Genomic DNA, 51,811 nt, shown 5'->3' with positions numbered 1-51,811 from the left:
CGGAGAAGAGGATCACCGGCCGTTCGAACTCGCCCGCGACCTCGCGGAAGATGTGCACCGCCTCGGACTCCAGCGCGTCCAGGTGCGAGAGGGCGTACGGGCTGTCCGTGCCCTCCTCGGCGGTCGCGACGGTCGTCGTCATGCCAGTCCCCTTTCGCTGAGCAGGGCGTGCACCGCCGCCGCGGACTCCTGCACGGTCTGGTCCTGCGACTCGATGCGCAGATCGGGAGCGACGGGCTCCTCGTACGGGTCGTCGACCCCGGTCAGCCCGGTCAGCTCACCCGCCGCCTGCTTGGCGTACAGCCCCTTCACGTCCCGCTCGCTGCACACCTCGACCGGGGTCGCGACGTGCACCTCCAGGTACGCGGTGCCGTTCTCCTGATGGCGCTTGCGCACCGCGTCGCGGCTGTCCGCGTACGGGGCGATGACCGGGACGAGGGCCAGGACGCCGTTGCGGGCGAGCAGCTCGGCGACGAAGCCGATGCGCTGCACGTTGGTGTGCCGGTCCTCGCGGCTGAAGCCGAGGCCCGCCGAGATGAACTCGCGGATCTCGTCGCCGTCGAGCACCTCGACGCCGTGGCCCTCGGCGCGCAGCCGGCCGGCCAGTTCGTGGGCGATGGTGGTCTTGCCGGCGCTCGGCAGACCCGTGAGCCAGACGGTGGCTCCGGTCGTCACTGGGGACTCCTCCATGATCGTGGTCATCCGTGCAGCCCGCACTCGGTCTTCGCGCGGCCCGCCCAGCGGCCGGCGCGCGCGTCCTCGCCCTCCAGCACCCGGCGGGTGCAGGGGGCGCAGCCGACGGAGGCGTAGCCGTCCATCAGCAGGGGGTTGGTGAGGACGCCGTGCTCGGCGACATAGGCGTCCACGTCGTCCTGGGTCCAGCGGGCGATGGGGGAGACCTTGACCTTCCGCCGCTTCTCGTCCCAGCCGACGACCGGGGTGCCGGCCCGGGTCGGGGACTCGTCGCGGCGCAGCCCCGTCGCCCAGGCCACGTAGTTCGTCAGGCCCTCTTCCAGCGGCTTGACCTTGCGCAGGGCGCAGCACAGGTCGGGGTCGCGGTCGTGCAGCTTCGGGCCGTACTCGGCGTCCTGCTCGGCGACGGTCTGCCGGGGCGTGAGGGTGATGACGTTGACGTCCATCACCGCCTCCACCGCGTCCCGGGTCCCGATCGTCTCGGGGAAGTGGTAGCCGGTGTCGAGGAACACCACGTCGACGCCGGGCATCGCGCGGGAGGCGAGGTGGGCGACCACCGCGTCCTCCATGGAGGAGGTCACACAGAACCGCTTGCCGAACGTGTCCACGGCCCACTGGAGGATCTCCAGCGCGGAGGCGTCCTCCAGCTCGCGGCCCGCCCGCTCGGCGAGCGCCTTGAGATCCTCGGCCGTACGCTCTTCCTGTATCGCCGTCATATCGCTTCCCCTCCCGAGGGGTCGGGCCGAAGCCCCCGGGCCAGCAGCCCGAGGAACTTCAGCTGGAAGGCGCGGTTGCACGCCGCGCATTCCCAGGCGCCGTGGCCTTCTTCGTGGGGCCGAAGGTCCTCGTCGCCGCAGTAAGGGCAGTAGAAGGGAGCGGCGCGCTCGCTCATTTCAGGGCCTCCTCGGAGGCACGCGCCGCCCAGGTGGCGAACCGCTCGCCGGCTTCCCGCTCGGCCTGGTAGCGCTTGAGCACGCGCTCGATGTAGTCGGGCAGCTCGTCCGAGGTGACCTTCAGGCCGCGCACCTTGCGGCCGAAGCCGGGCTCCAGACCGAGGGCGCCGCCCAGGTGGACCTGGTAGCCCTCGACCTGCTCGCCCGCGTCGTTGACGACGAGCTGCCCCTTGAGACCGATGTCCGCCACCTGGATACGGGCGCAGGCGTTGGGACAGCCGTTGAGGTTGATGGTGAGCGGCTCGTCGAACTCGGGCAGGCGGCGCTCCAGTTCGTCGATGAGCTGGGAGCCGCGCGCCTTGGTCTCGACGATGGCCAGCTTGCAGAACTCGATGCCGGTGCAGGCCATGGTGCCGCGCCGGAACGTGGACGGCCGGGCGGTCAGGTCCAGCGCCTCCAGCGACTCGACCAGCGACTCGACCTGCCCCTCCTCGACATCGAGGACGATCATCTTCTGCTCGACGGTGGTGCGCACCCGGCCCGAGCCGTGCGCCTCCGCCACGTCCGCGATCTTGGTCAGGGTGGTGCCGTCGACCCGGCCGACGCGCGGCGCGAAGCCGACGTAGTAGCGGCCGTCCTTCTGCCGGTGCACCCCGATGTGGTCGCGCCAGCGGGCCACCGGCTCGTCCGGCGCGGGACCGTCGGTCAGCTTCCGCTTCAGGTACTCGTCCTCCAGCACCTGCCGGAACTTCTCCGGGCCCCAGTCGGCGACCAGGAACTTCAGCCGGGCGCGGTTGCGCAGCCGCCGGTAGCCGTAGTCGCGGAAGATCGAGATGACGCCCTCGTAGACGTCGGGCACGTCCTTGATCGGCACCCAGGCGTTCAGCCGCACGCCCAGCTTGGGGTTGGTGGACAGACCGCCGCCGACCCACAGGTCGAAGCCCGGGCCGTGCTCGGGGTGGCGGACGCCGACGAACGCCACGTCGTTGATCTCGTGCACTACGTCCAGGACCGGCGAGCCGGAGATCGCGGTCTTGAACTTCCGGGGAAGGTTCGAGTACGCCGGGTTGCCCAGGACCCGGCGCTTCATCTCCTCCAGGGCCGGCGTCCCGTCGATGATCTCGTCCTCGGCGATGCCCGCGACGGGGGAGCCGATCATCACGCGGGGCGTGTCGCCGCACGCGGTGACCGTGGACAGGCCGACGCCCTCCAGCCGCTCCCATATCGCCGGCACGTCCTCGATCCGGATCCAGTGGTACTGGACGTTCTGCCGGTCGGTGATGTCGGCCGTGCCGCGGGCGAACTCCTGCGAGATCTCGCCGATCACGCGGAGCTGCTGAGTCGTGAGCGCACCGCCGTCGATGCGGACGCGCAGCATGAAGTACTCGTCGTCCAGCTCCTCCGGCTCCAGGACGGCCGTCTTGCCGCCGTCGATGCCGGGGCGGCGCTGGGTGTACAGCCCCCACCAGCGCATCCGGCCGCGCAGATCGTTGGGGTCGATCGAGTCGAAGCCCCGCTTGGAGTAGACCGTCTCAATCCGTGTCCGGACATTGAGACCGTCGTCGTCCTTCTTGAACTGTTCGTTGCCGTTGAGCGGGGTGAAGTGACCCGCGGCCCACTGACCCTCACCGCGGTGACGGCTCACCTTGCGGCGGGGAGTCGTGGCGGCAGGCTCGGGCGGGGTGGCGGCCATCGTGGACACGTCCTTCAGACAGGCGGAATACGGCACTGACCTGCGCGGCGGGCGCATGGGCATACGGGCGCGACGTCGCGCGGGGAATTCAGGCGAAGGGAGAGACCGGTGCTGCTGGGGTAGCTCTCAGCGCGCCGGACAGATGGCGCTGGACATGCGGCCGAGGTCGACGTGGCGTCGACTCACCAAGGCAATTCCAGTTCCAGGCATGACGGAAGCGTGGCACGGCGTTCTGGACACAGTCCAGCTTCATCCGAAATGTGGACACCATTGTCTCGTACAGTGAGACAATGGTGTTGTTGGTCACATGGGCCGGTTCCGGCCGTTTCGACGCAGGTCAGGAGGGGAAAGCGCCGGGCCACGGCCCCGGGGAGGACACCTCGGCCTCCTCCTCGACCTTGGTGTCGAACAGCCGGAAGCCCCGCCGCTGGTAGTTGTCCATCGCGTGCTCGCCGTCCTTGCTGCACGTGTGCAGCCACACCCGCTTGGTCGGCGGCAGCCCCGGCCGGCGCTCGGCGAGGTCCCAGGCGCGGGCGGTGGCGTACGACAGCAGGTACCCGCCGATACGGCGGCCCCGGAAGGCCGGGATCAGGCCGAAGTACTCGATCTCCACCGTGCCGTCGTCCCCGGCGGCCAGTTCCGCGTACCCGGCGGGCGTGCCGCTCTCGTAGGCGACCCAGGTCTCCACGCCCGGCCGGGCCAGGTGCTCCTGCCAGCGCGCGTACGTCCACTCCAGCCGGTCGGTCCAGCGGACGTCACCGCCCACCGCCGTGTAGAGGAAGCGGCTGAACTCGGGGGAGGGCACCTCGGCGCGGACGACACGGACGTCCCCCTCCGGGGCGTCGGACGGGAGCAGGTCGGACGGCGCCGTCTGCTCCAGGGACCAGGTGGTCACGGGGATGGTGGTCATGCCGGTCAGAAAATCATCCGGCGGGGGCCGCTGTCGACGGCGGCCGGCTACCCCAGTGCGCCGTCGACCGCGTCCAGGGGCAGCGCGAACAGGGTCCGGCCCGACTGCGACCACACCTCGCCGGTGCGGGGCGAGTACGCAAGCGAGCCCGGCTCACCGCTCCAGCACAGGTGCGAGCGGTCGGCGCCGCACTCGGTGGCCCGGGCTCCGTCCAGGTCCGTCCGCCACAGCGTGCCGCGCCCGTCCGGGCTGCCGGCGGTGCCGCCCAGGTACCACTCGGTGCGGTCGGTGCCGGCCGCGCGGTGGGACAGCACGCCGCGGATGCCGCGCGCCCCGGTCTCGTACACCTCGCGCGCCCCGGCCCGGCCGGTGGGGTCGGTGGCGGGCAGGCCGGTGCGGCCGGGTTCGGTGCTGAGGGAGTAGCGCCACAGCCGGGAGGGGCGGTCGTCGTCCACGGGCACGGACTCGCCCGCGACGAGACTGTCGGGTGTGGTGCCCCGGTCCAGGGACAGGACGTCGGGGCGGCCCGCGCCGGGGCTGTCGTCCGCCTCGTAGGAGGCGACGGCGGGCAGTACGTAGCGGTGGCCGCCGGCCGACCAGCCGCCGGTCACCCGGCCGACGGTGCCGGTGTCGGCGGTGGTCCGCTGGATGCGGTCCAGGTCGTAGGCGTAGAGCGCGTTGCGGTCCCCGGCGCCGGCGGTGACCAGCAGCTTGTCCCGGTACCAGACCATGCCGGAGACGGGCGAGGCCAGCGGCCGGTAGTCCCGGCCGCCGTCGACCGGGAGGACCAGCAGGACCGAGGTGTAGCGCGGCCGGCCGGTGCCGTCGGCGTCGACGAAGGAGACCCGGGTCATGCGGCGCCCGGTGGCCGTGTCGTCGCGGGACCAGGCCGACAGGATGACCTGGTCGGCGCCCCAGTGCCCGGCGTCGTCCGCGCCGGCCGAGGTGGTCACGGCGCCCGGGGACCAGCCGCTGGTGTCGGCGTCGTCCCAGCAGTAGGCGCGGGAGGCCGCGGGGGCTATCGGCAGGGACTCGCGCTCGGCCTCCGAACAGTCGTCCGTGGGGCGCAGGGTGCGGTCGGCGGAGGCCAGGACGGTACGGACGTCCACCGGGGAGCCCATCGACGCGGACAGCCGGCCCAGCCAGCGGCGGGGCACCTGGCGCTCGGTCAGCCCGAGCCGGGTGGCGTCGGCGGACGCCGTGAGCCGCTTCAGCCCGCCGGGGCCGTCGGCGACCTCGGCCTGTGAAGCGCTGATCATCGTGGCGGCGGCCGTCAGCGCCAGGGCGGCGCCGGTCAGGGTCGCGCGCAGTGCTCTGTTCCGCCTGCGCCGGCGGTGTCTGCCGCGATGCGTCATGAAACCTCCACAGGCAGCGGACCAACTACGCCCGATGAGTCGATCGTTGACTCTACGGCAGACGGGCTCTTCCGTGGACGCGGGTCCCGTAAAAGAGTGGAAGAAACCCCACTCGTACCCCTGGTGCCCACCATTCGGTCACACTCGCCCGCGGGCGGGCGCTGCTCGCGGTCCGCGGCCGGCGCCGCCGAACGGGACTGCGCGCGCACCCGGGTGGGTCGTACCGCCACCACCGGCACGGACGGGCCACGCCGCCGCCACGCCGTCGGCGCCGGGTCCACGGCCGGGCCGGCGCCGTCCCCGTCAGCGGACCGTCGCCGCGCGGCGGTGCTCCGCCACCGCCGGGGCCGTCGAGTGGGGCAGCAGGTCGCGGGGGTCGTCGGGGAGGAGGACCTCCACCTCGGCGTCGTCGCAGAAACGATACGGCCGATGGGCCAGCAGGCCCCCGAGGTAGCGCCGGACGCGGGACAGTTCGGCCCGGACGGTCACCGTGCGGGCCGGGTCGCCGAACATGTCCTCGGCCAGGCCCGCGGCGCTGCGGCCGCGGCGGTGGACGGCGAGCAGGTAGAGCAGTTCGGCGTGCCGGGGGCTCAGTTCGTGGATCCAGGAGCCCGTGTCGCTCCGTACCCGCATCGACCAGCGCCGCGGCTGTCCGAGGTCCAGCACGATCCGGGTGGCCTCCCGCGGCGCCGGTTCCTCGACGGTCCGCACCAGCCAGCCGTCGGCCAGCGGCTCCACCGCGCACGCCCCGAGCGACGGCAGGGACAGCACCCCCGCCGACACGGACTTCGGCAGGGCGACCCGCTCCGTGTACGGCACCCCGGTCACCGCGGCGGTCCACCCGTCCCGGTCCACCACCAGGGCCCGCCCGTCGATCCGGGCGAGCACCGGCGCCGCCACCGCGCGCAGCCGTTCCAGCGACCGTACGTGCAGCTCGCGCAGCCGGGCCTCGGCGAGCTTGGCCACCGCGCCGACCCAGGCGAGGGTCGCCGGATGCATCGTCGCCAGCGGCCCGCTGACGTCGACCACCCCGAGCAGCCGCCCGTCGCGCGGGTCGGTGATGGGCGCCCCGGCGCACGTCCAGGTGGCGTGCGAGCGGACGAAGTGCTCGGCGGCGAAGACCTGTACGGGCCGCCGGACGACCGCCGGGGTGCCGATGCCGTTGGTCCCGACCACGTCCTCCCGCCAGTCCGCGCCGAGTTCGAACCCGAGTCCGTCGGCCTTGCGCAGCACCTGCGGACTGCCCTCCCGCCACAGCACCCGGCCCTCGTCGTCCGCGACCACCATGATGTGGTGGGCGACGTCCACGGCGGACAGGAGCCCTTCGCGCAGCACCGGCAGCACGTGCCGCAGCGCCGACGCCTCCCGCCGCCGTTCCACCTCCTCGCGGGAGAGCAGCCCGGCCCGGACGTCGTGGTCCGGGTCGACCCCGCTGCGCAGCAGCCGCTCCCAGGACCGCTCGATCACCGGCCGCGGAGCCGCCGGGGCCCGCCCGCCGGCGAGCCGGGCGGAACGGACCGCGTCCAGCATCCGTGCCGCGTGCGTCACGTCCACGGCCGCCACCTGCGTCACGTCCATCGGCGAGAGCGTCACCGGCCTGAGTCCCCCCTCCGTGAGATGGGATCGCACATCGTCTGGCGTACGCGTCTCATTCTCACCGCTTGCCCCGGCACGGGAGACACAGTCCGCACACAGTGCACAGCGAAGTTGCAACCCCTTGCAACCCTGGTGGAGCGCCGCGCGGTGCCCCAGACTTGACCTCGCGTCGCCCCGAGCGACGCACGCCCGCCTGAAACGGGCCAGTGTGCGGGGGGTGGTGCCGTGTCGGCGCAGCACCACCCCCCGTATCACCCCCGGTACCACCCCCGTGCGCCCCGCGCCACCGTCCGGATCAAGCCACCGGGCGCGCCCGCTCCACGACGGACGCCAGATCGAGGGTGGCGGGCAGGGTGCCGAAGGCCGCGCCCCCGTCGCCGCCCAGCCGCGCGGCGCAGAACGCGTCGGCCACCTCCGGGGGCGCGTGGCGGACCAGCAGCGCCCCCTGGAGCACCAGCGCCAGCCGTTCCGTCAGCCGTCGCGCCCGGGCCTCGGCGTGCGCCAGGTCCGCCAGTTCGGTCAGCAGGTCCCGGATCGCCGCGTCCAGCCGGTGATCGGCGCCGCGCGCCCGGCCGACCTCGGTCAGATACGCGTCCAGCGCCGCCGGCTCCCGCTGGAGCGCCCGCAGCACGTCCAGCGCCTGGACGTTGCCCGCGCCCTCCCAGATCGAGTTCAGCGGCGACTCCCGCACCAGCCGGGGCATCCCGGACTCCTCGACGTACCCGTTGCCGCCCAGGCACTCGGCCGCCTCCACCGCCACCGGCGCGCACCGCTTGGTCACCCAGTACTTGGCGGCCGGCACCGCGATCCGCAGGAAGGCCCGCTCCGCGTCACCGCCGTCGTCGTACGCCGCCGCCAGCCGCAGCCCCAGCGTCGTCGCCGCCTCCGACTCGATCGCGAGGTCCGCCAGGACGTTGCGCATCAGCGGCTGGTCGGCCAGCTTCGCGCCGAACGCCTCCCGGTACCCGGCGTGGTGCACGGCCTGCGCCACCGCCTGCCGCATCAGCCCCGCCGAGCCCAGTACGCAGTCCAGCCGGGTCGCCGCCACCATCCCGATGATGACGCGCACCCCGTGGCCCTCCTCGCCGACCCGGCGCGCCCAGGTCCCGGCGAACTCGACCTCGGCGGAGGCGTTGGACCGGTTGCCCAGCTTGTCCTTCAGCCGCTGGATCAGGAACACGTTGCGGGTGCCGTCCGCCAGCACCCGCGGCACCAGGAAGCAGGTCAGCCCCGCCGGGGCCTGGGCCAGCACCAGGAAGGCGTCCGACATCGGCGCCGAGCAGAACCACTTGTGTCCCGTCAGCTCGTACGTGCCCTCCTCGGCCAGCGGCCGCGCGGCGGTCGTGTTCGCCCGCACGTCGCTGCCGCCCTGCTTCTCCGTCATCCCCATCCCGAACAGCACGCCGGCCTTCAGGTGGGCCGGCCGCAGCTCACGGTCGTAGATCGTGGAGGTCAGCCGCGGCTCCCACTCGGCGGCGAGGGCGGGGTCGGCGCGCAGCGCGGGCACCGCCGCGTGCGTCATCGACAGCGGACAACCGTTGCCCGCCTCGACCTGCGTCCACATCAGGAACGCGGCGGCCCGCCGTACGTGCCCGCCCGGCCGGGACCAGGCGGCGGTCAGCCCCGCCGCGACGCCCTTGCCGAGGAGCCGGTGCCAGGCCGGATGGAAGTCGACCTCGTCGAGCCGGTTCCCGTACCGGTCGTGGGTGCGCAGGACGGGCGGGTTCGCGTTGGCCTGCGCACCCCACTCCTGCGCCTGCGCCGACCCGCAGCTGCGGCCCAGGCCGGACAGTTCCGCCCGCGCCTCCTCCGCCAGGTCCGGCGCCAGATGCCGCTCGACCGCCGCCGCGAGGGCCCGGTCGGCGGTGAAGACGTCGTACCCGACCAGGGGCGGGGCCTGGTTCGTCACGGTGTGGGTGCTGCCTGTCATGGGGGCAACCTACCCGGGACCCGGCGCCGGTACCGCGCTCCCGTGGCCGGGCTCCCCGTCGAGGGGACCCGGTGCCGGGGCCGATGCTTTCCGGTCAACGCGGACATGCCAGGCCGGTCCGGGCCGGTGTCCGCCGTGCCACGGGCCACCGCGGGTGAGAGGCGCCGGTCACGGCGGATACCTTTAGGTCGTGCAGCCAGCAAGTGAACCCCCCGAGCGGCCGTCCGGACGGCTCCATCGCGCCCGCGCCCTCTACCGCAACGTCTCCAAGCGCAGGACCGCCTGGCTGCTCCTCAAGGACACCGTCAACTCCTGCATGGAGTACCGCATCCTGGGACTGGCCGCCGAGGCCGCGTTCTTCACCCTGCTGTCGGTGCCGCCCCTGCTGCTCAGCCTCCTCGGCCTGCTCGGCTACGTGGACCTGTGGATCGGCGCGGACACCACCGACAGCCTGCGCACCAACATCCTGGACGCCTCCCGCGCGGTCCTGTCCGAGCGGGGCGTCAAGGAGATCACCGAGCCGATCCTGGAGGACGTGATGAAGGGCGGCCGGCCCGACGTCATCTCCCTCGGCTTCCTGCTGGCGCTCTGGTCGGGCTCCCGCGCGGTGAACGTCTTCATCGACACCATCACCGTGATGTACGGCCTCGACGGCGTCCGGGGCATCGTCAAGACCCGGCTGCTCGCCTTCGGCCTGTTCATCGTGGCGCTGCTGATCGGCTCGGTCGCGCTGCCGCTGATGGTGGCGGGCCCGGACGCGGTGGTGCGGATCGTGCCGTGGTCGACGACGGTCGTGCAGGTGCTGTACTGGCCGGTCGTCCTCGTCCTGTCGGTCGCCTTCCTGACCACGCTGTACCACGTGTCGGTGCCGGTGCGCTCGCCCTGGATCGAGGACGTCCCCGGCGCGCTGGTCGCCCTCGCCATGTGGGTGTTCGGCAGCTTCCTGCTGCGGATCTACCTCACCAGCACCGTCGAGGGCCCCACCATCTACGGCTCGCTCGCCGCGCCGGTCGCCGTGCTGCTGTGGATCGGCGTGTCCGCGTTCGCGGTGCTGGTCGGGGCGGCGGTCAACGCGGCCATCGACCGGGTCTGGCCGGCCGCCGCCACCGCCGCCGCCCGCGAGGCCAACGAGCGGGTCCGCCAGGCGCAGGTCGCCGAGTACGTCGCCCGCACCGCCGCGCAGGGTGAGGCCGACCCCGACATGCCCTCCGAGTTCCCCGAACGCTGGTCCCGCTTCCTGCCCCCGGAGGACGTCACCTCCCGCCTGCGCACCCACGCGAAGTCGACGCCGCGGGGGGAGGAGGGGCCGGGACCGCGGGGCAGGGAGGACTGACCCCTCGCGCGCCCGGGGCTCCCCCTTGCCGGACGCCCGCCGCTGCCGCCTCCCGCGCGTACCGCGCGAAGTCCCGCGGCTCCCGCCCCGGCACCCGCGGTACGGCGGGCACCCCGTCGCCGCGGCGTCGCGCTGTCCACCGCCTTCGAACGGGTCTACGGCGTCAGCCCCGGGACCACCGGACGAGACCGACACGGCGACGTAGCCTGGCCCCCGTGTACACCGAACGGCCGTCCCGACTGCCCGGCGCGGTGGTGTGGACCAGCACCCCGGACGGCACCGGACGCGTGCTGCCCGACGGCTGCATGGACCTGCTCTGGCACGACGGACGCCTGCTGGTGGCCGGCCCCGACACCCGCGCCCACGTCCCCGGGGCGACCGGCGACCGGTGGGCGGGCATCCGCTTCCATCCGGGCACGGCGCCGGCCCTCCTGGGCGTACCGGCCCACGCGCTGCGCGACCGGCGCGTGCCGCTCGCGGACCTCTGGCCGGCCGCCGCGTCCCGCCGCCTCACCGCCCGGGTGAACGCGGCGGCGGACCCGGCGCGCGGCCTGGAGGAGGCGGCACTGTCCCGGGCGGCGGACACCGGCCCGCCCGACCCGCTCCTGCTGCGGATCGTGGCCGCCCTGGACGCGGGCCGCCCGGTGGCCCGTACCGCCGACGACCTCGGCATCGGCACCCGCCAGTTGCACCGCCGCTCGCTGGCCGCCTTCGGCTACGGCCCGAAGACCCTGGCCCGCGTCCTGCGCCTGCGCCGCGCCCTCGCCCTGGCCCGGACCGGCGTCCCCCTCGCGGAGACGGCCGCCCGGACCGGCTACGCCGACCAGGCCCACCTCGCCCGGGACGTACGGGAACTGACGGGCCTGCCCCCGACGGAGCTACTGGGCGGCGGCGCCGGGTAGCGCGGCGAACAGGTCCACGCCGTTGCCGTCCGGATCGTGCACGACGGCGTACCGCTGCCCCCAGACCGCGTCCCACGGCTTCAGCTCCCCGTGACACCCGTCGCGGACCAGCTCCTCGTACAGCGCGTCCACCTCCTCCGGCGTCTCGCACCGCAGGGCCAGCGAGGCCCGGCCCCCGCCGGCCGGCGGCCGGAACCCCGGGTGGAAGGAGCGCACGGTCTCCTCGGTGTCGAGCAGCAACCGGATGCCGCCCGGCACCCCGGCCTCGGCGTGCGGCTGCTCCTCGGCACCCTGCGGGAAGGGGAAACCGAGGCGGCGGTAGAAGATCACGGAAGCGGCCATGTCGGAGACGACCAGGCCGACGGCGTCGAATCGTGCGGTCATGCGGTCACCGTAGGCGGCGGCGGGACGGCCGGTCTTGAAGGAATCGGACGGGCGGAGTCACGGGACAGTTCCCGTGCGACAGCCATGTACGCGTGCGCGCGCGTGCGACGGGCCGGATGACGCCGGTCGTCCTACGAGGCAGAAGGGCTCACCCGGAAACGTGAGCGGCACCGGTCCAAGGAGCGGCATGCGACATCGTCCTCCACCTGACGAACACCTCGGACACCGCCTGCGCCCTCAAGGGCTTCCCCGGTGTCGACCTGAAGAACGACGACCGCTCACCTTCGCGGCTGTCGCCATCGCACCGGCATCACTCCCGACACCTCCAGCAACTCGCCCCCTCCCGGAGGGGCGAGGACACCGAATCCACGCCTTCTGCCGTCTGCTTCCAGCCGCACCTCACCGGCGTACCAGGCGCCGGCCTCCAGCGCTTCAGGCCAGTGACGGCGACGCGTCGGTTTCCGGGCGGACAGAAGACCGGTCAGCTCCGCGCCTTCGAGGTAGCGCAACCGGACGGCAACTCCGTTGAGGTCCTTGGTGCCTGAGGCGCGGTGAGCCGCGGGGATGAACTCCCAGGGATGTTGTTCGAGTACCCGCCGGATGCGCTTCAGGGAAGCCATGGCGTCCCGACGCCGATAGACGATCGATAGAAAGTAGACAAAAGAAAGAACAACGAACACTCCGACGACCCGTGACTTGTTCAAGTCGCTCGAGACGTTTCCATGGACCGCGCCGAGAGCAACGAAACACAGGACATACAGGGAGTGCCAAACCCACGTGCGTCTCTTTGCCGCACGTTGCTCCTTCTCCCACGCTGCGCGGGTTTCCGGGTGGTCGAAGGCGCACTTGTACAGCGGGGCCGGTGCAGGCGAGGTGGTCTGATGCGCTTGCGCCATGGTCTCGTCGGAGGGAAGACCCGCACCGCTCTCTGTCACAACTTCTCCTCGCGCGTGATGGGGCCTGTGAGGGCATGTCTCCCAGCGTGATCGGCCTGCCACTCTACTGCTATAAGCTGCCACCCGGATGGACGGAGCTGCCACGGGGGTGCGGGGTGGGTGACCACTTCAAGGTCGATATCGATCAGTTGGACCGATTTGTCAGAACGCTGCAACAGGCGACGAAGGACCTTGATGAAGCCCGTAAGGCGCTTTCTCATGTCCGCAGCGCCGAAATCGGCACCGCGCGACTGGACGAGGCCTGTGACGCGTTCCAGGAGAGATGGAAGTACGGGTCCGAACAGCTGGCCGAGATGATCGGTGCCATCAGTGAGGGCGTGAAGGCCAACAAACTGAGTTATGAAGAGTTCGAGGAGAACTTGGAAAAGACTCTGAAGCAGATGGCGGAGTCGGCCACTTCGGGCGGCGGGGGGAAGAGCTGATGGCGACGAACCCGTATCCGAACCTCGGCTGGAACCCGGTCCCCGGTATTCCCGCGGAGGTCGCCTCGCTGCAGCAGAAGGTGAAGGCCGCGGCGAACGCGCTGGACAGCTCTCACCGCCAGATCGAGAAGCTGCTCGGGGAGAGTGCGCACTGGGAGGGCGACGCGGCCGACGCCTTCCGCGATGCCCTGGACGGTGAACTGCCGACGTACATGCGGAACGCGGCGCGTTCGCTGGACAAGGCCGCCGCGTCGCTCGACACCTGGAACGGCGACCTCTCCGCCCACCGCGACCTGGCGAAGAAGTACGACGAGGAAGCCGGCGAGAAGAAGTCCGCCGCCGAGAAGGCCAAGCAGCACCATGACGACGCCGCCCGGCACCCCGACCTCCAGTTGGCCGGGAAGGAGTTCCCCAGCCGGCAGGAGGCCGACGCCGCGACCGCCCGCCTGCGTGCGGCCGAGCGCTCGCTGAACGAGGCGACCACCCAGCTCGACAACGCCAACCGGGCGTACGAGGACGTGCTCGCCAAGGCCCGCACCCTGGAGGGCGAGAACAAGGACAAGGCCGAAAGCGTCGCCAAGCAGCTCGACGAGGCCGACGACAAGCTGGCGCCCAAGGAGCCGGGGTGGCTGAGCAAGGCCGTCGAGGGCATCGGCGACCTCCTGAAGGACGTGGGCAAGTTCCTTCTGGACCACGCCGGAACGATCGGCGCCATCGCCGGCCTCCTGGCGCTCTTCCCGACCCCTCTCGCTCCCGCCTTCGCCGCCATCGCCATCGTGGCCAGCGCCGCCGCGCTGAGCAAGAACCTCGCCAGCGAGGACTTCCGGGACTCGCTCATGGGTGAGCACGGGTGGAAGGCCGGCCTGACCGCGTGGGGTTCCGTCGTCGGCGACACCCTGGGCGTCGTACCCGGAGTCGGCATGCTGGCCAGGGCGGGAAGCGAGGTGGGCCTGGCGGCGGCGGTGGCCAGAGAGGGCGGCGAAGCCATGTCGCTCGGTTCGAAGGCCACGACGTTCGCCACCGAACTGAAGGCGGTCAACTGGGACCGGGCGGTGGACGTCGCCACCTCTCCCAGCAAGGTGCGCGACTGGGCGTTGAACGGTATCAACGCGACCGCGAACACCGTCTCCTCGGCGGAGACACTCGGAGTGCTCCCGGACGACGGCATCGGCCACGATTCCACCGAAGCCACCAAGGCCGGCGTTGCCCTCTCCGGCGCGGCGGGCACGCTCGGGACCTTCGGCACCGACATCGCTGAACTCGCGGGGAGCATCCGGCTGTGAGCACGGACACGAAGACCAGGCCGATGCCGCAGTTCTGGTACGGCCTCCCTCACGGGTACGCGGAAGTGGACCTCGACCCGACGGAGGAGGGAGTCGCCGAACTGGCCCGACAGCTCAGGCGACTCCCGCCGGAAGCCCGTGCCCGGGCCGACCAGACGTTCCGCCTGTACGCCATGACCGTGCTGCTTCTGCGAAAGCAGCCGGTGGCCGTCTACGCGCTGGGCGTGCACCCCGACGCCGAGGGGGAGCCCGCGTCGTCGGTCCTCACGATCTCCGCCGTTCCCTCCGAGGGGGCGCATCCCCTGCGCGTCCTCGCCGCCATGGTGACCGACAGCGCGGGCGGCGATGAGATCGACGGTATGCGCCCTGTCGAACTGCCCGCAGGCGTCGGCTTCCTGACCGAGCGGGTACGCAAGACGCCGGCGCCCGGTGCCCCGCCCGCGGGCCGGGAAGAACCCTTGGAGGGCACTGTCTGGCAGGGAACGGTGGCGGTACCGGAGCCCCGTACGTCGTCGATCGTCGTCGTGCAACTGGTGACCTCGTCGGTCGGACTCGCCGACGACTACCGTGCGGTGCTCCTCGGTACGGCCCGCACGCTGTCGTTCACGGATCCGGCGGCAGGCGAGGGGCGAGGCTCCGAGAGGGCTTCCGGCTCCGCCGCGCGGGCCATGGAGTCGGACTTCGGCTGACCGGGCCGCCGCGGCTCACCGGCCGGCCGCACGCCGGCGCCCCACGTCCGCCAGGACCGCCGCCCCGTACCCCGTGTCCTCGGGGTTGAGGTCGGTGCCGGGGGGCACGATGCGGTCGACGGCGTCCAGTACGGCGGGGTCCAGGACGGTGTCCGCGGCGGCGAGCTGGCCGCGCAGGTGCTCGCCGGTGCGGGGGCCGATGATCGCCGCCGTCACCGCGGGGTGTGTGGTGACGAAGGCCAGGGCCAGCTGGATCAGGGTGAGGCCCGCTTCGGCGGCCACCGCTGCGAGCCGTGTGGCGGCGTCCAGCTTGGCCCGGTTGCCCGGCACGGCCAGGTCGTAGTGGGAGAGGGTGGTCGGGAAGGGCATCGTGCCCGTGCGGTGGCTGCCGGCCGGGTCGGTCGCGTCGCGGTGCCAGCGGCCCGACAGCCAGCCGCCGGCCAGCGGACTCCAGGCCAGTACTCCCATGTCGTACCGCTCGCAGGTCGGCAGTACGTCGGCTTCCACGCCCCGGGCCAGCAGGGAGTACGGCGGCTGCTCGCAGACGAAGCGTTCGCGGGCGCGTCGCTCCGCCGTCCACTGGGCCTGGACGATGGCCGAGGGGGCGAACGTGGAGGAGCCGGCGTAGAGGATCTTCCCGGCGCGCACGAGGTCGGAGAGCGCGCCCAGGGTCTCGTCGAGGTCGGTGGCGGGGTCGGGGCGGTGCACCTGGTAGAGGTCGATGCGGTCGGTGTCCAGACGGCGCAGGCTCTCCTCGCAGGCGCGGACGATCCAGCGCCGCGAGGCGCCGCGTTCGTTGCGGCCGGGGCCCATCGGGCTGGACACCTTGGTGGCCAGGACGACGTCGTCGCGCCGTCCGGCGATCGCCTTGCCGACGATGCGCTCGGACTCGCCGTCCGAGTACACGTCGGCCGTGTCGATGAGGTTGACGCCCGCGTCGAGCGCCGTGCGGATGATGCCGGCCGAGTCGTCGTGGTCGGCGTTTCCCCACTTCCCGAACATCATCGCCCCGAGGCAGAGCGAGCTGACCTGGACTCCGGTACTGCCCAACGTGCGGTACTGCATGGGGTGCCGCCTCTCGTGACCTGTTACCGTTCCGAGCATGCGGAGTCGGCTCCGCTTGGTCGGCAACCGTAAGCGGAGCCGACTCCGTATGGCAAACGGCACGTCGAGGGGATGATCTGGGTATGCCGGCTCCGGCCGACCGGCCGGTCCGTGCCGACGCGCGGGCCAACGAGGACAAGCTGCTCGCCGCCGCCGCCCTGGCCTTCGCCCGGGACGGCGCCGCCGCCACCCTGAAGCAGATCGCCAAGGACGCCGGCGTCGGCATCGGCACCCTGTACCGGCGGTTCCCGACCCGCGAGCGACTCGTCGACGCCACCTACCGCTACGAGACGGCCCGGCTGGCCGCGCGGGCCGCGGACCTGCTGGCCGGACTGCCCGCCGACCGGGCGCTGCGGGCATGGATGTCCGAGGTCCTCGACCACCTCGCCGCCAAGCACGGCATGGCGGACACCTTGAAGACCCTCCTCCAGGACGACGAGCGGCTCGGCTCGCGCACCCGCGAGCAGATGGCCGGTGCCATCGAGGAGTTCCGCCGTGCGGGGGTCGCCCAGGGCGTGCTCCGCGACGACGTGCCGGCCGCCGACCTGCTCATGTCCCTGGCGGGCGTCACTGTCGTGGCGGGCGCCGCCCACCAGCGCGCACAGGGCGAGCGCCTGCTCGACCTGTTGATGGACGCCGTCACCCGCTCCGACCGGTGGCGCACGGTCTGAGCGGCCGTTCTCCGGCCGCGCTCAGGAGAGCGGCCAGTTGCGCAGTGCCGCGTCGGCCAGTTCCTGGAGTTCGTCGCGGCGGACGCCGCTCGCGGCCTGCACGGCGAGGCCGTGGGCGAGGGTGCTGACGTAGCGGGCCAGGAGGCGGGCATCGGTCCCCGGCGGCAGGTCGCCGTCGTCGACGGCCCGCTGGAACCGGTCCTGGACGCGGCGGCAGCCGTCCTGGCGCCAGGCGGCGAGCAGCTCGCGGACCTCCTTCCCGGCGTCACTGGTGGTCAGCGCGCCCTGGACCCCCAGGCACCCGTGGGGACCGTCCGGGCGGGTGGTGGTACGGACCGTGCCCGCCAGGATCGCGGTGGCGACACCGTGGGCGGTCGGCTCCTCCAGGGCCCGCGCCAGGTACGCGCTCGGGCCTTCCGTGTAGCGCTCCAGCACCCTGCGGAACAGCTGCTCCTTGTTGCCGAACGCCGCGTACATGCTGGTGGTGGAGATGCCCATCGCCCGGGTCAGCACGGCCGTGCTGGCCCCCTCGTAGCCGTGCTCCCAGAAGACCAGCATCGCCCGCTCAAGGGCTTCCTCGGTGTCGAATCCCCGGGGCCGGCCGATGGCGCTGCTCTGTTTCGTCTCCACGCCACCCACCCTACCGCTTCTGTAGCGACCACTGCGGAAGTGCTGCCGTTCGACTTCCGCAGCGATCGCTGCATAATTCGAAGGGACTGCTCGACATGGGACTGCTCGAAGGCAAGACCGCTCTCGTCACCGGCGGCGGCACCGGCATCGGCCTGGCCGGTGCCGTCCGGCTCGCGGCCGAGGGCGCGCATGTGTTCGTCACCGGCCGGCGCGAGGCCGAACTCGACGCGGCCGTCGAGCTGATCGGCCCGGCGGCCACCGCGGTGACCGGCGACATCGCCGACCTGGCCGACCTGGACCGGATCTACGAGGCGGTCCGCGGCCGGGGCCAGGGCCTGGACGTGCTGTTCGCCAACGCCTCCGTCGCCTCGTTCGTGCCGCTGGAGCAGATCACCGAGGAGCACTTCGACACCCTCTTCGGCATCAACGTCCGCGGCATGCTCTTCACCGTCCAGAAGGCGCTGCCCCTGCTCAACGAGGGCGCCTCGGTCATCCTGAACGGCTCCACCAACGCGGACGTCGGCGCCGAGGCGTTCGGCGTGTACGCGGCGACCAAGGCCGCCACCCGGTCGTTCGCCCGGACCTGGGCCAACGAACTCAAGGGCCGCGGCATCCGCGTCAACACCGTCACGCCCGGCCCGACCGAGACCCCTGGACTGCTGGGTCTCGCCCCCGACCCGGAGGAGTTCAAGCGGAACCTGACGACGCAGGTGCCGCTGGGACGGCTCGGGCGCCCGGAGGAGATCGCCGCCGCCGTGGCCTTCCTCGCCTCCGGGCAGAGCAGCTTCATCACCGGTTCGAGCCTGTACGTCGACGGCGGTCTGCACCAGGTCTGACGCGACCGCGCGTCCTGCCCGCCCCGGACGCGGTTCCGGCCTCCGGCGCCGGTCAGCGGCCTCCCGGCGCTGCCGTGCTCGACCGTTCCACCAGCCGGGTCGACAGCTCGGTGCGGGTGCTCTCCGGGTGGGCGCCGTCCATCATGCGCAGCAGCAGCCGCAGCGCGGTCGCCGCCATCTCCGTCAGCGGGCGGCGGACGGTGGTCAGGGCGGGGGCGGCCCAGCGTGCCTCCGGCAGGTCGTCGAAGCCGACCACGCTCATGTCGTCCGGCACGCGCAGCCCCCGCTCGGCCAGCGCCTCGTACACCCCGAGCGCCATCGCGTCCGAGCAGACGAACACGGCCGTCGGCGGCACCGGCAGCTCCAGCAGCTCCCGCATCCGCCGACGGGCGGTGTCTCGGTCGAACCCCGCGTGCCGCACGTACTCGGCGCGGTGCCGGACGCCCGCCGCGGCCAGCGCCGACCGGTACCCCGCCACCCGCGTCCCGCTGGCCGCCGTACCCCGCTCCCCGGCGATCACCGCGATCCGCTCGTGGCCCAGCCCCAGCAGGTGCTCGGTCGCGGTCACCCCGCCCTGCCAGTTCGCCGCGCCCACCGACACCACCCCCGACGGCGGCTCGGCCACCGGGTCGATCAGCACGAACGGCACCCGGTGCCGCTCCAGCCAGGCGTACTGCGTCCCGGTCAGCTCCGCCAGGTCGAACAGCACCCCGGCCGACCCCCGCGCCCTCAGCTTGTCCAGCCAGCCGCCGCGTTCCACGGTCCCGCCCCGGCGCCGGTCCAGCCCCGCCGAGACCACCACCTCCAGGCCCGCGTCGTACGCCGCCTCCTCCACCCCGTGCAGCACCGCGCCCGAACCGGAGTCCGCCGGCGAGTGCACCACCAGGTCGATCATCCGGGGCGCCCGCACCGTCGGGTCGAACCGGGGCCTGCGTACGTAGCCCAGCCGGTCCAGCGCCTCCGACACCCGGCGCCGGGTCTCGGGCGCCACGTCCTCCCGGCCGTTGACCACCTTCGACGCGGTCGGCACCGAAACCCCCGCCTCGCGGGCCACCACCGCCAGGGTCGGCCCGGTCGCGGTGCTCGCACGCGCCGTACGGACCATCGGGCACCCACCTCCGAGACCGGGGCCGTGAAGGCCGCAGCAGGCTGTAGAAAGCGCTTCCTAAGCGCCCCCAATGTAGATCGGCCCGCCCCCGGCGGGAAGACCCCGGAGACGGATGCCGGCTCCGCGGCGTCCTTGCCGGGCTGGAATACCACCGCGGCCCGCGGTGCTCCCAGAATGAGTTCTGCATTGGCTCTGCATTGACTCTGCATTGGCTCTGCGATACCGGTGCCGGCGCGGCGAAGGGCTGGTGGGCGCATGACGGCGAACCCCACGGACCCCGTGGTCAGGGCCCCGTACGGAGCGGTACGCGGGCGCTGGGAGAACGGCGTCGCGGTGTTCAGGGGCATCCCCTACGCCGCCCCGCCCTTCGGCCCCCGCCGCTTCCGCCCGCCCGTGCCGCCGGAGCGGTGGGACGGCGTACGGGACGCCCACGCCTTCGGCCCCACGGCGCCCAAACCGCCGTACTCCGAAGCCTTCGGCCAGTACCTCTCCGACCCCTCGGTCCCCGGCGACGACTGCCTCAACCTCAACGTCTGGACCCCCGACCCGGCCCCCGGCGCCCGCCTCCCCGTCCTGGTCTGGCTGCACGGCGGCGCCCTGACCCGGGGCTCCTCCGCCGTCCCGGTCTACGACGGCCGCACCTTCGCCCGCGACGGCGTCGTCTGCGTCTCGCTCAACTACCGCCTCGGCGTCGAGGGCTACGGCCTCTTCCCTGACGCCCCCGCCAACGCCGGCCTGCGCGACCAGCTCGCCGCCCTGGAGTGGGTGCGCGACGCGATCGGGGCGTTCGGCGGTGACCCCGACCGGGTCACCCTCGCCGGCCAGTCCGCCGGTGCCATCAGCGCGGGCGCCCTGCTGGCCGCGCCGCGCGCCCAGGGCCTGTTCCGCCGGGCGGTGCTCCAGAGCGGGGCGCCGGAGGTCTCCGACCGGGCCAAGGTGCGGCGGATGGTCCGCCGGATGGCGGCCCGGCTGAAGATCCCCGCCACGGCGGAGGCGTTCGCGTCGGTCGACCGCGACGTGCTGCTGCGCACCCAGGCCGAGGTGGGCAGGCTGAGCAGCCCCGTGCTCGGCGGCCCCGCCTTCGGCATCGTCGTCGACGGTGACCTCGTGCCGCGTGATCCGCTGGAAGCGCTGGTCGCGGGGGACGCGGCGCCCGGCGTCCGCCTGCTGATGGGCTGGACCCGTGACGAGTACCGGCTGTGGCTGGTGCCGGGAGGCTTGCTGGAACGCGTCGACCGGCTCGGCGCGGTCGCCCTGGCCGGGGCGCGGGCGCGGTGCCATTGCGGGCACGACGTGCCGCGCGGGTACCGGTCGCTGCGTCCCGACGCGGGCACCGCCGAGATCGTCGGCCAGCTGGTCACCGACCACCTGCTGCGCGTCCCGCTGCACCGGCTGGCCGACGCGCGGCCCGGATCGTCGTACGTCTACGAGTTCGCGTGGCCGTCGAACCGGCCGGGCCTCGGCGCCTGCCACGCCCTGGAGCTGGGGTTCGTCTTCGACAGCGGGGACCTGCCGGAGTCGCGGCGGCTGGCGGGGGAGGGGGCGCCGGAGGCGTTGGCGGACGCGATGCACGCGGCGTGGGTGTCGTTCGTCGCCGACGGCGACCCGGGGTGGGAGGCGTGGGACGCCACCCACCCCGTACGGGTCTTCGGGGCGGGGGCGCCGGGCACGGTCTTCGGTCCGTGGGACCGGGAGATCGCCCTGTGGGCGACCGACGGCCCCGAGGCCGTCACCGAGCCAGGTTCAAGAAGGTGGTCCAGGCTTCGGGGGTGACGGTGAGGTGGGGGGTGGAGGTGGTTTTCGAGTCGCGGATGTGGATGGCGGCGGGCTCGCGAGCGACCTCTACGCAGTTGCCGCCCTCGCTGCCGCTGTAGCTCGACTTGAACCACTCAAGTGCGGTGCCGCTCATTGCTCTCCTAGCAGACGGTCCATCAGGTCCCGGGTGTCCTCCGGTGTCAGGGCCTGTGACCGCAGCATCGCACACTTCTGCGTAAGGATCGCCACCTCGTCGAGGTCGGCGATCAGTTGACTACCACGGTGGTTCTCCGTGTAGGCGAGTCGTTGGTGTTCGGGGGTCTCCAGGAGGACGAACGGGCCGTCGAGTGATGCGTGCGAGGCGCGCCCGAGTGGCAGTACTTGGAGCATGAGCCCTGGCAGCGCGGAGCACTCGCGCAAATGTCTCAGCTGCTCGACCCAGACCTCCTGTCCCCCGATGGGTGCGCTCAGTACCGGCTCCCAGATCACGAACGACGTGATGGGCGGCTCCTTGCGATGCAGGATCGACTGCCGCTCGACCCGCGCCGACACCAACTGGGCGATCTTGTCCTCGTCGTAGACGGGAACGCGGCTGCGGAAGACCGCCTCTGCGTATGCCTTCGTCTGGAGCAGGCCCGGCAACACCTGATTCTCGTAGGACGAGATGGCGATGGCCTCCTGTTCCTGATCCAGGAACTCCTCCGCCCACAGCGGGATGAGATCCACCTCCGGCATCCTGCTCACCGCGGCGACCAACGCCCCCTTGGTCTCCAGGAGATCGTCGAGCTTCTCGGCGAGATCCAGCTTCAGCGGCCGTCTGCCCTGCTCGACCGATGCGATCTGCTGTTCACTGATGCCGAAGACCTCACCCAGCGACCGCTGGGTGTACCCCGCCGCCTCCCGGTAGAGGGCGAGCAACGCGCCCACCATCCTCATCGCCGACGCGTTCTTGCGCTTCCTGGTGCTCATGCCGGTCGAACTCCCCACCCGTGCGCGTACGTTCACCCGCGCGCGCCCGTACGGACGATCCGTACGGCATCGCGCACTGTTTCATGATGGGCACAGAGCGTGACCATCGTCACGTGAACAGCGAAACTCCACCCGGGCCACGCGAACGGCTGTACCGCCGTGAGCGCCAGTCCGTACCCGCCACGCGCGCGTTCACGCGCCGGGCGCTCGTCGACTGGAACGTTCGCCGACGCGCGGACGACATCCTGCTCTGCGTCAGCGAACTGACCACCAACGCCCTGCTGCACGGCGTACCGCCGGGCCGCGGCTTCCTGCTGAGGCTGGTGCCCTACGGCGACGACGACGGCGGCGTACGGATCGAGGTGCACGACAGCGGGGACGGCGTGCCCGCCCTCCGGGAACCGGACGAGGGCGGGCGCGGGCTGCTGCTGGTGTCGGAACTGGCGGACAAGTGGGGCGTGGAGGAGCGCGAACCCGGAAAGATCGTGTGGTGCGAGTTCGGCGGCGTCTGATCCTCGCCCCGGGGCCCGGCGACCGCCAGGTCAGGCCGTGTCGTCGGCGCCTGCGACGACCGCCTGCGCCGACGAGTCACGGATCTTGCAGTAGTACGCCGTCATGCGCTCCCCGCTGCCGCGGTAGCGCCAGGGCAGCGCGTTGACATGGCCGTCGACGAGCCGGAACTGCTCGATGGCCATCTCGTCCCGGTCCTGGAGCGAGAGGTAGTAGGCCAGCAGGTGGCGCAGCTCCGGCAGCCGCGGATGGTCCGGGTCGGCCGCGGCGGCGTCGGCCAGCCCCGCGTCCACCCGCGCCACCATCTCGGGCGTACGGTCGCCCTCGGTGTCGTCGGAGTCGTCGTGCTCGAAGTGGGCGATCAGCGGGAGCACGGTCAGCAGGCTGCCCAGGGGCGCCTTCGCCGCGGCCTGCTCGGCGAACTCCATGGCCAGTTTCTCGGAGCCGCGCCACTTCGCGCACCAGTACTGGAGCGCCCGCCAGTGCCCCTCGTAGTGGTGCGGGGCGCGCGCGGTGATCTCCGCCCACAGCTTGTCCATCTCCGAGTGCGGGTAGCCCAGGCCGAGCGCCACCGTGATCTCCGTGATGTACGGCGTGGGGTCGTCGGGGTCGAGGGCCGCCGCCCGGGCGATCTCCTCACGGGAAGCGCGCAGCATCCGGTGGAAGCCGGCGAACTGCTCCTCGGTCGTGTACTCGGCCCGCTTGGCGCCCCGGAGCTGTCCGGCGACGGAGACCGTGCTGGCGGCCCGGACCACGGCGGCGTCCGGGTCGTCGGGGTGGGCGGACTCCCAGGCGAGCAGCCAGGTGTCGTCCTCCGCGGCCAGTCCGCTCAGGAACGAGACGGCCATCGACCGCCGGTCCCAGTCCCGGCCGATGCCGCGCAGCAGCTCGGCCGCCGCCTGCCAGTCGCCGTCGGCCACGCGGCCCAGGGCCGCCTTCCAGCCCGCGGGCAGCGGACCGGCGTTCTTCGTGTTCTGCCGTTCGGCGGGCAGCAGGCCCAGCTTCTGGGCGGCCTCGGCGGCGGTGGTGTCCTCATCGGGGCTGGGGGAGAAGAACTCCTTGAGGAACACCCAGGCCATCCACCCGAAGAAGATCAGCGTGGGAACGGCCAGGATCGCCAGGATCCACAGCACTACGGTCATCGGGGGCTGTCCGTTTCTCGGTTCGCGGGGCCGGTCGGAGCGGAGGAGAGCAGGGCGCGCAGCGGGCCGGTGTCCGGGTGGTCGGCGACGGCGGCGGCCACGGCGGGGCCGGCCAGGTCGTTCAGGGCCACGTCGGACGACGGCGCGGTTCCGCCCGGCGCGGGCAGCAGCCGGGGGATCGCCGGCCGCTCCCAGGAGAACTCCCACCGGAGCCGGGCGCGTGCGCTGAACTCGGCCACCACCATGGAGTACAGCGACTCGGTCAGGGCGGGCCGTACGAATTCCCGGAAGACCCGTCCCTTCGCGGCCTTCGCCTCCTCGGACAGCGGCAGCCGCCGCGCCAGCTGCCACAGCCCGCCGTCGTCGATCAGGCCGAGCAGCGCGGGCAGGGTGGGGCTGGCCTTCGTGTACATGGCCAGGGCCCGGTGCAGGGGGGTGTCGAGGTCCGTGAGCTGGGCGGTCATCGAGCCGTTGAGCAGCTCCGGCCAGTCGGCCGTACGCCGGAAGCGCCGTACCTCCTCCGTCAGCACCGCGTCCTCCAGGGCCGTCAGGGTGCGCCCGGGGTCGGAGAGCAGGCCGAGGGCGGCGCCCCCGCCCTCGTCGGTACGGTCGTCGGCGGGCAGCGCCTCGATGCGGTGGACGCGGTCGGCGATCGGCGGATGGGAGTCGTACGGCGAGAGGGGGCCGGTCGGCAGTTCGGCGCGCAGGCCCGCCAGTTCCAGCTGGCGGGCGCTCAGCATCTGCCCGAAGCCGCCGAACACCTCACCGCGCGGCGGCAGCAGCGCGGCGTCCTGGCCCAGGGTGAGGTAGTGGCGCGCGTAGTAGTCGAACGCGGCGTCCAGCACCGGGATCTCACGCAGGGCCGAGGCGGTGGCGGCCTGGCCGGCGATACGGGCGGCCGCGGCGTCGGCGGCGTACTCCTGGGCGCGGGCGCCCGTCAGCGTGGCGCGCATGTACAGCTTGGCGTAGGCGGTGTAGATCCGGGCCATCGCGCGGTAGGTGACGCCCGCGTGCCGGGTGTCGACCTCGCTGGTCTTCTTGCCCTTGGCCGTGGCCTTGGCGTTCTTCTTCTCCTGCCGGGCCTGTTCGCGTGCCGCGGTCTTCCCGGCGCGTTCCTCGAAATGCCCGATGGTGCGCAGGATCTGGGCCCGGCCGCGCACGGTGAGGGCGGCGAGCCGGGTGTCGGCGTTGGAGTAGTGGCCCAGTTCGTGTGCGAGGACCGACCTGAGCTGGGCCTCCGTCAGCCCTTGGAGGAGCGGTACGCCGAGGTACAGGCGGCGGGGGCCGGGCAGCAGGCCGAGCAGGCGGGCGTCCTCGGCGACGGCGGCGTTGACGTCGGGCGTCAGCAGGATGCGGGACGGCGCGCGGGTGCCGACCTGGCCGGCCAGTTTCCGCACGGTGTGCCACAGCGCGGGCTCGTCGGCTTCCGTGACGGGCAGGCCGGGCATCTCCTCGGCCTTCGGCGTGCGCAGCATGACCATGCCGCGGATCAGCGGTATCGCCAGCAGTACGGAGACGAAGTACAGCTTCGCCGCGACACTCGACGGGGCGTACAGGTACAGCAGGAAGTCGGCGCCCGCGAGGGCGGCCAGCAGCAGCACGCCGAGCAGATGGAAGCCGACGAGCAGCAGGAGAGCGCGCAGCGCGCGCGAGGTCGCGCCCATTGGGCAGAGTCCCCCCACGGGATGTCCAGGCGATGGGTCGAGATGAGAGGTGGTGAGAGGTGGTGAGAAGAGATGAGACGGGATGGCGGAGCGAGGCGGCCGATCGCGGCCGGTGGGAGTCGGCTCACGGACGGCTGTGATCATCGCGTGTGGGGGGAAGCGGAGTATCTCCCACCGGGGGGTTGACGTGCAAGGCGAGCCGTCGGACAGGACAGCAGGCCGGCGCACTCCCGCAGCCGCTCCCGCTCCTCGGCGCTGAACGTGTCCCGGACGGCGGCGTCCAGGGCGCGGGTGCGGCGCTCGCGCTCGTGCCGCAGGCGGGTGCGGCCGGGGCCGGTGATGCGCACCAGGAGCCTGCGCCCGTCGCCGGGGTGGGGCTCGGTTCGAACCAGACCCGCGGCGATCAGGTCCTTCACCGACTTCGCGGCCGACGCCTACGCCGTCCACCGCGCCCTCGACGACATCGGCACCGCGATGGTCGGCGGCTTCCTCGGCGACCAGGGGCCCGGCGTCGGCACCCGCTACCACCGGCTGGCCCCGGGACAGACCGCCCGGGTCGGCTGAAGCGGCGGCCGGGTCAGGCCGGCGCCCGGGCCACCCGGGCGATCGCTTCCGGCCCCACCCGGCAGCACCCCCCGATCAGCCGCGCCCCGGCCGCCCGCCAGCCCCGCACCAGACCGGCGTCGAACGCGGACGGTCCGGTCCACCGCCGGGCCGCGGCGTCCCAGGACTCCCCGCTGTTCGGGTACACCACGACCGGCTTGCCCGTCACCCGGGCGGCGACGGCGACGGCGTGCTCCGCGTCCGCCGGAGCGCAGCAGTTCACGCCGACCGCGACGATCTCCTCCGCCCGGGCCGCGAGCCCGAACGCCTCCTCCAGCGGCTGGCCCGCCCGCGTACGGTCGCCCGCCACGGTGTACGACAGCCAGGCCGGCACCCCGAGCCCCCGCACCGCCCGCAGCAGCGCCGCCGCCTCGTCGGTGTCGGGGACCGTCTCCAGGGCGAGGACGTCGGGGCGGGCCGCGGCCAGCACCTCCAGGCGGGGGCGGTGGAACCGCTCCAGTTCCGCCACCGTGAGCCCGTACCGGCCCCGGTACTCCGACCCGTCGGCGAGCATCGCCCCGTACGGGCCCGCCGACGCCGCCACCCACAGCGGCCGGGCGGCGCCGGACCGGCGGGCGGCCTCGCGGGCCAGTTCCACACTGAGGGTCATCAGCCCGGCCGCCCGCGCCCGGCCGGTGCCGCGTGCCGCGAACCCCTCGAAGGTCGCCTGGTAACTCGCGGTGATCGCCACGTCCGCGCCCGCCGCGTAGTACGCGCGGTGCGCCTCGACGATCGCCTCGGGCCGCTCGTCGAGCAGCCGCGCCGACCACAGCGCGTCGCTCAGGTCGTGTCCGGCGGCCTCCAGCTGGTTGGACAGGCCGCCGTCCAGGACGAGGGACGGCGAGGCGGTGGCCAGGGCCTGGGCGAAAGAGGGAGTGCCGCTGCTCATGCGACGACCGTAACGCCGCCGCGCGCGCCCCACCCCGCCCTGCGATCCTGGGGGCAGGAACGGCCGGACGCGAGACGAGGCGGTGACCGACCCATGTGCCGTTGGCTGGCCTACTCGGGCACCCCGGTCCTGCTGGAGAACATCCTCTACCGGCCGCGGCACTCCCTGATCGACCAGAGCCTGCACGCCAAGATGGGCGTCGAGACGACCAACGGCGACGGCTTCGGCGTCGGCTGGTACGGGACGTCCGGCACGGCCAAGGACACCCCCGCCGTCGTCCGGGAGATCGGCCCGGCCTGGAGCAACCGCAACCTCCGGGAGATCGCCGGCCACGTCCGCTCCCACCTGTTCTTCGCCCACATCCGGGCCTCCACCGGTTCCGCCGTCCAGCAGACCAACTGCCACCCGTTCCGGCACGGCCGGTGGATGTGGATGCACAACGGCGCGGTCGCCGACTTCCAGCGGGTACGGCGCGACCTGATGCTGGCCGTCGACCCGGACCTCTTCCTGAACGTCGAGGGCTCGACCGACTCCGAGGTGATGTTCTACCTCGCGCTCACCTACGGCCTGGAGGACGACCCGCCGGGCGCGGTGGCCCGGATGGCCGGGCTGGTGGAACGGGTCGGCCACGAGCACGGCGTCGAGTACCCGCTCCAGATGACGGTCGCCGTCACCGACGGGCTGCGCCTGTGGTCCTTCCGCTACTCCAGCCAGGGCGCCTCCCGCTCCCTCTTCTACAGCACCCGCGTCGAGACCCTGCGCTCCCTCCACCCCGACCTGGACTTCCTGCGCGAAGCCTCCGACGACACCCGCCTCATCGTCTCCGAACCCCTGGGCGACCTGCCGGGCGCGTGGAACGAGGTCCCGGAGAGCACGTACGGGGTCGTCCGGCCGGAGGGGGACGCGATGTTCTCCTTCGCGCCCGCCCCGCCGGCCTGATCCGTCCCGACCCGTTGACCTTCTCCTGGCACGCCCTTACCTTTTCGACGTTCGTCATATCAGATGCCGTTCGCAATGCCGAACAAACATCGAGAGGCACCGCATGAGCCGCCGCACCGACGATGCCCCCGAAGACCTCGAAGCCCCCGACCGCAGACTGCTGTTGAAGGGCGCCGCCGCCGCGGGCGCCCTCGCGGCCGTTCCCGGTGCCGCCCACGCCGCCGCGCCGGCCGCCGCGTACACCAACCCGCTCGTCCGCAACCGTGCCGACCCGCACATCAACCGGCACACCGACGGCTACTACTACTTCACCGCGACCGCCCCCGAGTACGACCGGATCGTCCTGCGCCGCTCCCGCACCATCAACGGGCTCGCCACCGCCGCCGAGTCCGTCATCTGGACCAAGCACGCCACCGGCGACATGGGCGCGCACATCTGGGCGCCGGAGATCCACCGCATCGACGGCAAGTGGTACGTCTACTTCGCCGCCGCGCCCGCGGAGAGCGTGTGGGACATACGGATCTGGGTGCTGGAGAACGCCCACCCGAACCCCCTGCGGGGGACCTGGGCGGAGAAGGGGCAGCTGAAGACCGCCTGGGAGACCTTCTCCCTGGACGCCACCACCTTCACCCACCGCGGCACCCGCTACCTCGCCTGGGCCCAGCACGAGCCGGACATGGACAACAACACCGCCCTGTGGCTGTCGGAGATGGCGAACCCCTGGACGCTGACGGGACCCCAGGTGCGGCTGTCCACGTCCGAGTACGACTGGGAGTGCGTCGGGTTCAAGGTCAACGAGGGCGCCTCGGTCATCGTCCGCAACGGGCGGGTCTTCATGACCTACTCCGCCGGCGCCACCGACGCCAACTACTGCATGGGGCTGCTCACCGCCGACGCGGACGACGACCTCATGGACCCGGCGAGCTGGACCAAGTCGCCGGTCCCCGTCTTCGCCAGCGACGACACCACCGGGCAGTACGGCCCCGGCCACAACAGCTTCACCGTCGCCGAGGACGGCCGTACCGACGTGCTCGTCTACCACGCGCGCCCGTACCAGGAGATCGACGGCGACCCGCTGCACAATCCCGACCGGCACACCCGTGTGCAGCGGCTCGGCTGGAAACGGGACGGGACCCCGGACTTCGGCGTCCCGGTCGCGGACTCGGTGTGAGAGAGGGGACAGCGGTGTACACGGGTCGGATGAGGCGTACGGGAACATCACTGGCCGCCGTGGCGCTGGCCGCCGTCCTGGGGAGCGGGGCGGTCACGGCCGCGCCCGCCCAGGCACGGGACGGGCGGCCGTCCTGGGGAGCGGAGAACTGCGTCGCCGGCACCTGCCACTTCGACGTGGCACCGGGCACGTACGACGTACGGGTCCGGCTCGGCGGCGACGCGGCCTCCCGTACCGCGATCAGCGGGGAGACCCGGCGGGCGCTGCTGCCGGAGACGGCCGTCGGGGCGGGGGAGCGGGCGACGCGCTCCTTCACTGTCGACGTCCGGACACCGGAGGGCGAACCCGCCGGCGCCGACGGCAGCCCGGGGCTCGACCTGGTCGTCGGCGGTGCGGCGCCCGCCCTCGCCGACATCCGGGTCACCCCGGCCCACCGGGCCCGGCAGGTCTTCCTCGTCGGCGACTCGACCGTCTGCGACCAGCCCGGGGAGCCGTACACCGGGTGGGGGCAGCGGCTGCCGCAGTACCTGCGCGCGGGCGTGTCCGTCGCCAATCACGCCGACTCCGGGGAGAGCACGGTCAGTTACCTGGCCGACCCGCGGATGTGGGACACCGTCCGGCCGCTGATCCGGCCCGGCGACCTGGTGCTGGTCCAGCTCGCCCACAACGACAAGACGACGGACGGGGCCACCTACCGGGCCAACCTGGAGACCCTCGTCGACCAGGCGCGGGCCGAGGGCGGCCGGCCGGTGCTGGTCACGCCGATCGTGCGGCGCTGGTTCAACGCCGACGGCACCCTCGACAACGGCACCGCGCTCCTCGCCAACGGCCTCGGCGTCGACCACCCGGCCGTCGTCCGCTCCGTCGCCGCCGAGCGGCGCGTCCCGCTGATCGACCTCACCGCGCGGACCAAGGCGCTGGTGGAGTCCCTCGGGGTGGAGCGGTCCAAGGCGCTCTACCTCACGGACGAGAAGCGCGACAACACCCACACCTCCGAGTACGGCGCCACGGTGTACGCGGAGCTGGTACGGGACGCGCTCGTCGACCTGCGTCTCGTACCCGCCGGGCGGGTCAGGCCGTAGGACGCGCGGGGCGGCCCGGCGGCGGGGCGGCCGGTCCCTGACGGTACGCCACCGGCCGCCCCGCACCAGGACGGTTCGGCGGGCACCGAACCGACCCGCGCCTAGAGTCCCGGACATGAACGACAGCACCACCGTCATCCCGAGCACCCGCCCCTCCGACGCCGTCACCGCCATGGTCGACCACGTCCTCGCGCTGGCCGGGACCTGGACCCGCTGGGACGGCGTACCGGCCCACGTGGACGACCGGGTCTACACCCCGCACAAGGCGATCCGGCGGGTCGCCGACCACCTCGTCGACCACCTGGCGGAACTGGAGGCCCGGCTCGCGGGCGAGGAGCCGCAGCCCGACCACTGGCACGCCTCCGCCAGCACGACCGACGCCGACCGCGCGCCCTTCACCGCCGAGGACCTCGACGAGGCCCGCAGCCGCCTCACCCGGCTCGCCCGGATCTGGGCCAACCGCCTCGACGCGCTCACCGACGACCAGCTCGACCACTCGCCCGGCCCGGGCTGGAGCTTCCGCCGGCTCGCCCTGCACCTGACGGAGTCGGCGTACTACGCCGACGCGGTGGGCGACCTGTCCTGACCGGCCCCCGCGCCGGCCGGGGCCCGGGGCCAGTGCACCAGCGCCACGTGCAGCGCGTCGACCGCCTTGTCCCAGGACGCCTGGAGGCCGCGCGGGGCACCGAACCCGCCCGCTGCCTCCAGCGCGCAGAACCCGTGGAACGTACTGCGCAACAGCCGTACGGCGTCGGTGAGGTCGGGCTCGGCCAGGCCGTACGCGCGGAGCACGCCGTGGGTGACCTCGGCCGTGCGGCGCATCACCGCCGAGCCGGCCAGGGCGTCGGCGTCGTCCCGGCCGGCGAGCGGGATGCCGGTGGCGGCGTAACGGCCCGGGTGCTCCAGCGCGTACGCCCGGTAGGCGCCGGCGAACGCGGCCAGCGCCTCCCGGCCGGTCCGGTCCCCGACGGCCGCCGCGATCCGGTCGGTCATCTCGCCGCCGGCCCGCAGCGCCATCCGGACGCGCAGCTCCCGCAGACCGCTGACGTGCGAGTACAGACTCGCGTCCCGCACGCCGAACCGCCGTGCCAGCGCGGACAGGGAGACGTGTTCGAACCCCACCGCGTCGGCGAGTTCGACGGCGGCGGAGACGAGACGCTCGGTGGTGAGGCCGGCACGGGGCATGGCCTCAATGTAGGCAATCCCGGCGGTGCGCGGGGCTGATCCGCCCCCGTGACCAGGACGGGTGTTGTCGCCGCGTTTCCGACACCGGGACGCCGACGTGTGTCTAGGGTTGCTGTCCGTATCGGTAACCGTGGGGGTCGGGATGCGCAGCGAGAACACCGTCGACAGTGGTCCGGGGGACAGTCCGGGGGACGGACCGGGCACGGTGATCGCGGGCCGGTACAGGCTGCGGCGGCAGCTCGGGCGTGGCGGGATGGGCGTGGTCTGGGAGGCCCTCGACACGCGTCTGAACCGTCCGGTGGCGGTGAAGGGGCTGCTGTACCCGGGTGCCGCGGACCCCGGGGCCCAGGCGACCTGGGTGAGCCGGGCCCGCCGGGAGGCGCAGGCCATCGCCCGGATCAGGCACCAGAGCGTGGTCGACGTGCACGACGTGATCGAGGACGGCGGCCAGGTCTGGATCGTGATGGAACTGCTCGACTCACGCTCCCTGGCCGACCTGTTGCGCGAGCGGCGGCGGCTGCCCGTCCCCCAGGCGGCGGGGATCGGCCTCCAGGTGCTGCGCGGACTGGCCGCCGTGCACGAGTCCGGCGTACTGCACCGCGATGTGAAGCCCCACAACATCCTGTTCCGCCCCGACGGGCTCGCGCTCCTCATGGACTTCGGGATCGCCACCTTCGAGGGCGCCGCGCAGGTCACCCGGTCGCACGAGATCATCGGGACGCCGCAGTACCTGGCGCCGGAACTGCTCAGCCACACACCGGCCGGCCCGCGCCCCGCGTCCACCGCGTCCGACCTGTGGGCGCTCGGCGTCACGCTGTACGAGATGGTGGAGGGCAGGCGCCCCTTCGAGGGGACCACCGCCTACGAAGTCCTCATCGCCGTACGCGAGCGGCCGGTGCCGCCCATGGAGTACGCCGGTCCGCTCACCGCCGTGATCGAGGCGCTGCTCTCCAAGGACCCCGGCCGCCGCCCGGACGCCGCCGCGGCGGAACGGATGCTGCGGGAGGCCGCCCCGACCGTCACCGCACCGGCCGCCGCTTCCTGGGAACCGGAGGCGCCTCCCCTGCCGCCGCGGGACCCCGGAGGCAGGGGAGGCGAGGGGGCGGCCCGGCGCCGGACCCGGTGGCGGGTGACGGCGGCCGTGGTCTGCGCGGCGCTGCTCTCGGGCGCGGCGTGGTTCCTCTGGGCGGACCGGAAGGACGCCTCCGACGCCTCCGACGCCGCCGGCTCGGGCAAGGGAGCCGTGGCGCCGGAGCGGGACGGCGGCCCCCGGTTCGGCGACACCCATGACGTGCTGCGGGTCGGCGTCAAGAAGGACCAGCCCGGACTGAGCGAGCGGGACGGCGGCACCTACCGGGGTTTCGAGGTCGACCTCGCCTACGAGATCGCCCGCGAGATGGGCTTCGGGAAGGACGCGGTCGAGTTCTACGAGGTCAACTCGGACAACCGCGACGACGCCCTGAAGACCGGCCGGGTCAACCTCGTGCTGGCCACCTACAGCATCGACGAACGGCGCGAGAAGCAGGACGGGGTGCGCTTCGCCGGCCCCTACTTCGAGGCGCTCAAGGGGCTGCTGGTGCGCGAGAACCGCGAGTACAACGACCTCAGCGACCTGCAGAACGACCGCACCGCGGAAGTCTGCACCGCCAGGGAGTCGGTCTACGTACCGTGGCTCGAGAAGGCGGGGCTGGCGGACCGGATGGCGCTGCGGGCCGGCTACGAGGACTGCGTCAAGGCACTGCTGGACCCGAAGACCGACGTGTACGCGGTCGCCACCGACGACGTCATCGTCGCCGGACTCGCCGACAAGTACGACGCCCAGACCAAGGCCCTCGAAAGCCTCGGCGGTTCGGAGGGCTACGGGGTGGCGGTGGACGGCGAGGAGCGGCAGCTGCGACAGGAGGTGTGCGAGGCGTTGTCGGCCGTCATGGCGAAGTCCCCGGGAGAGACCTCGCGGTGGTCCGCCGTCTACACCCGTCACCTCCAGCCGATCATGGACCGGCCCGCACCGGAGGAACCGGACCTCACGTCGTGCTGACGCCCCCGTGTTGCACATCATGCGCAGCTGAGACTGCCTGGTAATTGCAACTCCCCGCATTACCACACCCGTTGACGTCCCCGCGCCCCAAAGGCCGACCGGACGTGTCGACTACGCCCGCCGCTCACCCGGACGTCGTCCCCAGGTCACCTCGCGCATCGATTCTCCTCACGCGGCCCACGCACCCCAGGTGTGGCCGCAGCGACGCAGCCGCGCAGACGGCGGCCATCCACGAGGAGCGACATGGGTCACGGGCACGGACACGGACACGGCCATCACCACCACCACGACCACGGTCACGACCACGGTCACGGGCACACGCACGAGACGGCGCCCCTGCCCGCCGCGTTCGACACCTCCGTACCCGACGAGGCGCTCAGCCCCGAGCAGCAGTCCCGCCGCACCCTGCTGCGCCGCGCCGGCCTGCTCGGCGCCGGCCTCGCCGCGAGCAGCGTGCTGACGGGCGCCGCGAGCGCCCCGGCGTTCGCGGGCAGCCGCGGCAACGGCAACGGCAAGAAGGGCTTCCTGTGGCTGGCCGGTGACCACCACATCCACACCCAGTACAGCAGCGACGGCAAGTACCGCGTCGGCGACCAGGTCCGCCAGGGCGCCCGGCACGGCATGGACTGGCTGGTCATCACCGACCACGGCAGCGCCACCCACGCCAAGATCGGTGTGGAGAAGGTCAACCCGGACATCCAGGAAGCCCGCAGCGCCCACAAGGACACCCTCGTCTTCCAGGGCCTGGAGTGGAACATCCCGGCCGCCGAGCACGGCACCGTCTTCGTCCACCCGGGCAAGAACGAGGTCTCCGTCCTCAAGCAGTTCGAGACCGGCTACGACGGCGCCGTCAAGGCCGCCACCGGCTCCTCGCCCGCCAACGAGGCCCTCGCCATCTCGGGCCTCGCCTTCCTCGCCGACCAGGTCGAGCGGCGCAAGGTCAAGGACGCCCTGATGCTCGCCAACCACCCGGCGCGCAAGGGCATCGACTCCCCGCACGAGATCCGCGCCTGGCGCGACGCCACCTCCGCGAGCCACCGCATCGCCGTCGGCATGGAGGGCGCCCCCGGACACCAGGCCGGCGGCCTGCCCACGCCGCTCGGACCGGGCGGCGCCCGCGGCATCTACAACAACAGCCCCGGCTCCAACTCCTTCGCCGACTACCCCCTGGAGTCCTACCGCACCTGGGGCGGCTTCGACTGGATGACCGCCACCGTCGGCGGCCTGTGGGACAGCCTCCTCGCCGAGGGCAAGCCCTGGTGGATCACCGCCAACTCCGACTCCCACCAGGTCTACGGCGACACCGCGGCCCGCGGCGGCGGCGACTTCGACGCCAACGGCCGCTACGACGACCCGGTCTACGGCGGCTCGATCGACATCACCGAGAACGACTACTGGCCCGGCTACTACAGCCGCACCCACGTCGGCGCCGAGAACTTCTCCTACGCCGCCGTCATGGCGGGCATCCGCGCCGGCCGCGTCTGGGTCGACCACGGCCAGCTCATCTCCGGCCTCGACGTCCGGGTCTCCGGCGGCAGCCGCTGGGCCACCCTCGGCGGCGCCCTCCAGGTCAAGAAGGGCACCCGCGTCACCCTCAGCGTCGACGTGGCCCTGGCCGGCGGCCCCAACTGGGCCGGTTTCCAGCCCACCCTGGCCCGCGTCGACGTCATCCAGGGCGACGTGACCGGCGAGGTCCAGGACAAGGACACCTTCACCGCCCCGTCCGCCAAGGTCGTCAAGTCCTACGAGGTGAACAAGAACGCCGGCACGGTCACCCTCACCTACGACCTCGGCCGCGTCGACCGCCCCGTCTACCTGCGGCTGCGCGGCACCGACGGCAACCGCTCCGCCGTCGGCCCGATGGGCGCGGCCGTGGACCCGCACGGTCCGGCCATCGACGTCATCGGCGACGCCGACCCGTGGAAGGACCTCTGGTTCTACTCCAACCCGGTCTGGGTCCTGCCGTCGTGACCCCGCCGCCGTACGTCATCGCCGTCGACACGGACGCCACCTCGCTGCGCGACGCCGACCACCTGCTGCGCGAGCTGGCCGTCGGATTCACCGAGGAGGACGGCCTGTTCGGCTGCACCCACCTGGTGCGGGAGGGCGGCCGGCGGCGCGTGGCGCTGTCCCTGGCCGCCGGGGACCGGGCGGCCGTCGACGCGGCCCGCCAGCGGCTCACCGCCCAGGGGCACACGGTGACGGACGGCGCCTGGGACGACCAGGGGCGGGCGGTGCTCTACCCGGGCGCCGCCGCCCTGACCGGCACCCTCACGGTCGCGGAACTGCTGGACCGCTCCGCGATCGAGCGGGTCCGCGTCCTGGGCACACCCGGCGAGCCCGACCCGGAAACCCGGCTCGTCACCCGGGAGTTCGTCCGCCCCCACTGGGAGAACGGCGCACTCACCCTCGCCGCCATGCCCCACATCGGCGGCACCCTGGTCCCCTTCGAGGACCCGGACCCGACGCCGTGCTGCGCGGACCACTGACGGCACCGACCGCCCGTAATTCGTTACCGGTCCCTTCCCCGTCCGTCCTACGGTGACCCGGCACACCGCGACGGGTGACCCGACGGGGAAGGGACCGGATGACGTACGAGGCACACCACCGCCCGAAGACCGGGCGGGCACCCGATGCCGCCGCCCCGCGCCCCCTGTGGCGGCAACGGGACTTCGGCGTCTTCTGGGCCGCGCAGACCCTCTCCGTCCTCGGCGACTCCTTCGCCCTGATCGCCCTGCCCCTGCTGGTCCTGGAGGCCACCGGATCGATCGCCCGCATGGGACTGCTGACCGCCGTGGGCGGCGCCGCCTCGGTGCTCGCGGCGGTGTTCGCCGGGGCCGTCGTCGACCGCGTCGACCGCCGCAAGCTGCTCATCGGCTGCGACCTCGTCCGCACGGCCCTGTACGGGGTGATCCCCGTGGTCTGGCTGTTCGGGCCCGAACTGTGGCTGCTGTACGTCGTCCTGCCGCTGTGCGAGGCCGTCGGCATGTTCTTCGCCGTCGGCTACGTCACCGTCGTACGCGGCCTGGTCGGCACCGGGCGGCTCACCGAGGCCAACGGCCGGCTCAACGCGACCGCCGCCGCGGCCGGCGTGCTCGGCCCGGTGTGCGCCGGAGTGGTGGCCGCCTGGTCGGGGCCCGCCGCGGCGGTCGGCGTGAACGCGGCCAGCTTCGCCGTCTCCGCCGCCTGCCTGGTCCTCGTACGGCTGGGGGCCCGCGCCACGCCGGAGACGCCGGACCAACGGCCCGGACTCTGGCGGGACCTGCGGACCGGGGCGGGCTTCCTCTGCCGGCACCCGGTGCTGCGCGCCCTGACCGTCCTGCTCGCCGGGTTCAGCTTCCTCACCCTCGGCCTGAACGACCTGGTCATCTACCACCTCAAGCACGACCTCGGCCACGACGACCACACCGTCGGCATCGTCATGGCGGCCGGCGCCCTCGGCACCGTCACCGGCGCCCTGCTCGTCGCCCGGGTCCGCCGGCGGCTCGGCTTCGGCCGGACCTGGACCGGCGCGGTCGCGGTGTGCGGGCTCGCCTTCGCCGGCCTCGGCTGGGTGCGCGAGGTGCCCGCCGTCGCCGTCCTGAGCGCGGCCTTCCTGGCCTGCGTCGGCATGGCGGGCACCTGCTCGCTGTCCCTGCGGCAGGAGGTGACCCCCGAGCACCTGCTCGGCCGGGTCACCGCCGCCTTCTGGACCCTGCACTACGCGGCGGCGCCCCTCGGCGCGGCCCTGCTGACCTGGGCGGCCGAGCGGCACGGCACCACTCCGGTGGCCGCGGCGGCCGGCGCCTGCTGCGTGCTGATCGCGGCCGTCGCGCTGTTCACGCCGGTCCGCCGGTCAGCACCTCGCTGACGAACGCGTTGGTGAACGTGCCCGCCGGGTCCAGCTCCCGTACGAGGGCCCCGAAGTCACCGAGCCGCGGATACAGCTCCCGCAGCCGGGCCGGCGCCGTGGTGAACACCTTCCCCCAGTGCGGCCGGGCCGCGAACCCGTCCAGCGCCTCCTCCACCCGCCGCACCACCGGCAGTACCGCCGCCGTGTCCTCGACCCAGGTGAAGTGCACCGCCGCCGTGTCCCGCCCGTACGCCGGGCTCAGCCACTGCGCGTCCGCGGCGACCGTGCGCCACTCGCAGGTCTGCGTCACCGGCGCCAGCACGTCCCGTATCGCGTCCAGCGCGCGCAGCGCGTCGAGAGCGTGCTCACGCGGCATCAGGTACTCCGACTGCAGCTCGGCACCGCTGCTGGGCGTGAACTCGGCGCGGAAGTGCGGCAGCCGCTCGTGCCAGGGCCCCGGCACGCCGAACTGCTCGGTGCAGTTCTCCGCGGGCATGCCCGGCACCGGGTGTGCCTTCCCGGTGGCCGGGGCCGCGTGGGGGAAGTCCGGCAGCGGCCGGTCCGTCCGCCGCTTCAGCCACACCTGCCGGAAGCCCGGCGCCCGCCAGTCGGTGAACAGGCTCACGCTGTACGCGGCGGACAGCACCTCGTCCAGCGGCGCGGTGAGCGGCAGCTCGCCGAAGACGTACTGCTCGACCTCGTACGCCTCCTCCAGGTCCAGCGTGAGCGCCGTCACGACACCCAGCGCGCCCAGCGAGGTGACCGCGCCGCCGAACCGCTCGTCGCCCCGCGCGAGCGTCACCGCCGTACCGTCGGCCGTCACCAGCTCCACCTCGCGCACCACCGACGCCAGTGAGCCGTTGGTCACGCCCGAGCCGTGGGTGCCGGTCGCCACCGAACCGGCGACGGAGATGTGGGGGAGCGAGGCCATGTTGGCCAGGGCGAGACCGTGGGCGTGCACCACCCGGGCCAGCTCCGCGTACCGGACGCCGCCGCCCACCCGTACCGTACGGGCGGCCCGGTCCACGTCGATCTCCGGCGGCAGGTCCGCCAGCGACAGCAGCACCCCGTCGGCGCCCGGCTCGGCGATCGCGTTGAACGAGTGCCCGCTGCCCAGCACCCGCACCCGGGCGCTGCCGGCCACCAGCGCCCGCAGCGCGTCGACCGAGTGCGGCCGGTGCAGCTCCTTGGCCGTGTAGGTGATGTTGCCGGCCCAGTTGGTCACGGTGGTGTCGGTCATGTCCGCAGCCCTCCCTGAAGATCACGAGGGCCCGCGGCCCCCGCCGGAAACCTACCTGGCACGCCGAGAGGGCCCCCGCCGGGGAAGACGTACCGGCGGGGGCATACCGTGAGAAGTCGAACGCGAGCCGGGAGGAGACACAGGATGGGCAGCCGCACCGCGCTGGTCGAGGATCTGATGGAGCGCTTCCCGCACGTACCGCGGGAGGCGGTCTTCAAGGAGGACCTGCTCCGCGGCGGGGTGGCCTTCGACCCCAGCGCACTGTCCGACAACGAGGACGGCGAGGTGAAGCCGAAGTCGTACTTCATCTTCTCCTTCGACCACGGCACCCTGCCCGAGCTGGGCGAGGCCGCGCTGCGCCGCCCGCCCGAGGAGATCATCCTCACCGGCGGCCCCTACGACCTGCGCCGCACCGTCGTCTCGGTCCGGGTGAACCCGTCGTCGCCGTACCGGGTCGCCGCGAACGAGGACGGTGTTCTCGGCCTCTACCTGGACGGCAAGCGGATCGCGGACGTCGGCGTGCCGCCGATGCCCGAGTACTACCGGCACAAGCTCTCCAACGGGAAGTCGGTCATGGAGGTGGCCCCCACCATCCAGTGGGGCTACCTGATCTACCTGACCGCGTTCCGGGTCTGCCAGTACTTCGGCGCCAAGGAGGAGTGCCAGTACTGCGACATCAATCACAACTGGCGCCAGCACAAGGCGGCGGGCCGGCCGTACACGGGCGTGAAGGACGTCGACGAGGTCCTCGAAGCCCTGGAGATCATCGACAAGTACGACACCGCGAAGATCTCCACCGCGTACACGCTCACCGGCGGCGCGATCACCTCCAAGGTGCAAGGGCTGGACGAGGCCGACTTCTACGGGCGGTACGCCAAGGCCATCGAGGAGCACTTCCCGGGCCGCTGGATCGGCAAGGTCGTCGCCCAGGCGCTGCCCAAGCCGGACGTCCAGCGGTTCAAGGACTACGGCGTGCAGATCTACCACCCCAACTTCGAGGTGTGGGACGAGTACCTGTTCAAGATGTACTGCCCCGGCAAGGAGCGCTACGTCGGCCGCGACGAGTGGCACCGGCGCATCCTGGACTCCACCGAGGTCTTCGGCCCGCGCAACGTGATCCCCAACTTCGTCGCGGGCGTGGAGATGGCCGAGCCCTTCGGCTTCAAGACCGTCGACGAGGCCATCGCCTCGACCACCGAGGGCCTGCGCTTCTTCATGTCGCACGGCATCACGCCCCGGTTCACCACCTGGTGCCCCGAGCCGACCACTCCGCTCGGCAAGACCAACCCCGACGGGGCGCCGCTGGAGTACCACATCCGCCTGCTCCAGGCCTACCGCCAGACCATGGAGGACTTCGGCCTCTCCTCGCCCCCCGGCTACGGCCCGCCCGGTGCCGGCAACGCGGTCTTCTCCGTCAGCTCCTTCATGGACAGCCTCCCGGCGGACACGCCCGTCGAGGTGTGACCCCGCCGGGGTGAGGGGCGCGGAACGGTCCGGCCCGGTTCGCGCGGGCGCACGCCCGGCGGCCGGGCCGTCGCTGTTCCGGGCCGGAACGCTTGTCAGGCGCGCCGGGCCCGTGACAAGCTCGCCCCTTGCCGCGAGGTACCACCAACTCCACCGTCGGCGTGCCGGAGTTGGTCTCGCCCGTGTGACGCGGGAGATCCATGTCCGACGACCTGCCGATGCCCCAGAACGCCGCCGGCGCCACCTCCGACAACGCCGAGGCCGCCCGGTTCCCCGAGTGCTGGGACGCCGTCCTGTCCTACGCCGACCTGTGCACCGCCGGTTCCGCCGCGGCGGCCCGGCTGGCCACGGAGGCGTTCACCCGGGGCCTGCGCGAGGCACGCGGCGCGACAGCCGCCCGGACGGCCTCCGGACCCGGCCGCCGCCCGGTCCGGCTGCTGCCGCCCATCCCCCTCCTGCTGACCGCCGTACGCACCACTGCGGCGTCCTGGGAAGCCACCGGACAGGGCGACGACCTCACCCCCGGCCTCCGCCGCTGGCTCCGCTCCGACCGGGCCGCCCGCTACACCGGACCTCCCGCCGGCCGCCCGCTCGCCCTGCGCGCCCTGCGGGACATGCAGCTCCCGGACGCCGAACTGCTCTGGCTGGCCGAGGTGGAGGCCCTGCCGCTGCCCGTGGTGGCCCGCCGGCTCGGCCTCGACCCGGCCGCCACGACCGGCGAACTCGCCCAGGCACGCGACCTCTTCCGGGACCGCTGCCGCCGCGACCACCTCGACGGCCCGGCCGACGAGACCTGCCGCGACCACGCCGCCCGCCTGCTGGACACGGCGGACACCGGTACTTCGGAGGAACTCTCCCGCCACCGGGCCGGCTGCGCCGACTGCGCCGAGGCGGCGGGCTGTCTGCGCACCGACCCCGGCTCCCTGCCCGTGGCCCTGGCCGACGGCGTCATCGGCTGGGGCGGCCCGGCCTACCTGGAACGCCGCCGCCGGGCCGCCGAGGTACGCCTCGCCGCCGTCCGCCCGGCACGGGCCGACGACGACGGTGCCATCCCGGGCGGCCGGGGCGCCCGCCGGGCCCGCGCGGTCCGCGGCGGCCTCCTGGCCACCGCCGCGCTGATTTCCCTGCTGGCCCTCACCGCGTCCCTGCGCCCCTTCGGCGGTCCAGCCGCCTCCAGCGCCGCCCCCAGCGCCGCCCCGTCCGCGACGGCCGGCCGGCAGCCGGTGCCGGACCCTCCGGCCGGCTCCTCCTCCGCCCCGCCCCCGCGCCCCGCCCCCGCCGGCTCCGAATCACCGACGGCCACCCCCTCGGCCCCGGCCACCGCCACCGCCACCCTCCGACGGAACCCGGCACCGCAGGGCACCGCCACGGCCGCCCCCGCCACACCGACCGCCACGCCCGCCCTCGACGACGCCACGGTCGCCCCGTCGCCCTGCCAGGTCCACTACGACCTCGTCAATCAATGGCCGGCCGGCTTCCAGGCCACCGTCACCGTCACCACCGCCCGAGCCCTCGACACCTGGCGCGTCTCCTGGACCTTCCCCGACGGCCAGCGGATCACCCAGATGTGGGACGCCACCCACACCCCGACCGGCCCCCGGGTCACCGCCACCGCGGTCCCCTACAACGCCACGGTCCCCGCGGGCGGCACCCTGTCCTTCGGCTTCCTGGCCACGTGGGAGGGGAGCAACACGGTGCCGGAGCACTTCACGCTCAACGGGCGGGACTGCTCGGCTACCTGAGCGGAGGGACGGGTGAGCCGGGAGGTGTTGACCGATGACTGTCGTTGCGATGGGCGTTGCCGCATCCGGAAGTTCGTCAAGTCCCCCTCCGCGACCGTCGGCTGACCTCACTCCTTTTCCGCTTTCGTGGGCGCGGCGCCGAGGTCACCTTCGTGAAGGTGCAGCCCTTGTCTTTCTTCTTTTCACTCGGTTCGTCCTCGCATCCACTCGTTCCGTACGACTGGGACACGGGCTGGGAGGCCGAGTCCGCCCCGTACGCGGACCGGGGTCTCGTGTTGCCCGGCCGCGTCCTCCGGGTCGACCGCGCCCTCTGCGACGTCGTCACACCGGCCGGCCCGGTCCGTGCCGACACCGGGGCCGCCGTCGATCCTGACGGCTGCGACCCGCTGTACGTGCGCACCCTGCTGCCCCGCCGTACCGCCTTCGTGCGGTTCACCTCCTCCAAGCCGTCCGAGGGGCAGATCCTCGCGGCCAACGTCGACCACGCCGTCGTCGCGGTGTCGCTCGCCGCCGAACTGGACCTCGCCCGCGTTGAAGGTCCACCTCGAACCGGCGGCCCGGCGAACTGCACGGCGACAAGGGCTGCAACGTGACGGCGGTATCCTGCGGCAGCGGGCAGCCTGGTCCACTCATAGGCGCGTGATGTGCAAGTCTCTGGATCGGGACGCTACTTCTGTGGTCGGCTGTGGGATCGAAGATCTGCCGTCAGTGTGCATGTCGGACGGTGCCAGCGTTGGTCGGCGGTGATCAGTCAGCCCTCCAGCGGATCTCCCCTATCGCCATGTTCCGGCTGCTCCGAAACGGGTGTCCACCCGGAACCAGTTTCTCCTCGCCACAGGACATGTGCCGCTGTGCGACGCGCAGTGCGAGCGGTCGAAGGGAAATGGTGTACGGGCTGCCCGCGCCGCACGCTGCCCCGGCGTGCCGGGCCGTGCAAGCCCCGGCCGCAAGGGGTGGCGCGGCCGGGGCGGTTCCGCTCGGGCAACGGCGCGTGGGAACCGAGCGGAGTTCTGGGGCGGGGTCCGGGTCAGGGCAGGAACTTGTCGGCCAGCAGGCGGGCGATGGCCCAGTCCTGCATGGCGACACCGACGGTCTTGAAGACGGTGCGGTCGCCGCTCGGTGCCTCGGCCGCGGTCAGGGCGGCGCCCAGCTCGGTCAGGCTGTCCTGGGTGATCGCGCCGCTCTTCAGGGCGTGCAGGATCTCGCCGGACTCCTCCAGGATCGCTTCGCGCTCGTCGATGATCACGGTGCTGCCGGCGAGGAGTTCGTCGGGCAGTTCCCGCATGGTGGGCCGGAACGCGCCGATGGCGTTGACGTGCACCCGGGCGGGCAGGGCCCCGGCGGTGAAGAGCGGGCTGGTCGCCGGGGTGGCGCAGCAGACGATCTCGGCGTCGCCGACCGCGGCCTCGGGGTCCGTGGCGGTGCTGATCCTGGTGCCGGTCAGCTCGTCGGCGAGGGTCCGGGCCAGGGCCTCCGCGCGGGCCGGGTCGGCGTCCACCACGGTCAGTTCGCGCAGCGGGCGCACGGTGTGCACGGCGCGGACCTGGTCGGGGGCCTGCCCGCCCGCGCCGATCATGGTGAGCCGGCCCGCGTCGGCGGGGGCGAGCAGATCGGTGGCGACGCCGACGGCGGCGCCGGTGCGCAGCGTGGTGACGGCGCCGGCGTCGGCGACCAGTGTGTCGGGGCGCCGGGTCTCGGCCCAGACCACGGTGCCGGCGATGGCCGGGACCCGGTCGAAGTCGAGGCTCAGTGTCTTGATCATCGCGGAGGCGGTGGCCCGGTGGTGGGCGTTCATCACCAGGAACTGGCCGTCGCGCAGCACGGTGCGGGTGGGCATCTCGAACTCACCGGCGGCGAGATCGATGAAGCCGCTGCGGACCGCGTCGATCGCCTCGCGCATGCTGACGGCTTCGCGGATCTCGTGGGGGGTCAGGGCGACGGTCGACATGGGGACTCCGCATCGTCGTGTGGTGGGCCTCCCCGCGCGGCACGGGAGAGGTGGCAGTACTGAGTAAGGTATTACACCTTACTTGATCGGGTCCGCGGCGGGTCGGAGGTTCCGTGTTATGTATGAGGTGTGACCGTCTCCCGCTCCGCCGCCGCCCCGTCCGCACGTCTGAAGTCCGTGAGCCTGCGCGAGCAGGCGCGCGAGGAGCTACGGACCAGGATCGTGCTGGGACGGATCGAGCCGGGTGAGGTGCGCAGCGTGATCAGCGTGGCCGAGGAGCTGGGGGTGTCCATCACGCCCGTACGCGAGGCGGTGATGGACCTGGCCAACCAGGGGATGGTCGAGGTCATGCGCAACCGGGGCTTCCGAGTGCCCCAGCTCAGCGAGCACGACCTGGACGAGATCTTCCGGATCCGGACGATGCTGGAAGTGCCCGCCATGGCCGATGTCGTACGGATCCTGGACGGGGCCCCGGTGCCGCGGTTCCGGCGGCTGGCCGAAGAGCTCACCGAGGCGGCGCGCGAGGGCGATCTCGTCAACTTCCTGGACAAGGACCGGCAGTTCCACCTCGGTCTGCTGGAGCTGCTGGGCAACGGCCGACTGGTCGCGATGGTCGCCCAGTTGCGGGACCAGGCCCGGATGCAGGGCCTGCAGAAGCTGGCGGACCAGGGCGAGTTGACCCACTCCGGTGAGGAGCACCTCACGCTGGTCGACGCGATCGAGGCCGGGGAGGCCGACCGGGCGGCCGAACTGATGCGCGCTCACCTGGCTCACAGCCGGGGTATCTGGGCCGGGCGCGCCGAGCCCGCTTCCTGATCGTTCGGCGAAGGCCGGTGCGGGCCGCACCGGCCTGTGCTGTGCGAGTGTCAGCTGCCGACCGGGTTCTGGGTGTTCTCCTGCTGCCCGTCGGGCTGTCCGGACGCGGTGGCCAGGCGTGAGTTGCGGTAGCCGTAGAAGCCGTAGACGGTCAGGCCGAGGGCGACCCACACGCCGAACCGCAGCCAGGTCAGCGGCTGGAGCTTGCTGATCAGGTACAGCGAGAAACCGATGCCCAGCAGTGGCACCAGCGGCACCCAGGGGGTGCGGAACTTGCGGGGCAGATCGGGCGCGCGGAAGCGGAGCACGATCACCGCGGCGCACACCACGACGAACGCCATGAGGATGCCGATGTTGGTCAGTTCGGCGGCCGTGACGATCGGGCTGAACCCGGCGATGCCGGCGGCGATGACGCCGAGCAGCCAGGTCGGCCGGGCCGGCACCTGGCGCTTGGCGTCGACGCGGGCGAACCAGCGGGGCAGCAGGCCGTCGCGGCTCATCGCGTACGCGATCCGGGAGGCGCCGAGCAACTGGGCGAACATGGCGGTGACGATGCCCAGGATGGCGCCGACCGCGAGGATCTCGGCGAAACTGTCGAGGCCGACGGCGGCGAAGGCGTGGGCGAACGCGCTCTCCGGGTGCAGCGCGGCGCTCGGCTGCATGCCGGTGAGCACGGTGGCGGCGAGCACGTAGAGCACCATCGCGATGGCCAGCGAGATGAGGATGGCCCGCGGCAGGTCGCGGGAGGGGTTGCGGGACTCCTCGGCGGCCGTGGTCATCGCGTCGTAGCCGAAGACCGCGAAGAAGACGGTGGCCGCGCCGGTCACCGTGGCCCCGAAGCCGTGCGGGAGATAGGGGTGCAGGTTGTCGGCGTCGAAGTAGAAGGCGCCCACCACGATGACGGCGACGACCAGTGCGACCTTGAGGCCGACCAGGACGGTCTCGGTGCGGGCGCTGGACTTGATGCCGCGGCTCAGCAGGAAGGTGATCAGCAGGCACAGCACCATGGCGAGCAGGTCCACCCGGTGCCCCTCGCCGGTGCCGGGGGCCCCGAGCATCCAGGTGGGCAGCTGGACGCCGAGATTCTGGAGGAGGAAGTTGGCGTATCCGGAGACACTGATGGCGACCACGGCCACGATCGCCGTGTACTCCAGCAGCAGGTCCCAGCCGATCAGCCAGCCGGCCAGCTCGCCGAGGACCGCGTAGCCGTAGGTGTAGGCGGAGCCGGCCTGCGGGATCAGTCCGGCGAACTCGGCGTAACAGAGCGCCGCCGCCGCGCTCGCTGCGCCCGCGATCAGGAACGACAGTGTCACGCCCGGGCCCGCGATGTCATGGGCGACCGCGCCCGCGAGCGAGAAGATGCCCGCTCCGATGATCGCGCCCAGACCGATGGCGGTCAGCTGCCACAGCCCGAGTGTGCGGTGCAGCGCGCCGCCGTGCTCCATCTCGTCGGTCGATCCGAACGGGATGCGGCGCAACAGGCCGGAGCCTCTTCCCAGGGGGTTCGTCGGTGACATCTCCGGCCCTCTTCCTCGTCATGGCGGTCGGGCTTCGCGTGGTTTGCGCAGCCGTGGGGTGGGGGATGGCGCGTTCGCGCGGGGACGACCGGCCGCGTCCGCGTCCCGAGGCGGTGCCTGCGGGCGTGGGGATCGCCGGTCTCGCCGGTCAGGGCAGGCGCTCGGAGAGGCCGGCCGTTGACGGGTGTTGGGTAATGTATTACACCTAAGTCACCGGATGGCAAGAGTCCGTATCACCGACCACCGACGACGACGGCCGCGCGTGCACGTGCGGTACGACCACTGCGCAAGGAGACGCCCATGGCCGGACAGCAGCCCTTGGTGATCAGCACCGTCGATTACCACACCGGCGGCGAGCCCTTCCGCATCGTCAGCGAGCCGCCCGTCGCCATCGAAGGGGCCACCGTCGCCGAGCGCCGCACCTTCGCCATCGCCGACCCCGACGTCGACGGCCTGCGCAGGCTGCTGTGCTCCGAACCCCGCGGACACGCCGACATGTACGGCGGGTTCATCACGCCGCCCGACGACGAGGGCGCCCACTTCGGGGTGCTGTTCTGGCACAAGGACGGCTTCTCCACGGCCTGCGGCCACGGCTCCATCGCCCTCGCGGCCTGGGCCGTCCAGACCGGCCGCGTCGAGCGCGACCCCTCCGGCACCACCACCGTCGTCATCGACGTCCCGTCCGGACGCGTCACCCTGCGGGTGCGCGGCGACGGTGAGCGGATCACCGGCATCGACTTCGTCAACGTACCGAGCTACCGCCTCGCCGAGCGGGTCGCGCTCACCACCTCCCGGGGCGAGGTCACCGTCGACATCGCCTACGGCGGTGCCATCTACGCCCACCTCGACGCCGCCGCCGTCGGCCTGGCCGTGACGCCCGAGCACTACACCGACCTCATCGCCGTCGGACGCGAGGTGAAGTGGGCGCTCAACGAGACCGCGCACGCCCGCCACCCCGTCGACGACCGCCTCAGCGGCATCTACGGCACCATCCTCTACGACGACCTCGGCACCGACGCCGACGGCAACCCCCACCAGCGCAACGTCACCGTCTTCGCCGACGGACAGGTCGACCGCTCCCCGTGCGGCTCCGGCACCTGCTCGCGCGTCGCCGTGCTCGCCGCGACCGGCGTGCTCGAGGCGGGGCAGGTCCTCGTCCACGACTCGATCGTCGGCAGCCGCTTCGTCGCCCGCGTCGCCGCGGAGCTGACCGCCGACGGCTACCCGGCCGTGGTCCCGGAGGTCACCGGAACCGCGTACAGGACGGGCGAGCACCGCTTCGAACTGGACCCTGACGACGACCTCGGTGCCGGCTTCGTCCTCCGCTAGCGGGTGCCCCTGCCTCACTAGGTAGACTGGTCTACCTAGTGACGGAAGGAAGCCCATGACCAGCACCGACGACGCCGAGGCCCGGCCGGGGGCGCACAAGGGAGCCGTACGCGAGCAACTGCTCGCCGCCGCGGCCCGCCGGTTCTACGCGGACGGCGTGACCGCCACCGGCATCAACGCCATCACCGCCGAGGCCGGCGTGGCGAAGATGAGCCTGTACAACAACTTCTCGTCCAAGGCGGACCTGGTGAAGGCGTACCTGGACGCCCGGCACGAGGAGTGGCTGGAGCTCTACCGGCGCCGGCTGGCCCGGGCGGCGGACGCGCGCGGCGGCGTCCTCGCCGTGTTCGACGCCTACGCCGACCACGCGGCCTTCGCGTACGAGGGCGGCTTCCGCGGCTGCGGTCTGCTCAACGCGGCCGCCGAGCTGCCGCCGGGCGACCCCGGCCGTGCGGTCGTCCGCCGCCACAAGGAAGAGGTGGAGTCGCTGCTCGCCGGGCACCTCACCGAGCTGCTGCCCGGCCGGGACGACGAGGCGCGGCGGCTCGCGGAACACCTGTCGTTCCTGCTGGAGGGCTCGATGGTGCGGGCCGGCCTGGAGGGCGCGGGCACCCGGGTGCGGCACGCCAAGGCGCTGGCCGAGCAGCTCCTGGACCGCCTGTGAACCGCCCCGCCGGGCCCGCCGCCGGCGCCCTGTGCGTCCTGCTCGCCTCCCTGCTGTGGGGCACGACGGGCACCGCCGCCACCTTCGCCCCCGGCGTCGGCCCGCTCGCGATCGGGGCCGTGGCGATGGGCCTGGGCGGGCTGCTCCAGGCCGCCGTCGCCCTGCCCGCCCTCGTCCGTCAGGCACCCGCGCTGCGGGCGCGGCGCGGCACCGTGCTGCTCGGCGCGGTGTCGGTGGCCGCCTACCCGCTCGCGTTCTACAGCTCCATGCACCTGGCCGGGGTCGCCGCGGGCACGGTCGTCTCGATCGGCTCGGCCCCGCTCGCCTCCGCCCTGATCGAGCGGGTCGCGGACCGGCGCCGCCTGACCCGCCGCTGGGCGGCCGGTGCCGCGCTCGGCCTGTCCGGCACGGTGCTGCTGTGCGCCGCCGAGGCCGCGGGGGCGGGCTCCGGCACCACGGGCCGGTCCACGGGGGCGACCGTGCTCGGTGTGGGCCTCGGCCTGGTGGCCGGAGTGACCTACGCCCTCTACTCGTGGGCCGCGCACCGGCTGATCGACCGCGGCGCCACCTCCGGCGCGGCCATGGGCGCCGTCTTCGGTATCGGCGGTCTGCTCCTGATGCCGGTCCTGCTCGCCACCGGCGCCCCGCTGACCGCCTCGTGGACCAACGCGGGCGTCGGCGTCTACATGGCGCTGGTGCCGATGTTCCTCGGTTACGTGCTGTTCGGCTGGGGCCTGGCCCGGGTCCCGGCGAGTACGGCGACCACCCTCTCCCTGCTGGAGCCGGCCGTCGCCGCGGTGCTGGCCGTCCTGGTCGTCGGCGAGCGGCTGCCCGCCCTCGGCTGGACCGGCATCGCCCTGGTCGTGGCCTGCCTCGCGGTGCTGACGGCGCCCCGGCGCACGGCACCCGCGGCGGACGCGGACCCGGCGCCGGCACCGGTGCCGGGCGACCGGGTCGGCGCCCCGGCCCGGCCCGGGAGCCGCTGAGGTCCGCCCCCGCGCCTCACCTCCCGGTGCCCCAGATGTCGTCGAGGGTGAAGCCGGCCGGGAACGGGTCGCGCGGGTCGAGGGAGAACTGCGCCGTCCCGGTGACCCAGGCCCGCCCCCGGATGCTGGGCCGCACCGCCCGGTGCGGTCCGGCCGTGGTGGTGGAGGTGACGGACGCGGTGAAGGTGGTACCCAGCAGGCTCTCGTTGACGAAGCCGTCCCCCTCGGCCAGTTCGCCGCGTGCGTGCAGGACGGCCAGCCGCGCGCAGGTGGCGTTGCCGCACGGGGACCGGTCCAGGGTGCCGGTCCAGCTCTCCGGCCGGTCCGGCACGGGCTCCCCGGTGGTGATCACGGTGGCGGTACGGGCCGACGTACCGGGAGTCACGGCGGGGGCGTGCAGCATGACCAGGCCGATGTAGTCGATGGCCGGGTTGTCCGGGTGGCGCACGGACAACTGCTCCCGGGCGGCCATCTTGACGAGCGCGCCGACGCGCGTGATGTCCTTCGCGGCCCTGGGGGACAGGTCGACACCCACGTCTCGGGCGGCGATCTGGACGACGAACTGACCGCCGAACGCGACATCGGCCCGGACCGTGCCGACCCCGGGCACCTCCAGGGGAACGTCCAGATGAGTCGCGAAGGCCGGGACGTTGTGCACGGTGACATGGTCGACCCGGCCGTCGGTCAGGGCGGCGTCCGCCCGGACCGGTCCGACCGCGGTGTCGATCACCAGTGAGGTGACGGGCGCCACGGCGGGCAGCGCCTGCGTCTGGAGCAGCGCGGTGACCGCGCAGATGGAGTTCGTACCGGACATGGGGCTGAACCCGGACTGCGTCATGACGACGAGCCCGAAGTCCGCGTCGGGGCGGGTCGGCGGCAGCACCAGGGCCGAGCACATGCCCGGATACCCGCGCGGCTCGCGCAGCAGGAACCGGCGCAGATCGTCGAGGTGGGTCCGGCAGTACTCCAGCCGCTCGGCCATGGTCGAGCCCGACACCAGCAGGTGGGCGTCGGTCAGTACCCGGCTCGGTTCCCCCTCGCAGTGCAGGTCGATGGCGCGGACGGTCTTGCCGATGGTCATGGCGCGTACTTTCTGTTCCAGGTCGGCCGGAGCGGTCAGGACGGGACGCGCCGCGCGGCGCTCTGTTCCGGCGCCGGCGCCGGCGGCACCGCGTCCTGGGCCGCCTTCCGTGTGTGGCCCGTCTCCCGGATCGTGGCCACGTTGACGACCATGAGGAGGGCGACGAAGGTGACGTAGAAGCCGACCCACAGGGTGTGCCCGGCGTCGATGAACGCCGTGGCGATCAGCGGGGCGGTGCCGCCGAAGACCGCCACCCCGGCCGCGTAGGGGAGGCCGATGCCGCTCATGCGGAACTCGGTCGGGAACAGCTCCGACAGCACGGTCGGCAGCGGTCCGCAGGTCGCGGCGAGCAGCACGCACCCGACCGAGTCGATCAGCACGAACGTCCCGAACGAGGCGCCGTCGAGGAGGCGCAGGGCGGGGTACGTGTACAGCAGGAACCCGACCGCGGTGACCAGCAGCAGCGGCTTGCGCCCGATCCGGTCGGACAGCGCGCCGGCCAGGGGCAGCGCGAAGAAGAACACCACGAGGCTCAGCGTGCCGCCCAGCAGGGCCTCGTCCAGCGGCATGTCACCGGTCAGGTGCATGTACGTGGGCAGGAACGTCGTCCAGATGGTGAACGGGCACTCCAGCGCCACCAGCAGGAAGACCCGCAGCATGCTGCCCTTGTGGCTCGCGAACAGGGCCCGCAGCGGCTTGTCCACCAGGCTGTTCGTCTCCTTGGCCGCCTCGAACTCCGGTGACTCCGGGGTCCGGAACCGCACGTAGAGGGCGTAGAGCGAGAAGACGGCGCCGAGCAGGAAGGGGACCCGCCAGGCCCAGGCCTCGGGCAGCACGCCCGGGGCGAGACTCGCCGACAGGGCGGCTATGCCGGTCCCGGCGATCTTCGCCACCGCCGTACCGCTGTAGATGATGGAGCCGGCCAGCCCGCGGTGGCGGGGCGGTGCCTGCTCGACGACGTAGGTGGAACCGGCCTGGAACTCGGCCCCGGTCGCGATGCCCTGGATGACGCGGGCGGTGACGACCAGGACCGGGGCGAGGACGCCGATGCTGTCGTGCGCCGGGGTGAGCGCGATGATCAGGCTGCCGGCGCCCATGAGCACGATGGTCAGGGACAGCAGCTTGCGCCGGCCGTACTGGTCGCCGTAGGGGGAGAGGACCACCGCGCTCAGCGGGCGGACCAGGAAGCCCGCGGCGAACGTCAGGTAGGTCAGCATGACCGACGTGGCTTCGCTGTCCGACGGGAAGATGTAGCCGGCGAAAGCCGGTGCGAGCAGGGCGAAGATGATCCAGTCGTACCACTCGATGAAGTTGCCGATCGAGCCGCCCAGGATCCACTTCACCTGCTGTCCGCGGCTCTGCGGCCCGTCGGCCACCCTGGTGTTCACGTTGCGCCCCTTCGGTCGGGAACCCGCACGCGGTTCCGCCCGGTCGGATTCCTAGGGTGTGATGTGTAATACCTCACCGAGCCTGGCCGATGGGCGACCGAGTCGTCAATAGGGTGGTGTCAACGTTGTGTTAAGCCGGTCCTGGCCGGGCCGACCATCACCGCACCACGCCGTCCCTCTCCGTCACCGCCTCCCGTACCCGTCCGGCACGCGTGCGTGCGCCCGCCGGCCACAGCCGCCGGACTTTCCAGCCGGCGCTGACGGACACAGCGGACGCGGCATGGCAGCGCGGCGTCGGGAGCGCCGATCAGGAACGTACGGCCGGGGGCTCTCCCGACCACGCGGCCCGCAGCAACTGCCGCAGACCGTCCCGAGTCACGTCACGGGGGTTGGCGTAGGGATTGCCCAGGGCGATGTCGACGATCCGGTCGATGTCGTCCTCCGCCATGCCGATCTCCCGCAGGGACCG

At 72.9% G+C, this 51,811-nt stretch carries 49 protein-coding genes and 2 pseudogenes; 26 read left to right on the top strand and 25 right to left on the bottom strand.

Annotated elements, in window-relative coordinates; genetic code table 11:
• The 10 genes and pseudogenes from ACIQR3_RS36725 to ACIQR3_RS36680 form a co-directional block, all read right to left on the bottom strand.
• Window positions 1–142, bottom strand: a pseudogene (locus ACIQR3_RS36725) (sulfate adenylyltransferase small subunit); the annotation flags it as partial.
• Window positions 139–675: an adenylyl-sulfate kinase gene (gene cysC / locus ACIQR3_RS36720; protein ID WP_215171899.1), complete on the bottom strand. Its 537-nt coding sequence runs from the start codon at window positions 673–675 to the stop codon at window positions 139–141. The pseudogene ACIQR3_RS36725 and the gene cysC, both read right to left, overlap by 4 nt.
• A gap of 23 nt (window positions 676–698) precedes the next feature.
• Complete coding sequence (locus ACIQR3_RS36715) at window positions 699–1,409, bottom strand: phosphoadenylyl-sulfate reductase (RefSeq protein WP_403545708.1); 711 nt, start codon at window positions 1,407–1,409, stop codon at window positions 699–701.
• On the bottom strand, window positions 1,406–1,585 hold the full coding sequence (locus ACIQR3_RS36710) for a hypothetical protein (protein WP_403545706.1): 180 nt from the start codon (window positions 1,583–1,585) through the stop codon (window positions 1,406–1,408). Before ACIQR3_RS36710 ends, ACIQR3_RS36715 begins: the two co-directional genes overlap by 4 nt.
• Window positions 1,582–3,279 (bottom strand): nitrite/sulfite reductase, encoded by a 1,698-nt coding sequence (locus tag ACIQR3_RS36705; RefSeq protein WP_403545704.1) that lies wholly within the window; start codon window positions 3,277–3,279, stop codon window positions 1,582–1,584. The genes ACIQR3_RS36710 and ACIQR3_RS36705 overlap by 4 nt, the downstream gene beginning before the upstream one ends.
• Window positions 3,280–3,405: 126 nt before the next feature.
• A complete protein-coding gene (locus tag ACIQR3_RS36700; protein WP_310887545.1) occupies window positions 3,406–3,489 on the bottom strand; it encodes a putative leader peptide in 84 nt (27 codons plus the stop codon).
• A 127-nt stretch (window positions 3,490–3,616) separates the two neighbouring features.
• Window positions 3,617–4,189 (bottom strand): GNAT family N-acetyltransferase, encoded by a 573-nt coding sequence (locus ACIQR3_RS36695; RefSeq protein ID WP_403545703.1) that lies wholly within the window; start codon window positions 4,187–4,189, stop codon window positions 3,617–3,619.
• Between the two features lie 47 nt (window positions 4,190–4,236).
• On the bottom strand, window positions 4,237–5,544 hold the full coding sequence (locus tag ACIQR3_RS36690) for a hypothetical protein (protein WP_403545701.1): 1,308 nt from the start codon (window positions 5,542–5,544) through the stop codon (window positions 4,237–4,239).
• A gap of 303 nt (window positions 5,545–5,847) precedes the next feature.
• Window positions 5,848–7,122, bottom strand: coding sequence for a GAF domain-containing protein (locus ACIQR3_RS36685; protein ID WP_403545699.1), 1,275 nt, complete (start codon window positions 7,120–7,122; stop codon window positions 5,848–5,850).
• 313 nt (window positions 7,123–7,435) lie between these two features.
• Window positions 7,436–9,070, bottom strand: coding sequence for an acyl-CoA dehydrogenase family protein (locus ACIQR3_RS36680; RefSeq protein WP_403545698.1), 1,635 nt, complete (start codon window positions 9,068–9,070; stop codon window positions 7,436–7,438).
• A gap of 190 nt (window positions 9,071–9,260) precedes the next feature.
• Between ACIQR3_RS36680 and ACIQR3_RS36675 the strand changes: the two genes are divergently transcribed.
• Both ACIQR3_RS36675 and ACIQR3_RS36670 read left to right on the top strand, forming a co-directional pair.
• A complete protein-coding gene (locus tag ACIQR3_RS36675) occupies window positions 9,261–10,403 on the top strand; it encodes a YihY/virulence factor BrkB family protein (protein ID WP_403545696.1) in 1,143 nt (380 codons plus the stop codon).
• Between the two features lie 215 nt (window positions 10,404–10,618).
• Window positions 10,619–11,305 carry a helix-turn-helix domain-containing protein gene (locus ACIQR3_RS36670; RefSeq protein ID WP_403545695.1) on the top strand — a complete coding sequence of 229 codons (687 nt, stop codon included), beginning with the start codon at window positions 10,619–10,621 and terminating at the stop codon, window positions 11,303–11,305.
• Here ACIQR3_RS36670 and ACIQR3_RS36665 read toward each other — a convergent pair.
• Entirely contained in the window at window positions 11,282–11,689 is a 408-nt protein-coding gene (locus ACIQR3_RS36665) for a VOC family protein (RefSeq protein ID WP_403545693.1), read from the bottom strand. The genes ACIQR3_RS36670 and ACIQR3_RS36665 overlap by 24 nt on opposite strands.
• Before the next feature lie 194 nt (window positions 11,690–11,883).
• Between ACIQR3_RS36665 and ACIQR3_RS36660 the strand changes: the two genes are divergently transcribed.
• The 4 genes from ACIQR3_RS36660 (at window position 11,884) to ACIQR3_RS36645 (ending at window position 15,039) form a co-directional block, all read left to right on the top strand.
• A complete protein-coding gene (locus tag ACIQR3_RS36660) occupies window positions 11,884–12,234 on the top strand; it encodes a DUF4232 domain-containing protein (protein ID WP_403545710.1) in 351 nt (116 codons plus the stop codon).
• A 506-nt stretch (window positions 12,235–12,740) separates the two neighbouring features.
• Window positions 12,741–13,067 carry a hypothetical protein gene (locus ACIQR3_RS36655; protein ID WP_403545691.1) on the top strand — a complete coding sequence of 109 codons (327 nt, stop codon included), beginning with the start codon at window positions 12,741–12,743 and terminating at the stop codon, window positions 13,065–13,067.
• Window positions 13,067–14,350: a putative T7SS-secreted protein gene (locus tag ACIQR3_RS36650; protein WP_403545689.1), complete on the top strand. Its 1,284-nt coding sequence runs from the start codon at window positions 13,067–13,069 to the stop codon at window positions 14,348–14,350. Before ACIQR3_RS36655 ends, ACIQR3_RS36650 begins: the two co-directional genes overlap by 1 nt.
• Window positions 14,347–15,039, top strand: a complete 693-nt coding sequence (locus tag ACIQR3_RS36645; RefSeq protein WP_403545687.1) for a hypothetical protein — start codon at window positions 14,347–14,349, stop codon at window positions 15,037–15,039. Before ACIQR3_RS36650 ends, ACIQR3_RS36645 begins: the two co-directional genes overlap by 4 nt.
• 15 nt (window positions 15,040–15,054) lie before the next feature.
• On the opposite strand, the gene ACIQR3_RS36640 is transcribed toward ACIQR3_RS36645, so the two are convergent.
• The gene (locus ACIQR3_RS36640; protein ID WP_403545686.1) at window positions 15,055–16,104 is read right to left on the bottom strand and encodes an aldo/keto reductase; all 1,050 of its coding nucleotides are present in this window, start codon (window positions 16,102–16,104) and stop codon (window positions 15,055–15,057) included.
• Window positions 16,105–16,226: 122 nt separating this feature from the next.
• Between ACIQR3_RS36640 and ACIQR3_RS36635 the strand changes: the two genes are divergently transcribed.
• Complete coding sequence (locus ACIQR3_RS36635; protein ID WP_403545684.1) at window positions 16,227–16,814, top strand: TetR/AcrR family transcriptional regulator; 588 nt, start codon at window positions 16,227–16,229, stop codon at window positions 16,812–16,814.
• 21 nt (window positions 16,815–16,835) lie between these two features.
• Here the strand turns inward: ACIQR3_RS36635 and ACIQR3_RS36630 are convergent, their stop codons facing one another.
• Window positions 16,836–17,444, bottom strand: coding sequence for a TetR/AcrR family transcriptional regulator (locus ACIQR3_RS36630; protein ID WP_403545682.1), 609 nt, complete (start codon window positions 17,442–17,444; stop codon window positions 16,836–16,838).
• 95 nt (window positions 17,445–17,539) lie between these two features.
• On the opposite strand from ACIQR3_RS36630, the gene ACIQR3_RS36625 reads away from it, so the two are divergent.
• Window positions 17,540–18,280 (top strand): SDR family oxidoreductase, encoded by a 741-nt coding sequence (locus ACIQR3_RS36625; RefSeq protein WP_403545681.1) that lies wholly within the window; start codon window positions 17,540–17,542, stop codon window positions 18,278–18,280.
• A 52-nt stretch (window positions 18,281–18,332) separates the two neighbouring features.
• Here the strand turns inward: ACIQR3_RS36625 and ACIQR3_RS36620 are convergent, their stop codons facing one another.
• Entirely contained in the window at window positions 18,333–19,385 is a 1,053-nt protein-coding gene (locus tag ACIQR3_RS36620) for a LacI family DNA-binding transcriptional regulator (protein WP_403545680.1), read from the bottom strand.
• Between the two features lie 258 nt (window positions 19,386–19,643).
• Here ACIQR3_RS36620 and ACIQR3_RS36615 point away from each other — a divergent pair, with 258 nt between their 5' ends.
• The gene (locus ACIQR3_RS36615) at window positions 19,644–21,161 is read left to right on the top strand and encodes a carboxylesterase/lipase family protein (RefSeq protein WP_403545678.1); all 1,518 of its coding nucleotides are present in this window, start codon (window positions 19,644–19,646) and stop codon (window positions 21,159–21,161) included.
• Here the strand turns inward: ACIQR3_RS36615 and ACIQR3_RS36610 are convergent.
• Window positions 21,118–21,297: a DUF397 domain-containing protein gene (locus ACIQR3_RS36610; protein WP_403545676.1), complete on the bottom strand. Its 180-nt coding sequence runs from the start codon at window positions 21,295–21,297 to the stop codon at window positions 21,118–21,120. The genes ACIQR3_RS36615 and ACIQR3_RS36610 overlap by 44 nt on opposite strands.
• Window positions 21,294–22,112 (bottom strand): Scr1 family TA system antitoxin-like transcriptional regulator, encoded by an 819-nt coding sequence (locus tag ACIQR3_RS36605; RefSeq protein WP_403545674.1) that lies wholly within the window; start codon window positions 22,110–22,112, stop codon window positions 21,294–21,296. Before ACIQR3_RS36605 ends, ACIQR3_RS36610 begins: the two co-directional genes overlap by 4 nt.
• 113 nt (window positions 22,113–22,225) lie before the next feature.
• Here ACIQR3_RS36605 and ACIQR3_RS36600 point away from each other — a divergent pair, with 113 nt between their 5' ends.
• Window positions 22,226–22,624, top strand: coding sequence for an ATP-binding protein (locus tag ACIQR3_RS36600; RefSeq protein WP_403545672.1), 399 nt, complete (start codon window positions 22,226–22,228; stop codon window positions 22,622–22,624).
• A gap of 30 nt (window positions 22,625–22,654) precedes the next feature.
• Here the strand turns inward: ACIQR3_RS36600 and ACIQR3_RS36595 are convergent, their stop codons facing one another.
• Window positions 22,655–23,764, bottom strand: a complete 1,110-nt coding sequence (locus ACIQR3_RS36595) for a hypothetical protein (RefSeq protein WP_403545671.1) — start codon at window positions 23,762–23,764, stop codon at window positions 22,655–22,657.
• On the bottom strand, window positions 23,761–25,428 hold the full coding sequence (locus ACIQR3_RS36590; RefSeq protein ID WP_403545669.1) for a M48 family metallopeptidase: 1,668 nt from the start codon (window positions 25,426–25,428) through the stop codon (window positions 23,761–23,763). The genes ACIQR3_RS36595 and ACIQR3_RS36590 overlap by 4 nt, the downstream gene beginning before the upstream one ends.
• Before the next feature lie 339 nt (window positions 25,429–25,767).
• Here ACIQR3_RS36590 and ACIQR3_RS36585 point away from each other — a divergent pair, with 339 nt between their 5' ends.
• Window positions 25,768–25,992: a hypothetical protein gene (locus ACIQR3_RS36585; RefSeq protein WP_403545668.1), complete on the top strand. Its 225-nt coding sequence runs from the start codon at window positions 25,768–25,770 to the stop codon at window positions 25,990–25,992.
• A 13-nt stretch (window positions 25,993–26,005) separates the two neighbouring features.
• Here the strand turns inward: ACIQR3_RS36585 and mmuM are convergent, their stop codons facing one another.
• Window positions 26,006–26,920, bottom strand: coding sequence for a homocysteine S-methyltransferase (mmuM, locus tag ACIQR3_RS36580; protein ID WP_403545666.1), 915 nt, complete (start codon window positions 26,918–26,920; stop codon window positions 26,006–26,008).
• Between the two features lie 93 nt (window positions 26,921–27,013).
• Between mmuM and ACIQR3_RS36575 the strand changes: the two genes are divergently transcribed.
• From ACIQR3_RS36575 to ACIQR3_RS36560, 4 genes are all read left to right on the top strand, one after another.
• Complete coding sequence (locus ACIQR3_RS36575; protein ID WP_403545664.1) at window positions 27,014–27,859, top strand: class II glutamine amidotransferase; 846 nt, start codon at window positions 27,014–27,016, stop codon at window positions 27,857–27,859.
• A 103-nt stretch (window positions 27,860–27,962) separates the two neighbouring features.
• Window positions 27,963–29,030, top strand: a complete 1,068-nt coding sequence (locus ACIQR3_RS36570) for a family 43 glycosylhydrolase (protein ID WP_403545663.1) — start codon at window positions 27,963–27,965, stop codon at window positions 29,028–29,030.
• Window positions 29,031–29,059: 29 nt separating this feature from the next.
• Window positions 29,060–30,112 carry a rhamnogalacturonan acetylesterase gene (locus tag ACIQR3_RS36565; RefSeq protein WP_403545661.1) on the top strand — a complete coding sequence of 351 codons (1,053 nt, stop codon included), beginning with the start codon at window positions 29,060–29,062 and terminating at the stop codon, window positions 30,110–30,112.
• Window positions 30,113–30,227: 115 nt separating this feature from the next.
• Window positions 30,228–30,698 carry a hypothetical protein gene (locus ACIQR3_RS36560; RefSeq protein ID WP_403545659.1) on the top strand — a complete coding sequence of 157 codons (471 nt, stop codon included), beginning with the start codon at window positions 30,228–30,230 and terminating at the stop codon, window positions 30,696–30,698.
• On the opposite strand, the gene ACIQR3_RS36555 is transcribed toward ACIQR3_RS36560, so the two are convergent.
• Window positions 30,668–31,297: a TetR/AcrR family transcriptional regulator gene (locus tag ACIQR3_RS36555; RefSeq protein WP_403545657.1), complete on the bottom strand. Its 630-nt coding sequence runs from the start codon at window positions 31,295–31,297 to the stop codon at window positions 30,668–30,670. The genes ACIQR3_RS36560 and ACIQR3_RS36555 overlap by 31 nt on opposite strands.
• 142 nt (window positions 31,298–31,439) lie before the next feature.
• Here ACIQR3_RS36555 and ACIQR3_RS36550 point away from each other — a divergent pair, with 142 nt between their 5' ends.
• The 4 genes from ACIQR3_RS36550 (at window position 31,440) to ACIQR3_RS36535 (ending at window position 37,185) form a co-directional block, all read left to right on the top strand.
• Window positions 31,440–33,335 carry a serine/threonine-protein kinase gene (locus tag ACIQR3_RS36550; RefSeq protein ID WP_403545655.1) on the top strand — a complete coding sequence of 632 codons (1,896 nt, stop codon included), beginning with the start codon at window positions 31,440–31,442 and terminating at the stop codon, window positions 33,333–33,335.
• Between the two features lie 243 nt (window positions 33,336–33,578).
• Complete coding sequence (locus ACIQR3_RS36545; protein ID WP_403545653.1) at window positions 33,579–35,306, top strand: PHP domain-containing protein; 1,728 nt, start codon at window positions 33,579–33,581, stop codon at window positions 35,304–35,306.
• Window positions 35,303–35,824 carry a hypothetical protein gene (locus tag ACIQR3_RS36540; RefSeq protein WP_403545652.1) on the top strand — a complete coding sequence of 174 codons (522 nt, stop codon included), beginning with the start codon at window positions 35,303–35,305 and terminating at the stop codon, window positions 35,822–35,824. Before ACIQR3_RS36545 ends, ACIQR3_RS36540 begins: the two co-directional genes overlap by 4 nt.
• 98 nt (window positions 35,825–35,922) lie before the next feature.
• On the top strand, window positions 35,923–37,185 hold the full coding sequence (locus ACIQR3_RS36535; RefSeq protein WP_403545650.1) for an MFS transporter: 1,263 nt from the start codon (window positions 35,923–35,925) through the stop codon (window positions 37,183–37,185).
• Here ACIQR3_RS36535 and ACIQR3_RS36530 read toward each other — a convergent pair.
• Entirely contained in the window at window positions 37,154–38,407 is a 1,254-nt protein-coding gene (locus tag ACIQR3_RS36530) for an FAD-binding protein (protein ID WP_403545648.1), read from the bottom strand. The two genes, ACIQR3_RS36535 and ACIQR3_RS36530, sit on opposite strands and share 32 nt — an antisense overlap.
• A gap of 144 nt (window positions 38,408–38,551) precedes the next feature.
• On the opposite strand from ACIQR3_RS36530, the gene ACIQR3_RS36525 reads away from it, so the two are divergent.
• From ACIQR3_RS36525 to ACIQR3_RS36515, 3 genes and pseudogenes are all read left to right on the top strand, one after another.
• A complete protein-coding gene (locus ACIQR3_RS36525) occupies window positions 38,552–39,871 on the top strand; it encodes a radical SAM protein (protein ID WP_403545646.1) in 1,320 nt (439 codons plus the stop codon).
• A gap of 200 nt (window positions 39,872–40,071) precedes the next feature.
• On the top strand, window positions 40,072–41,613 hold the full coding sequence (locus ACIQR3_RS36520) for a cellulose binding domain-containing protein (protein WP_403545644.1): 1,542 nt from the start codon (window positions 40,072–40,074) through the stop codon (window positions 41,611–41,613).
• Window positions 41,614–41,780: 167 nt separating this feature from the next.
• Window positions 41,781–42,149 (top strand): annotated as a pseudogene (locus ACIQR3_RS36515) (GTPase RsgA); the annotation flags it as partial.
• 491 nt (window positions 42,150–42,640) lie between these two features.
• Here ACIQR3_RS36515 and ACIQR3_RS36510 read toward each other — a convergent pair.
• Window positions 42,641–43,561, bottom strand: coding sequence for an ornithine cyclodeaminase family protein (locus ACIQR3_RS36510; RefSeq protein WP_403545642.1), 921 nt, complete (start codon window positions 43,559–43,561; stop codon window positions 42,641–42,643).
• Window positions 43,562–43,690: 129 nt separating this feature from the next.
• Here ACIQR3_RS36510 and ACIQR3_RS36505 point away from each other — a divergent pair, with 129 nt between their 5' ends.
• On the top strand, window positions 43,691–44,377 hold the full coding sequence (locus ACIQR3_RS36505) for a GntR family transcriptional regulator (RefSeq protein ID WP_403545640.1): 687 nt from the start codon (window positions 43,691–43,693) through the stop codon (window positions 44,375–44,377).
• A gap of 50 nt (window positions 44,378–44,427) precedes the next feature.
• Here ACIQR3_RS36505 and ACIQR3_RS36500 read toward each other — a convergent pair whose 3' ends face one another.
• Window positions 44,428–45,894 carry an amino acid permease gene (locus tag ACIQR3_RS36500; protein WP_403545639.1) on the bottom strand — a complete coding sequence of 489 codons (1,467 nt, stop codon included), beginning with the start codon at window positions 45,892–45,894 and terminating at the stop codon, window positions 44,428–44,430.
• Window positions 45,895–46,194: 300 nt separating this feature from the next.
• Between ACIQR3_RS36500 and ACIQR3_RS36495 the strand changes: the two genes are divergently transcribed.
• The 3 genes from ACIQR3_RS36495 to ACIQR3_RS36485 are packed head-to-tail and all read left to right on the top strand — an operon-like array spanning window position 46,195 to window position 48,873.
• On the top strand, window positions 46,195–47,223 hold the full coding sequence (locus tag ACIQR3_RS36495; RefSeq protein ID WP_403545637.1) for a proline racemase family protein: 1,029 nt from the start codon (window positions 46,195–46,197) through the stop codon (window positions 47,221–47,223).
• 55 nt (window positions 47,224–47,278) lie between these two features.
• The gene (locus ACIQR3_RS36490; RefSeq protein WP_403545635.1) at window positions 47,279–47,887 is read left to right on the top strand and encodes a TetR/AcrR family transcriptional regulator; all 609 of its coding nucleotides are present in this window, start codon (window positions 47,279–47,281) and stop codon (window positions 47,885–47,887) included.
• A complete protein-coding gene (locus ACIQR3_RS36485) occupies window positions 47,884–48,873 on the top strand; it encodes a DMT family transporter (RefSeq protein ID WP_403545634.1) in 990 nt (329 codons plus the stop codon). The genes ACIQR3_RS36490 and ACIQR3_RS36485 overlap by 4 nt, the downstream gene beginning before the upstream one ends.
• Window positions 48,874–48,889: 16 nt before the next feature.
• On the opposite strand, the gene ACIQR3_RS36480 is transcribed toward ACIQR3_RS36485, so the two are convergent.
• Both ACIQR3_RS36480 and ACIQR3_RS36475 read right to left on the bottom strand, forming a co-directional pair.
• Window positions 48,890–49,954 (bottom strand): proline racemase family protein, encoded by a 1,065-nt coding sequence (locus tag ACIQR3_RS36480; protein WP_403545632.1) that lies wholly within the window; start codon window positions 49,952–49,954, stop codon window positions 48,890–48,892.
• A 35-nt stretch (window positions 49,955–49,989) separates the two neighbouring features.
• Window positions 49,990–51,342, bottom strand: coding sequence for an MFS transporter (locus tag ACIQR3_RS36475; RefSeq protein ID WP_403545630.1), 1,353 nt, complete (start codon window positions 51,340–51,342; stop codon window positions 49,990–49,992).
• Window positions 51,343–51,811 lie beyond the last annotated feature (469 nt).

The sequence above is a fragment of the Streptomyces sp. NPDC090994 genome (assembly GCF_044768905.1).
GTDB lineage: Bacteria > Actinomycetota > Actinomycetes > Streptomycetales > Streptomycetaceae > Streptomyces.
This window is presented reverse-complemented; position numbering and strand designations above follow the sequence as displayed.

Excerpts from the sequence above, each read along its gene's own strand:
- ACIQR3_RS36665 (WP_403545693.1), bottom strand. The coding sequence starts at position 11,689 with ATGACCGCACGATTCGACGCCGTCGGCCTGGTCGTCTCCGACATGGCC.
- ACIQR3_RS36685 (WP_403545699.1), bottom strand. The coding sequence starts at position 7,122 with ATGGACGTGACGCAGGTGGCGGCCGTGGACGTGACGCACGCGGCACGG.
- ACIQR3_RS36635 (WP_403545684.1), top strand. The coding sequence starts at position 16,227 with ATGCCGGCTCCGGCCGACCGGCCGGTCCGTGCCGACGCGCGGGCCAAC.
- ACIQR3_RS36595 (WP_403545671.1), bottom strand. The coding sequence starts at position 23,764 with ATGACCGTAGTGCTGTGGATCCTGGCGATCCTGGCCGTTCCCACGCTG.
- ACIQR3_RS36695 (WP_403545703.1), bottom strand. The coding sequence starts at position 4,189 with ATGACCACCATCCCCGTGACCACCTGGTCCCTGGAGCAGACGGCGCCG.
- ACIQR3_RS36585 (WP_403545668.1), top strand. The coding sequence starts at position 25,768 with ATGCGCACCAGGAGCCTGCGCCCGTCGCCGGGGTGGGGCTCGGTTCGA.
- ACIQR3_RS36680 (WP_403545698.1), bottom strand. The coding sequence starts at position 9,070 with ATGACAGGCAGCACCCACACCGTGACGAACCAGGCCCCGCCCCTGGTC.
- ACIQR3_RS36570 (WP_403545663.1), top strand. The coding sequence starts at position 27,963 with ATGAGCCGCCGCACCGACGATGCCCCCGAAGACCTCGAAGCCCCCGAC.
- ACIQR3_RS36620 (WP_403545680.1), bottom strand. The coding sequence starts at position 19,385 with ATGGTCCGTACGGCGCGTGCGAGCACCGCGACCGGGCCGACCCTGGCG.
- ACIQR3_RS36510 (WP_403545642.1), bottom strand. The coding sequence starts at position 43,561 with ATGTCGACCGTCGCCCTGACCCCCCACGAGATCCGCGAAGCCGTCAGC.
- ACIQR3_RS36480 (WP_403545632.1), bottom strand. The coding sequence starts at position 49,954 with ATGACCATCGGCAAGACCGTCCGCGCCATCGACCTGCACTGCGAGGGG.
- ACIQR3_RS36535 (WP_403545650.1), top strand. The coding sequence starts at position 35,923 with ATGACGTACGAGGCACACCACCGCCCGAAGACCGGGCGGGCACCCGAT.
- ACIQR3_RS36530 (WP_403545648.1), bottom strand. The coding sequence starts at position 38,407 with ATGACCGACACCACCGTGACCAACTGGGCCGGCAACATCACCTACACG.
- ACIQR3_RS36640 (WP_403545686.1), bottom strand. The coding sequence starts at position 16,104 with ATGCAGTACCGCACGTTGGGCAGTACCGGAGTCCAGGTCAGCTCGCTC.
- ACIQR3_RS36705 (WP_403545704.1), bottom strand. The coding sequence starts at position 3,279 with ATGGCCGCCACCCCGCCCGAGCCTGCCGCCACGACTCCCCGCCGCAAG.
- ACIQR3_RS36490 (WP_403545635.1), top strand. The coding sequence starts at position 47,279 with ATGACCAGCACCGACGACGCCGAGGCCCGGCCGGGGGCGCACAAGGGA.
- ACIQR3_RS36555 (WP_403545657.1), bottom strand. The coding sequence starts at position 31,297 with ATGCCCCGTGCCGGCCTCACCACCGAGCGTCTCGTCTCCGCCGCCGTC.
- ACIQR3_RS36625 (WP_403545681.1), top strand. The coding sequence starts at position 17,540 with ATGGGACTGCTCGAAGGCAAGACCGCTCTCGTCACCGGCGGCGGCACC.
- ACIQR3_RS36500 (WP_403545639.1), bottom strand. The coding sequence starts at position 45,894 with ATGTCACCGACGAACCCCCTGGGAAGAGGCTCCGGCCTGTTGCGCCGC.
- ACIQR3_RS36700 (WP_310887545.1), bottom strand. The coding sequence starts at position 3,489 with ATGCCTGGAACTGGAATTGCCTTGGTGAGTCGACGCCACGTCGACCTC.
- mmuM (WP_403545666.1), bottom strand. The coding sequence starts at position 26,920 with ATGAGCAGCGGCACTCCCTCTTTCGCCCAGGCCCTGGCCACCGCCTCG.
- ACIQR3_RS36590 (WP_403545669.1), bottom strand. The coding sequence starts at position 25,428 with ATGGGCGCGACCTCGCGCGCGCTGCGCGCTCTCCTGCTGCTCGTCGGC.
- ACIQR3_RS36575 (WP_403545664.1), top strand. The coding sequence starts at position 27,014 with ATGTGCCGTTGGCTGGCCTACTCGGGCACCCCGGTCCTGCTGGAGAAC.
- ACIQR3_RS36610 (WP_403545676.1), bottom strand. The coding sequence starts at position 21,297 with ATGAGCGGCACCGCACTTGAGTGGTTCAAGTCGAGCTACAGCGGCAGC.
- ACIQR3_RS36560 (WP_403545659.1), top strand. The coding sequence starts at position 30,228 with ATGAACGACAGCACCACCGTCATCCCGAGCACCCGCCCCTCCGACGCC.
- ACIQR3_RS36690 (WP_403545701.1), bottom strand. The coding sequence starts at position 5,544 with ATGACGCATCGCGGCAGACACCGCCGGCGCAGGCGGAACAGAGCACTG.
- ACIQR3_RS36710 (WP_403545706.1), bottom strand. The coding sequence starts at position 1,585 with ATGAGCGAGCGCGCCGCTCCCTTCTACTGCCCTTACTGCGGCGACGAG.
- ACIQR3_RS36715 (WP_403545708.1), bottom strand. The coding sequence starts at position 1,409 with ATGACGGCGATACAGGAAGAGCGTACGGCCGAGGATCTCAAGGCGCTC.
- ACIQR3_RS36520 (WP_403545644.1), top strand. The coding sequence starts at position 40,072 with ATGTCCGACGACCTGCCGATGCCCCAGAACGCCGCCGGCGCCACCTCC.
- ACIQR3_RS36545 (WP_403545653.1), top strand. The coding sequence starts at position 33,579 with ATGGGTCACGGGCACGGACACGGACACGGCCATCACCACCACCACGAC.
- ACIQR3_RS36565 (WP_403545661.1), top strand. The coding sequence starts at position 29,060 with ATGAGGCGTACGGGAACATCACTGGCCGCCGTGGCGCTGGCCGCCGTC.
- ACIQR3_RS36605 (WP_403545674.1), bottom strand. The coding sequence starts at position 22,112 with ATGAGCACCAGGAAGCGCAAGAACGCGTCGGCGATGAGGATGGTGGGC.
- ACIQR3_RS36550 (WP_403545655.1), top strand. The coding sequence starts at position 31,440 with ATGCGCAGCGAGAACACCGTCGACAGTGGTCCGGGGGACAGTCCGGGG.
- ACIQR3_RS36525 (WP_403545646.1), top strand. The coding sequence starts at position 38,552 with ATGGGCAGCCGCACCGCGCTGGTCGAGGATCTGATGGAGCGCTTCCCG.
- ACIQR3_RS36615 (WP_403545678.1), top strand. The coding sequence starts at position 19,644 with ATGACGGCGAACCCCACGGACCCCGTGGTCAGGGCCCCGTACGGAGCG.
- ACIQR3_RS36650 (WP_403545689.1), top strand. The coding sequence starts at position 13,067 with ATGGCGACGAACCCGTATCCGAACCTCGGCTGGAACCCGGTCCCCGGT.
- ACIQR3_RS36495 (WP_403545637.1), top strand. The coding sequence starts at position 46,195 with ATGGCCGGACAGCAGCCCTTGGTGATCAGCACCGTCGATTACCACACC.